The sequence below is a fragment of the Pseudomonas sp. NPDC089534 genome, from assembly GCF_044749305.1.
In the GTDB taxonomy this organism is placed as follows: Bacteria; Pseudomonadota; Gammaproteobacteria; order Pseudomonadales; family Pseudomonadaceae; genus Aquipseudomonas; species Aquipseudomonas ekonensis.
This window is the reverse complement of the sequence record NZ_JBIVHR010000020.1, coordinates 33,483-79,456: the sequence shown is the minus strand read 5'-3', so window position 1 is coordinate 79,456 and position 45,974 is coordinate 33,483. Positions and strand designations below refer to the sequence as shown.

General features: G+C 67.5%; 41 protein-coding genes. 18 read left to right on the top strand and 23 right to left on the bottom strand.

Translation table 11 applies throughout. The features are described from left to right. Positions 1-191: 191 nt before the first annotated feature. Genes ACIP0B_RS08955 through lexA form a run of 4 tightly spaced genes read right to left on the bottom strand, consistent with a single transcriptional unit; the run spans position 192 to position 5,923 of the window. Positions 192-3,269 (bottom strand): error-prone DNA polymerase, encoded by a 3,078-nt coding sequence (locus ACIP0B_RS08955; protein ID WP_400831301.1) that lies wholly within the window; start codon positions 3,267-3,269, stop codon positions 192-194. Next, positions 3,266-4,681 (bottom strand): Y-family DNA polymerase, encoded by a 1,416-nt coding sequence (locus tag ACIP0B_RS08950; RefSeq protein ID WP_400831299.1) that lies wholly within the window; start codon positions 4,679-4,681, stop codon positions 3,266-3,268. The genes ACIP0B_RS08955 and ACIP0B_RS08950 overlap by 4 nt, the downstream gene beginning before the upstream one ends. 7 nt (positions 4,682-4,688) lie before the next feature. Further along, positions 4,689-5,306, bottom strand: coding sequence for a translesion DNA synthesis-associated protein ImuA (imuA, locus tag ACIP0B_RS08945; RefSeq protein ID WP_400831297.1), 618 nt, complete (start codon positions 5,304-5,306; stop codon positions 4,689-4,691). Continuing rightward, positions 5,306-5,923: a transcriptional repressor LexA gene (lexA, locus tag ACIP0B_RS08940; protein ID WP_400831295.1), complete on the bottom strand. Its 618-nt coding sequence runs from the start codon at positions 5,921-5,923 to the stop codon at positions 5,306-5,308. Before lexA ends, imuA begins: the two co-directional genes overlap by 1 nt. Positions 5,924-6,623: 700 nt before the next feature. On the opposite strand from lexA, the gene ACIP0B_RS08935 reads away from it, so the two are divergent. Continuing rightward, complete coding sequence (locus ACIP0B_RS08935) at positions 6,624-8,282, top strand: phosphoethanolamine transferase (RefSeq protein ID WP_400831294.1); 1,659 nt, start codon at positions 6,624-6,626, stop codon at positions 8,280-8,282. A 276-nt stretch (positions 8,283-8,558) separates the two neighbouring features. Here the strand turns inward: ACIP0B_RS08935 and ACIP0B_RS08930 are convergent, their stop codons facing one another. The 8 genes from ACIP0B_RS08930 to ACIP0B_RS08895 all read right to left on the bottom strand — a co-directional run bounded on the left by ACIP0B_RS08930 (position 8,559) and on the right by ACIP0B_RS08895 (position 16,527). Further along, positions 8,559-8,834 (bottom strand): DUF971 domain-containing protein, encoded by a 276-nt coding sequence (locus tag ACIP0B_RS08930; RefSeq protein WP_400831292.1) that lies wholly within the window; start codon positions 8,832-8,834, stop codon positions 8,559-8,561. Continuing rightward, entirely contained in the window at positions 8,831-9,793 is a 963-nt protein-coding gene (locus ACIP0B_RS08925; protein ID WP_400831291.1) for a HEAT repeat domain-containing protein, read from the bottom strand. The genes ACIP0B_RS08930 and ACIP0B_RS08925 overlap by 4 nt, the downstream gene beginning before the upstream one ends. A 472-nt stretch (positions 9,794-10,265) precedes the next feature. Beyond that, positions 10,266-10,511, bottom strand: a complete 246-nt coding sequence (locus ACIP0B_RS08920; protein ID WP_400831289.1) for a ferredoxin family protein — start codon at positions 10,509-10,511, stop codon at positions 10,266-10,268. Between the two features lie 25 nt (positions 10,512-10,536). Continuing rightward, positions 10,537-12,282: a fumarate reductase/succinate dehydrogenase flavoprotein subunit gene (locus tag ACIP0B_RS08915; RefSeq protein ID WP_400831287.1), complete on the bottom strand. Its 1,746-nt coding sequence runs from the start codon at positions 12,280-12,282 to the stop codon at positions 10,537-10,539. Then, the gene (locus ACIP0B_RS08910) at positions 12,279-13,031 is read right to left on the bottom strand and encodes a GntR family transcriptional regulator (protein ID WP_400831286.1); all 753 of its coding nucleotides are present in this window, start codon (positions 13,029-13,031) and stop codon (positions 12,279-12,281) included. Before ACIP0B_RS08910 ends, ACIP0B_RS08915 begins: the two co-directional genes overlap by 4 nt. Positions 13,032-13,287: 256 nt before the next feature. Then, the gene (locus ACIP0B_RS08905; RefSeq protein ID WP_400831284.1) at positions 13,288-14,256 is read right to left on the bottom strand and encodes a Gfo/Idh/MocA family protein; all 969 of its coding nucleotides are present in this window, start codon (positions 14,254-14,256) and stop codon (positions 13,288-13,290) included. A gap of 9 nt (positions 14,257-14,265) precedes the next feature. Further along, a complete protein-coding gene (locus ACIP0B_RS08900; RefSeq protein ID WP_400831283.1) occupies positions 14,266-15,153 on the bottom strand; it encodes a Dyp-type peroxidase in 888 nt (295 codons plus the stop codon). Positions 15,154-15,495: 342 nt separating this feature from the next. Continuing rightward, complete coding sequence (locus tag ACIP0B_RS08895; RefSeq protein WP_400831281.1) at positions 15,496-16,527, bottom strand: AraC family transcriptional regulator; 1,032 nt, start codon at positions 16,525-16,527, stop codon at positions 15,496-15,498. Positions 16,528-16,737: 210 nt separating this feature from the next. Between ACIP0B_RS08895 and ACIP0B_RS08890 the strand changes: the two genes are divergently transcribed. From ACIP0B_RS08890 to ACIP0B_RS08865, 6 genes are all read left to right on the top strand, one after another. Beyond that, positions 16,738-17,685, top strand: a complete 948-nt coding sequence (locus ACIP0B_RS08890) for a transporter (RefSeq protein WP_400831279.1) — start codon at positions 16,738-16,740, stop codon at positions 17,683-17,685. A gap of 198 nt (positions 17,686-17,883) precedes the next feature. Then, on the top strand, positions 17,884-18,744 hold the full coding sequence (locus ACIP0B_RS08885) for a putative selenate ABC transporter substrate-binding protein (RefSeq protein WP_400831278.1): 861 nt from the start codon (positions 17,884-17,886) through the stop codon (positions 18,742-18,744). Beyond that, complete coding sequence (locus ACIP0B_RS08880; RefSeq protein WP_400831276.1) at positions 18,741-19,538, top strand: phosphonate ABC transporter ATP-binding protein; 798 nt, start codon at positions 18,741-18,743, stop codon at positions 19,536-19,538. Before ACIP0B_RS08885 ends, ACIP0B_RS08880 begins: the two co-directional genes overlap by 4 nt. After that, positions 19,532-20,359 carry a PhnE/PtxC family ABC transporter permease gene (locus ACIP0B_RS08875; RefSeq protein WP_400831275.1) on the top strand — a complete coding sequence of 276 codons (828 nt, stop codon included), beginning with the start codon at positions 19,532-19,534 and terminating at the stop codon, positions 20,357-20,359. The genes ACIP0B_RS08880 and ACIP0B_RS08875 overlap by 7 nt, the downstream gene beginning before the upstream one ends. Continuing rightward, a complete protein-coding gene (gene phnE / locus ACIP0B_RS08870; RefSeq protein WP_400831273.1) occupies positions 20,356-21,123 on the top strand; it encodes a phosphonate ABC transporter, permease protein PhnE in 768 nt (255 codons plus the stop codon). Before ACIP0B_RS08875 ends, phnE begins: the two co-directional genes overlap by 4 nt. A 203-nt stretch (positions 21,124-21,326) precedes the next feature. After that, complete coding sequence (locus ACIP0B_RS08865) at positions 21,327-22,994, top strand: MFS transporter (protein WP_400831272.1); 1,668 nt, start codon at positions 21,327-21,329, stop codon at positions 22,992-22,994. Positions 22,995-23,039: 45 nt separating this feature from the next. On the opposite strand, the gene ACIP0B_RS08860 is transcribed toward ACIP0B_RS08865, so the two are convergent. The 5 genes from ACIP0B_RS08860 to ACIP0B_RS08840 all read right to left on the bottom strand — a co-directional run bounded on the left by ACIP0B_RS08860 (position 23,040) and on the right by ACIP0B_RS08840 (position 28,454). Further along, complete coding sequence (locus ACIP0B_RS08860) at positions 23,040-23,267, bottom strand: hypothetical protein (protein WP_400831271.1); 228 nt, start codon at positions 23,265-23,267, stop codon at positions 23,040-23,042. Further along, the gene (locus tag ACIP0B_RS08855; protein WP_400831269.1) at positions 23,264-24,193 is read right to left on the bottom strand and encodes a catalase family peroxidase; all 930 of its coding nucleotides are present in this window, start codon (positions 24,191-24,193) and stop codon (positions 23,264-23,266) included. Before ACIP0B_RS08855 ends, ACIP0B_RS08860 begins: the two co-directional genes overlap by 4 nt. A gap of 110 nt (positions 24,194-24,303) precedes the next feature. Next, entirely contained in the window at positions 24,304-25,761 is a 1,458-nt protein-coding gene (locus ACIP0B_RS08850; RefSeq protein ID WP_400831268.1) for an aldehyde dehydrogenase family protein, read from the bottom strand. Positions 25,762-25,779: 18 nt separating this feature from the next. Further along, positions 25,780-27,408 (bottom strand): GMC family oxidoreductase, encoded by a 1,629-nt coding sequence (locus ACIP0B_RS08845; RefSeq protein WP_400831266.1) that lies wholly within the window; start codon positions 27,406-27,408, stop codon positions 25,780-25,782. A gap of 116 nt (positions 27,409-27,524) precedes the next feature. Beyond that, positions 27,525-28,454 (bottom strand): LysR substrate-binding domain-containing protein, encoded by a 930-nt coding sequence (locus ACIP0B_RS08840; RefSeq protein WP_400831264.1) that lies wholly within the window; start codon positions 28,452-28,454, stop codon positions 27,525-27,527. Between the two features lie 127 nt (positions 28,455-28,581). Between ACIP0B_RS08840 and ACIP0B_RS08835 the strand changes: the two genes are divergently transcribed. The 6 genes from ACIP0B_RS08835 (at position 28,582) to ACIP0B_RS08810 (ending at position 34,344) form a co-directional block, all read left to right on the top strand. Further along, on the top strand, positions 28,582-29,526 hold the full coding sequence (locus ACIP0B_RS08835) for a LysR substrate-binding domain-containing protein (RefSeq protein WP_400831262.1): 945 nt from the start codon (positions 28,582-28,584) through the stop codon (positions 29,524-29,526). Between the two features lie 669 nt (positions 29,527-30,195). Then, positions 30,196-30,384, top strand: coding sequence for a DUF1843 domain-containing protein (locus ACIP0B_RS08830; protein WP_217891693.1), 189 nt, complete (start codon positions 30,196-30,198; stop codon positions 30,382-30,384). Positions 30,385-30,418: 34 nt separating this feature from the next. Continuing rightward, on the top strand, positions 30,419-31,051 hold the full coding sequence (locus tag ACIP0B_RS08825; RefSeq protein WP_400831260.1) for a DUF1842 domain-containing protein: 633 nt from the start codon (positions 30,419-30,421) through the stop codon (positions 31,049-31,051). Between the two features lie 40 nt (positions 31,052-31,091). Further along, complete coding sequence (locus ACIP0B_RS08820) at positions 31,092-31,673, top strand: DUF1842 domain-containing protein (RefSeq protein ID WP_400831259.1); 582 nt, start codon at positions 31,092-31,094, stop codon at positions 31,671-31,673. Positions 31,674-31,765: 92 nt separating this feature from the next. Further along, complete coding sequence (locus ACIP0B_RS08815; RefSeq protein WP_400831258.1) at positions 31,766-33,229, top strand: GDL motif peptide-associated radical SAM/SPASM maturase; 1,464 nt, start codon at positions 31,766-31,768, stop codon at positions 33,227-33,229. Between the two features lie 185 nt (positions 33,230-33,414). After that, positions 33,415-34,344: an AraC family transcriptional regulator gene (locus ACIP0B_RS08810; protein WP_400831256.1), complete on the top strand. Its 930-nt coding sequence runs from the start codon at positions 33,415-33,417 to the stop codon at positions 34,342-34,344. An 840-nt stretch (positions 34,345-35,184) separates the two neighbouring features. Here the strand turns inward: ACIP0B_RS08810 and ACIP0B_RS08805 are convergent. From ACIP0B_RS08805 to ACIP0B_RS08790, 4 genes are all read right to left on the bottom strand, one after another. Continuing rightward, the gene (locus ACIP0B_RS08805; protein ID WP_400831255.1) at positions 35,185-37,095 is read right to left on the bottom strand and encodes a tyrosine-protein phosphatase; all 1,911 of its coding nucleotides are present in this window, start codon (positions 37,093-37,095) and stop codon (positions 35,185-35,187) included. 129 nt (positions 37,096-37,224) lie between these two features. Then, positions 37,225-37,614: a DUF1801 domain-containing protein gene (locus ACIP0B_RS08800; RefSeq protein WP_400831253.1), complete on the bottom strand. Its 390-nt coding sequence runs from the start codon at positions 37,612-37,614 to the stop codon at positions 37,225-37,227. A 143-nt stretch (positions 37,615-37,757) separates the two neighbouring features. After that, a complete protein-coding gene (locus ACIP0B_RS08795) occupies positions 37,758-38,099 on the bottom strand; it encodes a hypothetical protein (protein ID WP_400831252.1) in 342 nt (113 codons plus the stop codon). A gap of 89 nt (positions 38,100-38,188) precedes the next feature. Beyond that, entirely contained in the window at positions 38,189-38,833 is a 645-nt protein-coding gene (locus ACIP0B_RS08790) for an ATPase (RefSeq protein ID WP_400831250.1), read from the bottom strand. Between the two features lie 168 nt (positions 38,834-39,001). Here ACIP0B_RS08790 and ACIP0B_RS08785 point away from each other — a divergent pair, with 168 nt between their 5' ends. After that, complete coding sequence (locus tag ACIP0B_RS08785) at positions 39,002-39,241, top strand: hypothetical protein (protein ID WP_400831248.1); 240 nt, start codon at positions 39,002-39,004, stop codon at positions 39,239-39,241. Here ACIP0B_RS08785 and mug read toward each other — a convergent pair. Then, positions 39,229-39,741 (bottom strand): G/U mismatch-specific DNA glycosylase, encoded by a 513-nt coding sequence (mug, locus tag ACIP0B_RS08780; RefSeq protein WP_400831247.1) that lies wholly within the window; start codon positions 39,739-39,741, stop codon positions 39,229-39,231. The two genes, ACIP0B_RS08785 and mug, sit on opposite strands and share 13 nt — an antisense overlap. Before the next feature lie 8 nt (positions 39,742-39,749). Further along, complete coding sequence (locus ACIP0B_RS08775) at positions 39,750-40,373, bottom strand: TetR/AcrR family transcriptional regulator (protein WP_400831245.1); 624 nt, start codon at positions 40,371-40,373, stop codon at positions 39,750-39,752. Between the two features lie 255 nt (positions 40,374-40,628). On the opposite strand from ACIP0B_RS08775, the gene ACIP0B_RS08770 reads away from it, so the two are divergent. From ACIP0B_RS08770 to ACIP0B_RS08755, 4 genes are read left to right on the top strand one after another with little or no spacing between them, the layout of a single operon-like run. Continuing rightward, the gene (locus ACIP0B_RS08770) at positions 40,629-41,765 is read left to right on the top strand and encodes an HlyD family secretion protein (protein WP_400831244.1); all 1,137 of its coding nucleotides are present in this window, start codon (positions 40,629-40,631) and stop codon (positions 41,763-41,765) included. After that, a complete protein-coding gene (locus ACIP0B_RS08765) occupies positions 41,765-43,243 on the top strand; it encodes a DHA2 family efflux MFS transporter permease subunit (RefSeq protein WP_400831242.1) in 1,479 nt (492 codons plus the stop codon). The genes ACIP0B_RS08770 and ACIP0B_RS08765 overlap by 1 nt, the downstream gene beginning before the upstream one ends. A 19-nt stretch (positions 43,244-43,262) precedes the next feature. Further along, entirely contained in the window at positions 43,263-44,708 is a 1,446-nt protein-coding gene (locus ACIP0B_RS08760) for an efflux transporter outer membrane subunit (protein ID WP_400831241.1), read from the top strand. Positions 44,709-44,730: 22 nt separating this feature from the next. Next, positions 44,731-45,687 carry an aldo/keto reductase gene (locus ACIP0B_RS08755; protein WP_400831240.1) on the top strand — a complete coding sequence of 319 codons (957 nt, stop codon included), beginning with the start codon at positions 44,731-44,733 and terminating at the stop codon, positions 45,685-45,687. Positions 45,688-45,974: the final 287 nt, after the last annotated feature.

Here is a 45,974-nt window from a genome sequence, read left to right as displayed (position 1 = left end):
TTGTGGGAGCCAGCCTGCTGGCGATGGCGGTGGGTCAGGCAGCAGGGATGTCGGCAGTGCCGGCCTCATCGCTGGCAGGCCAGCTCCCACAGGTTTTGGGGTGCACCTGGATCTTGCAGACACCCGAGATCCATTGTGGGAGCCAGCCTGCTGGTGGATGCGGCGCGGCTGAAAAGGTGTCCGGGGCGGGGTCAGTGGAAGTCGCGGCTCTGCACGCGGATGCCGTTGAGCAGCGGGCTCAGGTCGCTCAGCCGTCCGGCGATCAGGTGGCGCACCTCGCCTTCGCGTTCCCAGCGGCCATCGACCTTGAGCAACTGCGAGCCCACCAGCACCCGGCGCTGGCGGTCGGCCAGGTCGCGCCAGACCACCACGTTGACGTTGCCGAACTCGTCCTCAAGGGTGACGAAGGTCACGCCGCTGGCGGTGCCCGGCCGTTGGCGTCCGGTCACCAGCCCGGCGATGCTGACCGGCCGGCCGTGCTCGACCTCCTGCAATTCCCGCGAACTGCGGCACCGCCGCACCCTCAGTTCCTCGCGCAGCAACGCCAGCGGATGCGGCCCCAGGGTAGTGCCGAGGGTGGCGTAATCGGCGTGCAGGTCTTCGCCGACGCTGGGTTTGGGCAGCACGACTTCAGGCTCCTCCTGCCCCGGCAACCCGGCGAACAGCCCAAGCTGCGCCTGCACCCCGGCCACTTCCCAGCGCGCCCGGTGGCGGTGACCCGCCAGCCCGCGCAACGCCCCGCAGTCCGCCAGCAACGCCAGGGCCCGGCTGTCGAGCCCTGCCCGTCCGCCCAGGTCGGTGGCATCGGCAAATGCGCCCCGCTCCCGCGCCGCCTCGATGCGCCGGGCGTCCTCCTCGCGAAAGCCCTTGACCATGCGCAGCCCCATGCGGATCGCGGGCTGCCCGCCGGCCATGGGTTCCAGGCCGCAATCCCAGTCGCTGGCGCGCACGTCCACCGGGCGGATCTGCAAGTGGTGCCGGCGGGCGTCCTGGAGGATCTGGTCCGGGCTGTAGAACCCCATCGGCCAACTGTTGATCAGCGCACAGGCGAACGCCGCCGGCTCGTGGCACTTGAGCCAGCAACTGGCATAGGTGAGCAAGGCGAAGCTAGCGGCGTGGGACTCGGGAAACCCGTAGCTGCCGAAGCCCTTGATCTGTTCGAAGATCTGCGCGGCGAACTCCGGGGTGTAGCCGTTCTTCTTCATGCCGGCGGCCAGCCGCTCCTTGTGCGGCTCCAGTCCGCCATGACGCTTCCACGCGGCCATGGAACGGCGCAGTTGGTCGGCCTCGCCGGGGCTGTAGTCGGCCGCGACGATGGCGATCTGCATCACCTGTTCCTGAAACAGCGGCACGCCGAGGGTGCGCTTGAGCACCGCCTCCAGTTCCGGTGACGGATAGGTGGTCTTTTCCTCTTTGTTCCGGCGACGCAGGTACGGATGCACCATCCCGCCCTGGATCGGCCCCGGACGGACGATGGCCACTTCGATCACCAGGTCGTAGAAGTTCTGCGGCCGCAACCGGGGCAGCATCGACATCTGCGCCCGCGACTCGATCTGGAACACGCCGATGGTGTCGGCGCGGCTGATCATGTCGTAGGTCGGCCGGTCATCGGCCGGAATCGTCGCCAGGCTCAGCGCCCTGTTGCGGTGGCGGCTCAGCAGGTCGAAGCAGCGGCGGATCGCGCTGAGCATGCCGAGGGCGAGGATGTCGACCTTGAGCAGCCCGACCGCGTCGAGGTCGTCCTTGTCCCACTGGATGACCGTGCGGTCGGCCATGGCGGCGTTCTCCACCGGCACCAGGGTGTCCAGCGGCTCCTGGGAAATGACGAAGCCGCCGGGGTGCTGCGACAGGTGCCGGGGGAAGCCGATCAGTTGCCCGGTCAGGCTCAGCACCCGGCGCAGCACCGGGCTGCCCGGGTCGAACCCGCCTTCGCGCAACCGCTCGACCGGCGGCACGTCGTCGCTCCAGTGGCCGCAGCAATCGGCCAGCGCGTTGACCTGATCCGGCGGCAGGCCCAGGGCCTTGGCCACATCGCGCACGGCGCCGGCCGCGTGGTAGGTGCTGACCACCGCCGTCAACGCGGCGCGACCGCGGCCGTAGCGGCGAAACACGTACTGCAGGACCTCTTCGCGGCGTTCGTGCTCGAAATCCACGTCGATGTCCGGCGGCTCGTTGCGCTCCTTCGACATGAAACGCTCGAACAGCAGCGTGGTGCGATCCGGGTCGATCTCGGTGATGCCCAAGGCGAAGCACACCGCCGAGTTGGCCGCCGAGCCGCGGCCCTGGCAGAGAATGCGCTGATCGCGGGCGAACTTCACGACGTCGTGGACGGTGAGGAAATAGCTTTCGTAGCCCAGTTCGGTGATCAGCTTCAGTTCCTTGTTGATCTGCCTCAGCACCTTGTAGGGCGCCCCTTTTTTCCAGCGCCAGGCGATGCCGTCCTTGGTCAGCCGCCGCAGCCAGGAACGGCCGGTGTGCCCGTCGGGCACCAGCTCTTGCGGGTAGCGGTAGTGCAACTGGCCCAGGTCGAAGGTGCAGCGCCGGGCCAGATCCACCGAGGCCTGCAGCAGGGCCGGCGGATACAGCCCGCGCAGCGCGTCGAGGCTGCGCAGGTGCCGCTCGCCGTTGGGGTGCAGGCGCAGCCCGGCCTCGGCCACCGGGACGTGGTGGCGGATCGCGGTCATGGTGTCCTGCAACGCCCGGCGGCCACGGGCGTGCATGTGCACGTCGCCGCTGGCCACCGCCGGGATGCCCAGCCCGTCGGCCAATTCCAGCAACGCCGCCAGCCGTTGGCGGTCGTCCTGCCCGCAATGCAGCTGCACCGCCAGCCACAGGCGCTCGCCGAAGGCCTGCCGCAGCCAGCGGCCTTCTTCGATGTCATCGATGGCGTCCGGCACCCACAGCGCCTGCAACCCCGGCAGCGGTTGCCCGAAGTCCTCCCGCAGTACCTGATAGCAACCTTTCTGCGTGCGCCGCCGGGCACGGGTGATCAGGCCGCACAGGGCCTGATAGCCTTCGAGGGTTTCCACCAGCAGCACCAGTTTCGGGCCCTGGTCGATGCGCACCTCGCTGCCGATGATCAGCGGCAGTTCAACGGATTTCGCCGCCTGCCAGGCCCGGACGATCCCGGCCAGGGTGCATTCGTCGGTGATCGCCAAAGCCTGGTAGCCCTGCTGCTTCGCCCGCTGGAACAGCTCCAGCGCACTGGAGGCGCCGCGCTGGAAACTGAAGTTCGACAGGCAGTGCAGTTCGGCATAGCCGTCGTTCATGCGAACCAGCCCTGCAGCCACAACGGACCGCCCTCGCCCACCGCCCGGTAGGCCCAGCCTTGCTGGCCGGCGCGGTTCTGGATCAGGTAGTAGTCGCGGCGCACGTCGCCACCGTCCCACCAGCCGGATTCGATGCGCTCCGGCCCCATGAGGATCCGCGCCGCCCCCTCGGGCAGCGCCTGCGGCTCGCCCAGCAGCCAGCCCGGACGGTGCACGCCCGACAGCGACGCGCAGGGCAGCTTGTCGGTCCCGTCCTGCCACGCGCACTCCGGACGGTGGTCGGCCTGGGAGCGCAGGCCGACCACCGCGTCGTCCCCCAGCCGGGCGCGCAGGCGTTCGCGCAGCTGCTCCCAGGGCAACGTCTGCTGGGGGCGCTCGTCGAACAGTTCCTGATGCTGCGGCACGAAGACAGGCAAGTCCTCGGCGCACAGGCGAAAACCGCGCACCGGCGCCTCGACCTGCACCTGCTCCAGACGCCCGCGGGCCAGCTCGAACAGCATCGCCGGATCGCGCTCGGCGCTGAGCAGGCCGACCTTGATCAGCGTGTCCGGCAGGCCGGCATGCTCAAGGTGCAGGTCGAAACGCTGCACGCCGCTGTCGCGGCCGCAGAGGAACGCCGCCAGGTCGGCGGTCAGGCGGCGTAACGGGAACAGCAGCGCCTGATGGGACTGGACGTCGAAATTGAGTTCGATGCGCACGTCGAAGCGGTCCGGCGGCTGATAGAACGCCAGCGCCAGCGGCCGTGCGCCGAACAGGGTGTCCAGGTGCTTGAGCACCTGTGCCTCGAAACGCCTGGCCAGCGCCTGACGCGGCAAGGCCTGCACCTGGCCGAGGTGGCGCAGGCCCATGCGCTCCAGCGCCGTGGCCACGTTCGGCGCCAGGCCGATCCGGTCGACGGGCAGCCGTCCCAGATGATGGCGCAGGGCTTCGCCGTCGGGCACCACCAGACCGTCGCCGACGTTGGCCAGCACCCGCGCCGCCGCCGGGTTGGGCGCCGCGGCGATGCGGTGACGGAAGCCCAGCGCCGCCAGCTCCGAACGCAGCAGCGCCTCGAACTGTGCCCAGGAGCCGAACAGCCCGAGGCTGGACTCGATCTCGAACACCACGGTGCGCGGGTAATGCACGCTGACCTGGGCGCTGAAGCGGTAGGCCCAGGCGGCGAGAAAGCGTTGCCAGTGCTCGACCTCGGCCATGTCGTAGTCGGCGCTGGCGAAATCCCGGCTCAGGGCCTGGGCGGCGGTCATCGACTGGCCGGGACGCAGGCCCAGGGCCCTGGCCGCATCGTTCACCGCCTGCAGCACCCGGCGCTGGGCCGGGCCGCTGAGCAGCGCCAACGGTTGATCGGGATCGGGGCGTTGACGCAGCACCGCGTCGAGCGCCAATTGCGGAAACAGGATGCAGACCCAGCGCATGGCGACCTCAATGCCCCACGGCAAAGGCGATCGGCGCCGTGCGGGCCAGCCCGCCGCGGCATTTGAGCACCCGCAGCTGCGCCGGTTGGGCGTCGATGGCGATCCGCAGCGCCGCCGGCGACGGGTTGACCGCCTCGCTCAACGGACGCCAGGCGAACGCCAGGGTCTGGCCGGTCTCCGCCGCCACCTGCAAGCGCCGCAGCGCCCGGTCATCGGCCTTGTGCGGCCAGCACAGCACCGCGCCGCAACTGCCCGAGCGCAGGCATTGCTCCGCCGCCCACAAGGCATCGCGCTCGCCGGCCCGGATCACCGACAACTGACGCAGGTCGACGCCGGCATTGGCCCAGGCCTGGGGGTACGGCACGAACGGCGGCGCCACCAGCACGATGCGCTCGCCCGCCGCCGACAGCCGCGCCAGGGTCGGCCACACCAGTTGCAGCTCGCCGACGCCGGGGCCTGAGAACAGGATTTCGCTCAACGCCGACTCCGGCCAGCCGCCGCCGGGCAGCGCCGCATCCAGCGCAGGGTGGCCGGTGGGCTGCGGGCTGGCGGCCGGGGCTGCGGGCCGGCCCTTCCACACCTGGCCGCCATTGAACAGCGTGTCCAACGCAACGACGGCGCCCATCAGCCTTGCCTCACCAGGCCGCAGAACACCCCTTCGATGGCCAGGTCCTGGTCGGCCCGCACCACAATGGGCCGGTACGCGGGGTTGCGCGGCAGCAGGCGGACCTCATCGCCGACCCGCTCGAAGCGCTTGATGGTGACCTCGCCGTCGAGGCGCGCCACCACGATCTGGCCGTTGAGCGCCTCGGGATTGCGCCGCACGCCCACCAGGTCGCCGTCGAGGATGCCGTCCTCGATCATCGAGTCGCCCTGCACCCGCAGCAGGTAGTCCGGTGCGCGGGCGAACAGCGCCGGGTCGAGCATCAGGCGGTTGTGGACCTCGGCGTCGGCGCCGATCGGCGCACCCGCCGCCACCCGGCCCAGCACCGGCACGTCCAGCAGCTCCGGACGCGCCGGCTGGTTGAGCAGGCGGATGCCCCGGGCCTGATGCGGATTGACCTCGATGAACCCGGCTTCGGTGAGCGCCAGCACATGCTTGCGCGCCACGCTGCGGGAGGCGAAACCAAAAGCCTCGCTGATTTCAGCGAGGCTCGGGGGCTGACCGTGTTCGGCGATGCGCTCGCGGATGAAGGTCAGGATGGCGGTGCGGCGGGGAGTCAGGTTTGTCATGGAGTACATTTGTACTCTACCGGGGATTTTCTGGCAACGACCGCCAGTCAGGCCAAAACGGTGGGAGCTGGATAGCCAGCGATGAGGCCGGCACTGCTGGCATCTCTGTTGCCTGACCCATCGTCATCGCCGGCAAGCCGGCTCCCACAGGTATCGCCGGTGTCCGCAGGATCCATGTACACCGCAAAAACCTGTAGGCGCTTGCCTGCAAGCGATGAGGCCGGCACTGCCAACAACCCTGTTGCCTGCCCCACCGCCATCGCCAGCAGGCTGGCTCCCACAGTGGATCTCGGGTGTCTGCAAGATCTAGGCACACCACAAAACCTGTGGGAGCTGCGGTGCGACGATTCGACTTGCCAGCGATGAGGCCGGCACTGCCGATATCTCTGGTGCCTGCCCCACCGTCATCGCCGGCAAGCCGGCTCCCACAGGGTTCAGCAGCGGCCGCAGGTCTGTGCCCACCGCAAAAACCTGTAGGAGCTTGCCTGCAAGCGATGAGGCCGGCACTGCGGCATCTGTGTTGCCTGACCCACCGCCATCGCCAGCAGGCTGGCTCCCACAGGGATCTTGATCACCCTTCATCCCTGTGCATGAACCCTGACCATCACCGAAGGTTTGTTACAGGATGTTTACGAATTTTTGACCAACGATCTTCTACAGTTGCACGCGAACCGCGTGTGCTTTCTATCCGAGTAGAGGAAAAACCCCAATGGCTGCAGGCAAAGGACTGCGTTTACCGTCCATCACCCCCACCCGTCTGGTGCTGCTGTTTTCCCTGGCGCTGGTGGCGCTGTACAACCTGGCGACATGGAAGGCGCTGGGCACGCTGATCACCTTGCAGGGCGCGCACAAGCTGGCGTTCTTCGCCTCCTTCGGCGTGTTCCTGTGGGCCGCCATCACCCTGCTGCTGACCCTGGTGTCGTTCCGCTGGACGCTGAAGCCGGCGCTGACCCTGGTCGCCCTGCTCTCGGCCTGCGCCGCCTACTTCATGAACGAATACGGCATCACCATCGACACGGTGATGATCCAGAACGTGTTCGAGACCAACCCGGCGGAAGCCTCCGCGCTGTTCAGCGGCAAGCTGTTGGCCTATGTGCTGCTGCTCGGCGTGGTGCCGGCGGCGCTGATCTGGCGCTGGCCGGTGGCGTACCGGCCGTTCTTTCGCGGGCTGCTGAACAAGGTGCTGGTGATCGCCGCCTGCGTGCTGGTGATCGGCGCGTCGGTGGGCGCGTTCTACTCGACCTACGCGCCGATCTTTCGCGAGGAAGACAAGCTCACCCACTTCATCAACCCGACCAACTACATCTACGCGATCAGCAAATACGCCAAGCAGCGGCTGGGGATCAAAAAGCATTTCGTGGTGCAGGCCGTCGGCGAAGACGCCGTGATGAGCGCCAAGGCCGCCGCCCGCGAAAAGAAATCGCTGATGGTGTTCGTGGTCGGCGAAACCGCCCGGGCCGACCACTTCTCGCTCAACGGCTATGAGCGCGAGACCAACCCCGAGCTGAGCAAGCTGGACATCCTCAACTTCACCCAGGTGCACTCCTGCGGCACGTCCACGGCGGTGTCGGTGCCGTGCATGTTCTCGATGTTCCCCCGCGAGGACTACAGCGACAAGAAAGGCAAGACCTACGAAGGCCTGCTCGACATCCTCCAGCGCGCCGGCGTGCAGGTGCTGTGGCTGGACAACAACAGCGACTGCAAGGGCACCTGCCTGCGGGTGCCGCACCGCGACATCGCCAAGAACCAGCCGGGGCCGTTCTGCGACGGCAACAACTGCCTCGACGAGGCGCTGCTGGCGGATCTGCAGGGCTACATCGACAGCCTCAAGGGCCACGCGATCATCGTCCTGCACGCCGACGGCAGCCACGGCCCGGAATACTACGAGCGCTACCCGAAGGAGCAGGAACGCTTCAAGCCGATCTGCCGCACCAACCAGCTGGGCAGCTGCAGCCGTGAGGAACTGGTGAACGTGTACGACAACACGATCCTGTACACCGACCATTTCCTGGCCAAGGTGATCGAGCTGCTCAAGCGCAACCAGGACACCCTCGACACCTCGATGCTGTACGTCTCCGACCACGGCGAGTCCCTGGGCGAGAACGGCCTGTACCTGCACGCCGCGCCTTATGCCCTGGCCCCCGAGGCGCAGACCCATGTGCCGATGGTGATGTGGTTCGGCAACAACACCCTGGCGCAACTGGGCATCGACCGTGGCTGCCTGCAAGGCAAAAGCGGCCAGCCGGACCTGAGCCACGACAACCTGTTCCACTCGGTGCTGGGGCTGTTCGAGGTCAAGACCTCGCTGTACCAGCCGGGGCTGGACATCTTCCGGGGTTGCCGGCCGGCGATGACGGCTGCGCAGTGACCCGACATCACCAAACCCTGTGGGAGCCAGCCTGCTGGCGATAGCGCGGAGTCAGGCGAATGGTTGTTGCCTGACAAGCCCGCGCCCACAGGCATTTGTGGCAGCGTAGGCGCAACTGTCTTGCCCCGGGCCTGTGGTGTCCGGACTGGCGCCATCGCCAGCAGGCTGGCTCCCACAGGGGATCTCGGGTGAAAGCTGGGTCTGAGGTCACCGCAGAACCCTGTGGGAGCGGCGGTGCGACATGCCCGCAAAGGCGTCAGTCGAAACACCGCAGGATCAAGACAGTTGCGCCAGGTACTGCCACGGATAGATCCCGCGCTGATGGCCGTCGCTGAACACCAGTTGCAGGCCATAGCCCTGGGGGTTGAGTTCGATGACGCGGATGCGCTCATCGACCTGCGGCGTCATGCCCCGCAGGCGCAACGCCCGGCACTGCGAGCACGGACAGCGACGGCGCAACTCAACGTGCCCCAGGCGCTGTTCGCGCCCGTCCGGCCATTTCAAGCGCAATGTCTGCCCGACCGAAGCATTGCCGATGGCCAACGGGCTCATTGCAACTGACTCAACGCGATGCGCACGGCCTTGCGCACCTCCGGGTCGCCGTCGTCCTGGGCGGCCTGCAACGCGGCCACCGCGCCGCGGTCATTGAGGTCGCCCAAGGCCAGCGCCGCCTCCTTGCGCAGGTTGCTGATGCGGTGGCCGAGGGTCTCGATCAACGCATCCAACGCGGCGACATGGCGCAGGCGGCCGAGGCTGCGGGCGGCGCGCAGGCGCACCTGCCAGTAGTCGTCGCTCAGGGCCTGGATCAGGGCCGGGCCTGCGTCGGGGTGGCCGACCTTGCCCAGGGTCGTGGCGGCCTCTTCGCGCACGGGCCAGGCCGCGTCCTGCAAGGCCCGTTGCAGAGCCGGCAGCACGTCGGCGCCGGACGCCAGCCCGAGGGCGCCGGTGGCGGCGCGGCGCACTTCGCTGTCCGGATCAGCGCTGGCCAGCCGTGCCAGCGCCGGCAAGGCATCGAGCTGTTTGAGCCAGCCGAGCACCCCCACCGCCTCGCGGCGCACGCCCGCATCGGCGTCGTCGAGCGCCGCCACCGCTGCCGGCGCCGCTTCGGCCAGGCGCAGTTCTCGCAGGGCCCGCCAGGCCGCCGTGCGCACTTCGGTTTCGGCATGCGCCGTCCACGGCAGGATCACCCGGCCCGCCGCTTCGCGCTTGAGCAGGCTCAGGCTTTGCGCGGCGGCGGCCCGTACCGCCGGCGCCGGATCGGTCAGGGCCTGGCACAAGGCTTCGACCACCGGCGCGTCTTCCCAGGCCTCCAGCAGGCGCGCCGCTTCGGCGCGCACGTCTTCGGCGGGGTCGTCCGCCAGCCGATCCACCAGCCAGAGCAGACCGTCCGGCTCTTCGAGGTCGGCCAGGTCGATCAGGGCAATGCGGCGCACGCCCGGATCCTCGGCGGTCAGGCGCGGTTGCAGGGCGAGGATGTCGGCGTTGTCGGTCACAGCAAAAAATGAGGTCATGGGCTCACCACGGCTTAGGTTCGGACGGTGCGTTTGCGCCGCTGTCGGTGGGCGGTGGGAAACGCGGAATGTTCTTGTCTTGGCGTCCGGGGGTGGCCGGATGGCGTCTTGCGTTGTCGGTGGCGGCCTCATCGCCAGCAGGCTGGCTCCCACATGACTGTTCAGGGGTCGCAGATTCTGCATTCATCCGGATTCCTGTGGGAGCAACTGTCTTGCTTCTGTCCTGCGGCGCCTTGAATGACGCCTTCGCTGGCAAGTCGAATCGTCGCACCGCAGCTCCCACAGGGGGCTTGGTGGATGCAAAAATTATGACCACTGCAAAACCCTGTGGGAGCGGGCTTGCCCGCGAAGAGGCCGGCCCAGTCACCGCAGGACATGATCAGGACTGTTGCTCCCGCAGAGGATGGGCACCACACCGATCCAATGTGGGAGCCAGCCCTGCTGGCGATGGCGTCAGTGAGCGCGCCACGGATCAGCGCAGCAGGTACGGGATCTCCACTCGCACCGCCCCGGTCGGGCAGTCCTTTTCGCAAGGCATGCAGTACCAGCACTCGTCGAAGGCCATGTAGGCCTTCTGCGTGGCCGGGTTGATCGCCAGCAGGTCCATCGGGCAGACGTCGACGCACACGGTGCAGCCCTTGTCGGCGATGCACTTGTCCTCGTCCACGGTGACGGGGGCGTTGGAGCGGAAGAAGATTTCCTGGGCTTGATGGGCCATGGTCCGGGCTCTCTTTGGGTGATGTTCAGGCGGCGCTGGCGCCGACCCGCAGGCGGTCGTAGGCCTGCATTTCAACGGCGTCGAGCGGGATGATGTAAGGCTCGACGGGCTTCTTGAAGCTGGTCATGCGCCCGTCCTCGCCCTTCTTCAGGTGGCAATGGCAGAACCAATCGCGGTCGTTGCGCTGCGGATGGTCGACCCGGTGGTGGTACAGGCCCCAACGGCTTTCGGCGCGGAACAGCGAGGCGCGGGCGGCCATTTCGGCGCAGTCGCGGATCACGCTGACTTCCATGGCGCGCATCAGCTCGTGGGCGTTGTGGGCCTTGAGTTGATCGAGGTCGCGCTCGATGTCGCCGAAGCGCTGCAGGCCGATCTCCATTTTCTTGGTCACTTTCGGCGGTTGCAGGTAGTCGTTGACGAAGCGCCGCAGCTTGTACTCGACCTGGGCCGGCGGCAGGCCGTGCTCGCGCGCAAGCGGCGCGAACACCCGCGCCCGCTCCCGCTCGACCTGTCCGGCATCCGGTGCGGTGAACCCGCGCCCTTCCACGAACTGCGCCGCGTTCTGCCCGGCGAACCAGCCGTAGGTGAAGGCGCCGAGCATGTAGTTGTGCGGCACCGCCGCCATGTCACCCGCCGAATACAGGCCCTTGACCGAGGTCTCGGCCCGCTCGTTGACCCATACGCCAGACGCCGAATGACCGCTGCAGAAGCCGATCTCCGAGATGTGCATCTCGACCATCTGCGTGCGGTAGTCGGTGCCGCGGTTGGCGTGGAACTGGCCCCGGCTCGGGCGTTCGTTGCTGTGCAGGATCTGTTCGATGTCCTGGATGGTTTCCTCCGCCAGGTGATCGAGCTTGAGGAACACCGGGCCGTTGCCGCTTTCCAGTTCCTGGTGGAACTCCCACATCATCTGCCCGCTCCAGTAGTCGCACTCGATGAAGCGCTCGCCCTTGTTGTTGGCGGTGTAGCCGCCCAAGGGGCCGGTGACGTAGGCGCAGGCCGGGCCGTTGTAGTCCTTGATCAGCGGGTTGATCTGGAAGCATTCCAGGTTCGCCAGTTCGGCCCCGGCGTGGTACGCCATGGCATAGCCGTCGCCGGCGTTGGTCGGGTTCTCGTAGGTGCCCATCAGGTAGCCGGAGGACGGCAGGCCCAGGCGCCCGGCGGCGCCGCAGGCCAGGATCACCGCCTTGGCCTTGATCACGTGGAAGTCGGCGGTGCGGCAGTCGAAGCCCATCACGCCGTTGACCGTGCCCTCCCCGTCGGTCAGCAGGCGGGTGCAGACCAGACGGTTGGTGATGCTCACCCGCGCCCGCTTCAATTGGCGGTAGAGGACTTTCTTGATGTCGTGCCCTTCCGGCATCGGCAGTACGTAGGCGCCCATGTGGTGGACTTTCTTCACGGCGTAGTCGCCGGTTTCGTCCTTCTCGAACTTCACGCCCCAGCGGTCGAGCTGCTCGATGGTCTGGAAACTGTGGGTGGCGTAGGCGTACACCGCCGCCTGGTTGACGATGCCGTCGTTGGCGACGGTGATTTCCTTGGTGTATTGCTCAGGCGTCGAGTGGCCGGGAATGACCGCGTTGTTCAGGCCGTCCATGCCCATGCTGATCGCGCCGCTGCGCTTGACGTTGGCCTTGTCCACCAGCAGCACGCGCAGGTCGCGGTTGTGCTCCTTGGCCTTGATCGCCGCCATCGGGCCGGCGGTGCCGCCGCCGATCACGACGATGTCGTATTCCTGTTCGATCGTGGTGCCTGCCGTCGAATCCTGCGTCATGTGCGTTCCCCTTTTTGCCGGTCGATCCGCAGGCGGTACTGGAACGCATCGCCGCGGTAGTAAAGGTGTTCGAAATCCAGCGGACGGCCGTCGGCATCGTGGGTCAGACGCTCGATGCGCATGATCGGCGAGCCGGCCTCGACGCCCAGCGCCTGGGTCAGGTCGTCGTCGGCCAGCACGGCGTCGATGGCCAGGTCCGCATGCCCCAGCGCCAGGCCGCAGTCGTTCTCCAGGATCAGGAAGATGTCGCGGGTCACCAGGTCGGCCTTCTCCAGGCGCTCGCCCAGGTGCTTGGGCAGATAAGTGATCTCCAGCGAGACCGGCTCGCGGTTGATCAGCCGCACGCGTTTGATCTGCGCCACGGTGTCGCCTTCGGCCACTTGCAGGCGTTCGGCGATGCGCGCGTCGGCGGCGATGAACCGGAAGCTGCGCAGGCGGTTGATCACCTCGTAGCCGCGGCCGGTCATGGATTCGGCCAGTCCTTGCAGGGTGCTGACGTTCTGGAAGGTCTTGGGCTTGGCGACGAACGTGCCCTTGCCGTGGATCTTGAAGATCAGCCCTTCCTTCTGCAGATCGCCCAGCGCCTGGCGCACGGTGATGCGGCTGACCTTGAACATCGCGCCCAGCTCGCTTTCGGAGGGCATCTGGCTGTCTTGCGGGTATTGGCCGTCGAGGATGCGCGTGCGCAGCACATCGCGCAGTTGGGTGTGCAACGGGACGCTGCCCAGGGAAAGGAGGTTGTCGGTCATCGGCGATCACTTGTCATAACGAGTTATGACGTGATCTTAGGGAAGCGGCATCGGGCTTGAGAAATATTGTTTGGGCATAACCTTAGATGCGGGGTTGCGGGCACAACTGTCTTGCCCTGCGGTGCGCTCACTGGCGTCATCGTAAGCAGGCTGGCTCCCACATTGTTCTGCAGTGATCGCCAACCTTGCAGCCGACCGAGATCCCTTGTGGGAGCCAGCCTGCTGGCGATGGCATCAGTCCGGACGCCGCAGGGCGTCACCCGCGCTTGAGGATCCGGTCCATCACCCAATCGGTCTTCAGGGCCTCGGCGGCCACCGCCGGGTGCTGCGCCTGGCCGCGGATGTGGGCGTTCATGCCCAGGACGTGATGCCACTGGATATGTTCGTGATGGGGGATGTGCAGGCTGACGTGTTCATCGGCATGCAGTTCAACCGGTTGCTCATCGAACACGGAAAAACCGATCCGCCCGCGGCTGCCGACGATCTCGACCCGGTCCTCGCGCCGATCCGCGGCAAAGCTCCAGCAGCCCATGCCCAAGGCGCCGCCGGCGAACCGCCAACTGGCGCCGACGGCATCTTCGGCCGCGTACAACCCGGCCTGGCGCGCGGTGAAACCGGCCACGTCGACGATGTCGCCGAGCAGGTACTGGAACAGGTCCAGGCCATGGCTGGCCAGGTCGGCGAAGTAGCCGCCGCCGGCCACCGCCGGGTCGGTGCGCCAGTTGTCGCCGCCCTCAAGATCTGTCTTCGACGGCGCCTTGGTCAGCGTCCAGCTCAGCAGCCGGACCTCGCCGATCCGCCCTTCGTCCAGCCATTGCCGCACCTGCCGGAAGCGCGGCAGCGAACGGCGGTAATAGGACACGAACAGGTGCAGGCCGGCGTCGGCGAACGCCTGGTGCATCTCACGGCTTTGCCCGGCGTTGAGCGCCATGGGCTTTTCCACGCAGCAATGCTTGCCGGCGGCGGCGACCTTGAGGCTGTAGGCGTGATGGCTGTCGGGAGGCGTGGCGATGTACACCGCGTCCACGTCGGGGTCGTTGATCAGGGCGTCGGCGTCGGTGTAGAACCGCCCGACGCCGTGGCGGGCGGCGTAGTCGCTGACGGCGTCGAGCCGTCGCCCCATCACCGCCACCAACGCCGAACCTGGCGCCTTGCGCAGCGCAGGCCCGCTCTTGCGTTCAGTGACGCTGCCGCAGCCGATCATGCCCCACCGCACCACGTCCATGCCGAGCCCTCAGCCGATGCGCAGGGCGCGCAGGTCGAGGCGGCCGTCCTGGAGCGGCGGGCACCAGTAGTAGCCGCCGGTGATCGGCCGGCTGATGCGGTACAGGCCGTCGGTGATGCCGTCCTCCAGGCCGCTCATGCGCCGCAGCTGCGCTTCGAAGGCGTCGAGGGAGAAGCCGAACGCGAGGAACATCAGGCCGGCGCGGTCGCCTTCGATCCACGGCATCGAACGGCGCACCACGAACGCTTCGGGCGCGAAGCTTTCCTGGGCGGTGCGTTTGACGTGGGCGGAGACCGGCGCGTCGTCGATCTCTTCGTTGTCGCTCAGGCGACGGCCCATGATGTTGTCCTTGTCGTCGGCGGACAGCGCGTGGAACCCCTTGAGGTCATGCTGCCACTGCTGGATCGCGGCGAAGCTGCCGCCGACCAGGCCCTGCGCGCCCTCGCTCACCAGCGCGGCGGCCACGGCGGCCTCGTCGTGGGGGTTTTCGGTGCCGTCCTCGTAACCGGTGAGGTCGTGGCCGCCCATGTGGCGGAAGGCTTCCTGCTTCTGCACCAGGCGCAGGGCCGGGGCCAGCGCCGCCTCGAATGCGTGGCTGCGGTTGAGCAGCTCGCCCCGGTCGGTGCCGTGCAGCCAGACCCACAGCGCGTGCTGGGTCGATGGGTTCTCCACGCCCACGCCGGTCAGCGCCGGGAAGCTGCGCAGGCCGTCGATGTCCACCTTGAGCGCCTTGGCCAGGGACTCGCCGAAACCGACCACCGCCGATTTGCCGTCCACCAGGTTCAGCAGGTTGTCGATCGCCTGAGGCAGCGCCTCGACCGATTCGAGGGCGAAAAACAGGTGGCGTGCCTGCGGCGGAACGGGGGTGGCGAGGATGCCCGGCTGGTAGTGACTCATGTGAACTCCTTGGGAAAGAGCGCGGAGTTTAACTGTAGAAAGCCCTGAGCGAGAACCCGTGGCGAGGGCGCTCGCTCCCGCCGGACTGCATAGCGATCCGGGATTCATTGCAGGTGAGGCCCAAAAGCGAGGGCTGCTGCGCACCCCAGGCCTGTCCGCAATGGTAGGGGCTGTTTCACAGCCCAGCGCGAGCAAGCTCGCTCGCCACAGGGTGTTCGGCGGAGGGGGGATTTGGACAAAAAGGGGATCTGTGGCGAGGGAGCTTGCTCCCGCTGGACTGCGAAGCAGGCCCTGGCTCTTTGGGGGCTGCGCCCCCGGCGGGAGCAAGCTCCCTCGCCACAATTAGCCGCCGTCATGGCGCCACGCGCTGGGGCTCATCCCCGTCCAGCGCTTGAACGCCCGGCGGAAGCTGCGCACGTCGCTGTAGCCGACTTCCTCGGTGATGCGTTCGATGGGCATCTGCGGGTTGGCCAGCAGGCTCATGGTGCGGGCCTGGCGCACTTGCTCCAGCAGCGCTTCGAAGGTCAGCGCGTGCTCGGTCAGGCGCCGGCGCAGGGTGCGGCTGCTCATGTTCAGGTCGCCGGCGATCTTTTCGATGTGGCTGCCCCGGCTCAGGTCCCGCGCGATCGCCCGCTCCACGGCCTGGATCAGATCCAGCTTCTGGTGCACCTGCGCCGCTTCCAGTTCCAGCAGCTTGACCGCCTGACGCAAGGCCAGCGAATGGTGGTTGGGCAGGTTCACGTCCAGCCAGCGCACGTCGAGCAGCATGCGGTTGTGCAGGCAGCCGAAGCGCACGTCCGGCCCCAGCAGGCGCCGGTATTCGTCGAGGTAATCCGGGGCCGCGTGGACGAATTCCACCGCGATGGCCTTGAAATCCTCCCCCACCAAGGCCCGTCCGTAGACCAGCAGGCTGGCGAAGAACTCCTCCACCGCGAACATCTGCACCTCGGCGAACGGCAAGCGGCACTCGGCGTTGACGGACACCTGCTCCCCCGCCACGTCCACGCTGGACACCACGATCCCGCCGGAGGTGTGCTGGTGGCGGATACCCAGGGCGAACGCGTCGCGCAGGGTCTTGCACAGCGACAGCACATGGCCCAGCAGGCCCAGCGTGCCCAGCACGTTCTGCGCCCCGACCCACAGCCCCAGCCCCTGGTTGGGCAAGGCCTTGAGCGCGCGCTGGATCATGGCCACGGCCTGGCGGTAGGAGATGCGCTGCGCCGGATCCTGCAGGTCTTCGAGGGTGAAGCCCAGGCCACGGCACAGGGTTTCCGGCTGGATGCCCTTGAGTTGCGCGACTTCGGCCAGGGTCTGCAGCAGGAACGGCGACACCAGCGCCAGTTCGTAGGTGGGGTCTTGGACTTTGACGTTCATGGGGCTGGACTTTCCGGATCGTGCTGAATTGTTATTTTTGTAACCGGTTATGTCACAGGAAGTTAGCACAGGGTCGGCGGTCTGTCCGCAGATGCCCCCCTGCGTGTCCGCCAATACCCTGCCCCGGCGTGCGCCAAAGGCTTGATCCTAGGCTGCCGGCGCCCCGTGCGGCCGCGCCGCGTCCCCATCACAATAATAACGAGGACAACCATGAGCCCTAACCGCGCGATCCGTCCCTTCCCGTTGGCCCTGATGCTGACGGTCGGCGCCCTCCCCTTGCCCGCCCTGGCCACCGAGTCCGGCGTCGACAACATCGGCCCCGGCACCGACGGTTTCTTCGTCCTGCCGCTGGACGTCGACAACCTTCCGGAAAACATGGTCGCGTTCAACCTCTACTACAACCACTACAAGGCGACCAAGCTCAACATCAGTTCCCTGGGCGGCAAGGTGCCGAACGTCGAGATCGAGTCCACCGCCGTGGTGCCGCGCCTGGATTACCTGAGCCCGGTGCGCGTGCTCGGCGGACGGCTGGCGGGCTACGTCGCCCAGCCGTGGCTGAAGCAGGAAGTGGCGGCGTTCGGCCTCAGCGACACCCGCGAAAGCATGGGCGACACCACGTTCGCCCCGATCATCCTGTGGGACATGGGCAAGAACCTCACCCTCGGCGCCGCCGTGGAGATCACCGCGCCCACCGGCGAATACGACGCCGAACGCCTGGCCAACACCAGCAACAACTTCTGGACCTACAAGCCGCTGTTCTCGTTCACCTGGCTGCCGACCGAGCGCACCGAGCTGTCGATGAAGACCACCTACAGCTTCAACGAAAAGAACAAGGACACCGACTACAAGTCCGGGCAGATCTTCCATTTCGATTATTCGGCCAGCTACCGCGTCACCGACAACCTGCGCCTGGGCGTCAACGGCTACTTCCTCAAGCAGACCACCGACGACAAACAGTTCGGCCACACCGTGCAGTTCGCCGGCGAGGACGTGAACGACGGCGTGCGCGGCAAGGTGTTCGCCATAGGTCCTGCGCTGTATTTCACCTTTCTCAAGTACGCCAGCGCGGAAATCCGCTGGGCCAAGGAGTTCGACGTGGAAAACCGCCCCGAGGGCGAAATGCTCTGGGCCAAGGTCAGCATTCCCTACGCGTTCTGAGCCGGGCCGCCGGGCTTACGGACAAGGTGTCGGCAGCAGGCGCAACAAATCGCCACACATGCCGGCCACCGACACCTGCGGCAGACTCGCCAACGTCGGCATGAGTGCGTATAACACCGCCCGTTTCGTCTAACCTGACGTTGCGCCCGGCGTCTTCGCGGGCGCTTCGATTGCGACGCTCATGAAACGGAGAATTCCATGCTCAAACGTACCCTGGCACTGACCGCTGGCCTGGCCCTGTCCCTTTCCACCCTGCTGGCGAACGCCGCCGAGGTGCTCCGGGTCAGCGCGATCCCCGATGAAGCCCCCACCGAACTGCTGCGCAAGTTCGAGCCGCTGGGCAAGTACCTGGAACAGCAACTGGGCATGGAAGTGAAGTTCGTCCCCGTGGCGGACTACCCGGCGGTGGTCGAGGCGCTGGCCACCGACCGCCTCGACATGGCTTGGCTCGGCGGTTTCACCTTCGTCCAGGCCCGCCTGAAGACCGACGCCACCACCCCGGTGATCCCGCTGGTGCAGCGCGAGCAGGACGCGCAGTTCACCAGCAAGTTCATCACCGCCGACCCTAACGTCAAGAGCCTGACCGACCTCAAGGGCAAGACCTTCGCCTTCGGTTCGGTGTCGTCCACCTCCGGCAGCCTGATGCCGCGCTATTTCATGCTCAAGGACGGCATCAAGCCTGAAACCTACTTCAGCCGCGTCGGCTACTCCGGCGCCCACGACGCCACCGTCGCCTGGGTGCAGGCCGGCAAGGTCGATGCCGGCGTGCTCAACGCCAGCGTCTGGCAGAAGCTGGTGGACGCCGGCAAGGTCGACACCGCCAAAGTGAAGGTCTTCGCCACCACCCCGGCCTACTTCGACTACAACTGGACCGTGCGCGGCACCCTCGACCCGGCCCTGGCGGCGAAGATCAAGAAAGCCTTCCTCGCCCTCGACCCGGCCAACCCCGAGCAGAAGAAGATCCTCGACCTGCAGGCCGCCAGCCGTTTCATCGAAACCAGCCCGGACAACTACAAAGGCATCGAGGAAGCCGCCCGCGCCGCCGAACTGCTGAAATGACCCTGCGCCTGACCCAGGGACGCCTGCACCACGACAACGGCGTCCACGCCCTGCAAGGCGTGGACCTGCACATCGGCGCCGGCGAGCAGGTGGCGATCATCGGCCCGTCCGGGGCCGGAAAGTCGAGCCTGCTCAACGTGCTGGCCACCGCCGTGCAGCCCAGCGGCGGCGAACTCGACGTGCTCGGCGAGCGCGCCTGGCAACTGTCCGCCGGGCAGCGCCAGCGCCTGCGCGCACGCATCGGCCTGGTGCATCAGGCGCCGCCCCTGCCGCCCCGGCAACGGGTGGTGACGGCGGTGCTGGCCGGCAAGCTCGGCCAGTGGAGCCTGGCCCGCAGCCTGGTCAGCCTGCTGCGCCCGCTGGACGTGGCCGGCGCCCGGGCGGCGCTGGCGAAACTGGATCTGGGCGACAAACTGTTCAGCCAGTGCCAGCAACTGTCCGGCGGCCAACTGCAGCGGGTCGGCATCGCCCGGGTGCTGTACCAGGCGCCGGAGGTGCTGCTGGCAGACGAGCCGGTGTCGGCGATGGATCCGGTGCTGGCCGGGCACACCCTGTCGGTGCTTTCGCGCCATGCCCGCGAGCACCGGGTCACGCTGGTGGCGAGCCTGCACGCGGTGGATCTGGCGCTGGCGCACTTCCCGCGGATCATCGGCCTGCGCGAAGGCCGGATCCTGTTCGACTGCCCCGCCGCCGAAGTCGACCGCGACCGGCTCGACGCGCTCTACGCCAATGAACAACTGCAATCCCCGCCGACACCCGTGCCGCCGCTGACCGTGCAGATCCCCCGATGCTGAACACCGATTCCCGCGACCCCGCCGCCTGGCCGCGCCTGCTGCTGACGCTGCTGGCCATCGCCCTGCTGTGGCCGGGCGTGCAGCTCAGCGAACTGGATCCCGGCGTGCTGCTGCGCGCCGACAGCCAAAGCGAGATGGGCCGGTTCGTGGCCGGTTTCTGGCCGCCGGCCCACGACGAGGCCTTCGTGCTACTGCTGCTCAAGGCCACCCTGCAGACCCTGGCCATCGCCACCGCCGGCATGACGCTCGCGCTGCTGTTGGCCGCCCCCGCCAGCCTGCTGGCCAGCCGTGCGCTGTCGCTGTCCGCCGCTTCGCGCGGCGGGCGTCCGGGCCGTTGGGGGCGCCTGTTGCGCTGGCCGGTGCGCGGCCTGCTGATCTTCCTGCGCAGCGTGCCGGAGATCGTCTGGGCCCTGCTGTTCGTGCGGGCCGTCGGGCTCGGGCCGGCGGCGGGCGTGCTGGCCATCGCGATCACCTACGCCGGGATGCTCGGCAAGGTCTACGCGGAAATCTTCGAGTCCACCGACCAGCGCCCGGCCCACGCCCTCATGCAGGCCGGCAGCGGGCGCCTGGGCGCATTCGCCTACGGCATCCTGCCCAACGTGGCGTCGGAGCTGCTGTCGTACACGGTCTACCGCTGGGAATGCGCGATCCGCGCCTCGGTGGTGATGGGGTTCGTCGGCGCCGGCGGGCTCGGCCAGCAGATCGACCTGTCGATCCGCATGTTCGCCGGCGGCGAAGTCGCCAGCATGTTGCTGACCTTCCTGCTGCTGGTGCTGGGCGCCGACCAACTGAGCCGCCTGCTGCGCGGGAGGCTGGCATGAGGCGCTTGGTCAACGCGTTGCTGATCGTGGCCATCGGGTGGGCGGTGGTCGCCTCGTTCGCCTATCTGGAACTGGACCTGGCGGAACTGGGCAGCGCCGCCAGCCTGAAACAGATGGGCGCTTACGTGCAGCGTTTCCTCAGCCCCGACCTGAGCGCCGGTTACCTGTCCGCGATCTTCCACGGTGCGCTGGAGACCCTGGCCATGTCGGCCCTGGGCACCCTGCTCGCCGCCGGCCTGGGGCTGGTGCTGGCGCTGCCCGCCGCCGGGCGTTTCGGTTGGCCGGCGCAAAGCGTCGCGCGCCTGCTGCTCAATGCCCTGCGGGCGATTCCCGAACTGGTCTGGGCGGCGCTGATGGTGCTGGCCGCCGGCCTCGGCCCGAACGCCGGCACCCTCGCCCTCGCCCTGCACACCACCGGCGTGCTCGGCCGGCTGTTCGCCGAAGCGCTGGAGAACACCCCGCCGGAACCGGCCGAAGCCCTGCGCCGGCAAGGCGCCAACCCGGTGCTCGCGTTCTGCTACGGCACCTTGCCGAACCTGGCGCCGCAACTGATCGCCTACTGCCTGTACCGCTGGGAAAACAACATCCGCATGGCCAGCGTGCTGGGCTTCGTCGGCGCCGGCGGCCTGGGGCAGATGCTGTACGTGAGCCTCAGCCTGTTCCAGGAAGCCCAGGCCAGCACGGTGATCCTGGCGATGCTGGCGCTGGTGTTCGCCGTGGATTCGCTGAGCGCGTGGAGCCGCCAGCGCTGGGTCAAGGCCTGACGCCCGGGGCTCGCCTTCCCGTGATGGCGAGTGGATATCTGCGCGAAGCTGATTATGCTCAAGGAAACCTCGCCGCGAGGCGAGGCTTTCCATCTGTCCACGCAGCATGCAAGCGCTTATCCGATTCAAGCCCCAGGGCCCGGGTACGAAAACGTTGAAGAGGTGCTCCGGCCTGACAACAAAAAGCACGACGGAGAAGACCCATGGCGGCAATCGACGACAGCAGCACAACGCGTCAGGGCATCACCAAGGAGGAGCGCAAGGTCATCTTCGCCTCGTCCCTGGGCACGGTGTTCGAGTGGTACGACTTTTACCTCTACGGCTCATTGGCCGCGATCATCGCCAAGCACTTCTTCGCCGGCGTCAACGAGACCACCGCGTTCATCTTCGCCCTCCTCGCGTTCGCCGCCGGCTTCGCCGTGCGCCCCTTCGGCGCCATCGTGTTCGGCCGGCTCGGCGACATGATCGGCCGCAAGCACACGTTCCTGATCACCATCGTGATCATGGGCGTCTCCACGGCCGTGGTGGGCCTGCTGCCCGGCTACGCGTCCATCGGCGTGGCGGCGCCGATCATCCTGATCAGCCTGCGCCTGCTGCAAGGCCTGGCGCTGGGCGGCGAATACGGCGGCGCGGCCACCTACGTGGCCGAACATGCGCCGAAAGGCAAGCGCGGCTTCTTCACCTCGTGGATCCAGACCACCGCGACCCTGGGCCTGTTCCTCTCGCTGCTGGTGATCCTCGCCTGCCGCACCGCCCTGGGCACCGAAGCCTTCGAGGCGTGGGGCTGGCGGATCCCGTTCCTGCTGTCGATCCTGCTGCTGATCATCTCGGTGTACATCCGCCTGCAACTGAGCGAGTCGCCGGTGTTCCAGAAGATGAAGGCCGAAGGCAAGGCGTCGAAGGCGCCGCTGACCGAATCCTTCGCCCGTTGGGAAAACCTCAAGGTGGTGATCATGTCGCTGCTCGGCGGCACCGCCGGGCAAGCGGTGGTCTGGTACACCGGGCAGTTCTACGCGCTGTTCTTCCTGTTGCAGACGCTCAAGATCGACCCGCAGACCGCCAACCTGCTGATCGCCGGCTCGCTGCTGATCGGCACGCCGTTCTTCGTGATCTTCGGCAGCCTGTCCGACCGCATCGGCCGCAAGGGCATCATCATGGCCGGCTGCATCCTGGCGGCACTGACCTATTTCCCGATCTTCCACGCGCTGACCCAGTACGGTAACCCGGACGTCTTCGCCGCCCAGGCGAAGAACCCGGTGACGGTGATCGCCGACCCCGGCCAGTGCTCGTTCCAGTTCGACCCGGTGGGCAAGGCGCGCTTCACCAGCTCCTGCGACCTGGCCAAGACCGTGCTGGCCAAACGGGCGATTCCGTACAACAACGAGAAGGCCGAACCGGGCACCGTGGCCCAGGTGAAGATCGGCGACAAGGTCATCCAGAGCTTCGAAGGCGGCAACCTGCCCGCCGCCGACTTCAAGACCCAAAACGACGCCTTCACCGCCAGCCTGGGCGCCGCGCTCAAGGACGCCGGCTACCCGGAGAAAGCCGACCCGGCCAAGACCAACTACCCGATGGTGCTGCTCCTGCTGACGGTTCTGGTGATCTACGTGACCATGGTCTACGGCCCCATCGCCGCGTGGCTGGTGGAGCTGTTCCCGGCGCGGATCCGCTACACCTCGATGTCGCTGCCCTACCACATCGGCAACGGCTGGTTCGGCGGTTTCCTGCCGACGGTGGCGTTCGCCATGGTCGCGGCCACGGGCGACATCTACTACGGCCTGTGGTATCCGATCGTGATCGCGGTGATGACCGCCGTCCTCGGCATCTTCTTCATGCCGGAAACCAAGGACCGCGAGATCCATCACAGCTGAACCCGACGCCTGCCCGCTCCCGCCGGGAACGGGCAGGCGCCGTGCCTAACGCAGCAGCCAGCGGGCCATCAACCGGTGGCTGCGGGGCACCAGCCAATAGACCATGTTGAAGGAGATCAGCCCGGCGACGATGGCCTTGAACAGCCAGCCCGGCACCTGCAGGTTCCCCATCTCCAAGACCGCCGCCAGCGCCCAGGGCATGGACACCGACAGCGGCCACACGATCAGCCACGACAGCAGCCATTGCTTCCAGCGCGCCGCCTCCACGCTCATGGCTGCTGCCGGCGCAGCACGGCGCGCCGGTAGATCCGGTCGCGTGCCACGATCATCGGATCGGCGCTGGCCGCAATGCCGTCCGTCAAGCGTCCGGGGCTGAAGTCCAGACGCTGTTGGGCGGTTTGCTGCTCGCCGGCGGGCAGCAGCGCATCGAGGGTGAAACGGCCCAGCTCGACCTCACGGCGGCTCCTGGGCCAGGGCAGCGAACCGTCGGCCACTGCGTCCCCCGGCGCCGCCAGCTGGGCGATCAGTCGCAGGGGCACCGGCCCCTTGGCCAGCCGCGCCGCCAGTTCGTCCTGCAAGTAGTCCGCCGGCCTCGCGGCGGCTTCGGCGTCGCTCAGGGTCGGCTCCGGCGCCAGCGGTTCGATGCGGTAACGAACGGCCTGCTCCTTGCCCTGACGGTTGCTGAACACCAGCGCGTTGACGCCGAAGTAGTCGATGCCCACGAAACTCGACGGTGCAGGCTTGGGCGCCTCCAGAAACTGCCGGGCCCTGGGGTGGTCCGCCAGAAAGGCTTGCAGCGGTGCTGGATCCGCCGGGGCGGCGACGTTGGCGGCGATGCCCTGCAAGAACCCCAGGAAGTCTTCGGGCGTGGCCACCGGGAAGCCGTCGAACGAATGGCTCACGATGTCCGTGAACGTCCCGTCCGAAAGGCTGAAGCGCACCGCCAGCCCCCGTGGGCTGGCCAGCGGGTCGCCGTCCGCCGTCGCCGGCACGCCGCTGAAGTTGGAGAACCGCAGCACCACCGGCACCGCCTGGCCCTGCCAATGTTCGGCGCGGCTCAGGCCCGCCGCAGCCGCCGAGGCGACGAAAGTGCCGCTCACCAGCACGCCTTTGGCGTGGGTCGCGCGAAAGCCGGGGTGATGGCCGAAGGTCGCGTGCAGCGCATCGAGCAAGGCGTCATAGAGTGTGTCCTCAAGCACTGAGGCGCTCCTTGTGGCGGACGGAGACAGGTCGGCGGCAAAGGCCGGGGATGCGGCCAGCGCCCCCGCCAGCAGCGCGACAAGAACGGGTCGGGTCGCTCGCATCGGGTTCACGCCTCACGCCGGCCAGGGTTGAGGGCGATGTGCTTGTACTCGACGAAATCGTCCAGCGCCGCCACACCGTTCAGGCGCCCCTGCCCCGACTGCTTGAAGCCGCCCTCCTCGAACTCGTCGTAGACCACCGCCCAGTCGTTGACCCACACGGTGCCGGCCTCCAGTTCACGGGCCACCCGCAGCGAACGGTCGCCGTCCCGGGTCCAGACGCTGGCCGCCAGGCCGAACTCGCTGCGGTTGGCCAGTTCGATAGCCTCGGCCTCGCTGTCGAACACCTGCAAGGTCAGCACCGGGCCGAAGGTCTCCTGCCGGACGATGGCCAGGTCCGGGTCGCTGACCCGCAGCAGCGTCGGGCGGTAGAACGCGCCCCGGGCCAGCGGCCCCTCGGTGACCGGGCCGCCGCGCACGATCACCTGCGCCCCGGCGGCAATCGCGTCCTCCACCGCCCGGTCGACCCGCTGCACGTTGGCCTTGTCGATCAACGGCCCCATGTCGCTGGCCGGATCCGCCGACGGCCCGACCCGCACCGCGCTCAAGCGTTCGGCCAGACGTTCGGTCAGCGCCGTGGCGATGTCCCGCTGCACCAGCAGGCGCGAGCCGGTCATGCAGAACTGCCCGGCGAACACGGTCAGGGCCTTGACCAGCACCGGCACGACGGTCTCAAGGTCGGCATCGTCGAACACCAGCATCGGCGTCTTGCCGCCCAGTTCCAGCCCGAAGCGCTTGAGGTGCCGGGCCCCGGCGGCCGAGATCGCCCGGCCGGTGCCGGTGCTGCCGGTGAAGCTGATCACCGGCACGTCGGGCGACTCCACCAGGTGGATCGAGCCGGCCGCGCCCTGCTCGCTGAACAGGTTCACCGCGCCACGGGGCAACGACGGCGCTTCGCTGAGGATCCTCGCCACCAACGCGTTGGTCTGGGCCGTTTGCCCCGGCATCTTGACCACGGCGGTGCAGCCGGCGGCCAGCGCCGGGGCGAGCGAGCGGATCATCAGCACCACCGGCGAATTCCACGGCACGATGATCCCCGCCACGCCCACCGCCTGACGCAGCACCAGCGAGATCCGCCCCGGCTTCGGCTCGGCGGCGCGGCCGTATTCGGTGCGGGCCAGGCCTGCGTAGTAGCGCAGCTTGGACGGCACCATGGCGACCTCGAAGCCGGCCTCGGGACGGATCTTGCCGTTCTCCAGCGCCAGCGTGTCGATCAGCGCTTCGGCGTTGCGCTCGAAGGCGTCCGCCAGTTCCAGCAAGGCGCGGGCACGCCAGGCGCGGTCGTCCTTCCACGGGGTGTCACGGAACGTCCGGCGGGCCGCCGCGATGCCCAGTTGCGCTTCGGCCAGGCCGCCTTCGGCATAGCGGCCGATGCGCTCGCCGGTGGCCGGGTCGAGGGAGTCGTGGTGAACGCCGGAGTCCAGCCAGAGGCCGTCGATCCAGTTCAAGACCGGGGTGTTGTTCATGGGTAAGGCTCCTTGGGATCAGGCGTAGAGGCCGGCGATGTGTTCGGCGGTGGCGATCACGGTCACGTTGGTGGCGACCGAAGGCACGTCAGGGAAGATCGACGCATCGACCACCCGCAGCCCTTGCGTGCCGATCACCCGCGCTTGCAGGTCGACCACGGCATGGGCGTCCCCCGGCCGGCCCATGGGGGCGGTGGAGGTCGGGTGGTGATAGGTGTCGAGGGTGGCGCGGGCGCTGGCCAGCAAGGCCTCGTCGGAATCGTTGCCCGGCCCCGGGTTGAGCTCGGCATGGATCAGCCCGGCCAGCGGCGCGGTGGCGCCGATCCGCCGCGCCAGGCGGATGCCGTCCAGCAGGCGCCGGCGGTCGGCAGGCTCGGCGAGGAAGTTCAGGTCGATGTCCGGCGCGGCGAACGGATCGCGGCTGGCCAGTTTCAGCCGGCCCCGCGACTGCGGCCGGGTCAAGGCCACCGCGAGCACGAAGCCGACCTGGGTCGGGCTCTGCTCATGAGGGAACAGGTGGGTGGCGGTGATGTGCAGATCCAGCTCGCCGGGTGCGGCGCTGCGGCTGTGGGTCCACAGCTTGGCGCCGATGGCCGGCGACTGACGGCCGATCAGGTCCGGTTTGGCGGCGTAGGCGTTGTAGTAGAACGGATGATCCACGAGCCGCTGCCCCACCGGCAGCTCGGCCACCTGGGGAATCTGCAGGGCGCGCAGGTCGTCGCCGGGGCCGATGCCGGAGCGCAGCAGGATCGCCGCGCTGCCGTAGGTGCCCGCCGACAGGATCACCTCCCCGGCCAGCAGGCGCTCGCCGTCGGCCAGTTGCACGCCGGTCGCCCGCGTCCCCTCGAACAGCACTTTGTCCACCAGGCTGTCGGCGCGGATCTGCAGGTTCCTGCGGGCCCGCACCTCGTCGGTGAGGTAGGCCATGCCGGTGTTGACCCGCACGCCATCGACGATGTTCATCGGGTACGGGCCGACGCCGTTGGCCTGGGCGCCGTCAAAGTCATCGACCATGCGGTAGCCGTTGGCGACCGTGGCGTAGATGAACGCCTTCTGCATCGGCGTGACGTCGGCGGTGGAGAGCTGACGCACCGGCAAGGGCCCGTCATGGCCGTGGAGCGCGCTGGCGCCGCCGCTGTGGCGTTCCAGTTTCTTGAACGCCGGCAGCAGCTCTTCAAAGCTCCAGCCCGGCAGGTTCCAGCGTCGGAAATCCTCGCGGCGGGCACGGATCGCCACCGCGCCGTTGATCGCCGAGCTGCCGCCCAGCACTTTGCCGCGCAGGGCGCCGATGGGATGCCCGACATACCCCGGCCGGGACGTATAGCCCCACTCGAACTCGCGATTGCCGTTGGCGCCGACGATGTCGCTGCTGGCCACGGTCGCGGGATAACGGTCCGGCGCATAGCTGTGCCCCGCCTCCAGCAACAGCACCCGCCGCTGGCCGTTTTCGCTCAGGCGCCGGGCCAGCACCGCGCCGGCCGAACCGGCGCCGACGATGATCACATCGACCGCTGCGCGCGCATCGGCCTTGGGGTTGTCGGCGGACTCCAGCGCCTGGGCCAGACCGCCCGCCGCCAGCGTGGCCGCCGCCACGACGCCACCGGCCAGCACGGTGCGGCGGGCAGGATTATCAAGGGTATCGTTCATTGCGTTTCTTCCCTGTCAGGCGTCGAAGCGCGCCTGTCGCCCGCCAGCTTAGGGAAGGCCCGGCAGGCCCATAAGCCGCAGAAAAACGAATCGCGGTTTCGTTTTTCCCGAACGTTTCAGCGGCGGGCGGCCGCGTGATCCGCCAGCATCCGCTCCCACGGCGGCGGGTTGCCGAGCCGCTCGCCGAGGAAGTCGGCCAGGGCTTGCAGCTTGGGCGACGCCCGTTGGGATCTTCGGTACACCATGGAAATGTTGCCACCGCGCGGCGCATGGGGCGCCAGCACTTCCACCAGTTCGCCGGAGACGATGTCGGGGGCGACGAGAAAGGTCGGCAGGATGGTCAGGCCCAACCCCGCCCTGGCCGCTTCCATCAGTTGATGGCCGCTGTTGGTGCGCATCCGGCCGCGCACCCGGAACGACTCCAGCCCACCGTTCACCGGCAGCGTCCACATGCCGTGGGGCTCGCGGTTCACGTAGTGGATCGCGAAATGCCCGACCAGCGCCTGCGGGGTCTGCGGCGTGCCGTGGGCAGCAAGGTACGCGGGGCTCGCGCAGATGATGTGGCGGTTGGCGGTGATGGTCTTGGCCACCAGCGAGGAGTCCGGCAACTCGCCGATGCGGATCGCCGCGTCGTAGCGTTCCTCGTGCAGGTTGACCCGGCGGTCGTCGACCTCGACGTCCAGCCGCAGCTGCGGATAGCGCGCCGCGAAGTCCGCCAGCACCGGCGCCAGGTAGCGCACGCTGAAGGCCATCGGCGCCGCCAGGCGCAGGCTGCCGCTGACGCTGGCGCCGAACGCCTGCACCGCCTCTTCGGCCTCATCGACTTCGGCCAGGATCCGTTGGCAATAGCGGTAGAACACTTCGCCGGACTCGGTCAGCCGGGCCTGCCGCCCACGTTCCAGCAAGGTGCTGCCCAGGCGCTTCTCCAACTGCGCCATGCGTTGGCTGACCATGGACTTGGCGGCGCCCAGCTGCCGGGCGGCTTCGGACATGCTGCCGGTGTCCACCACCGTGACGAACGCTTGCATCTCGTTGAGTTTGTTCAAGGCCGGCCTCCAAAAGCCGCCCATCCTGCGGCTCGGCCGGCACGCCCGCCAGAGGCGAAAAACGGTCCGCTGCGTCCCACACGGCGAACCTTTGCGCTTGTATAGTGGGCGTCCCTGAACCGAGCGAATGTCCCCCGTGCTGGACCTCAATGACCTTCAGTATTTCGTAATGGTGGTGGACCACGGCGGCTTCGCCCCGACGGCGCGGGCCCTGGGCATTCCCAAGTCCAACCTGAGCCGGCGCATCGCGCTGCTGGAAGAGCGCCTGGGCGTGCGCCTGATCACCCGCAACAGCCGTCACTTCACCGTGACGGAACTGGGCCAGACCTACTACGCCCGTTGCCGCGCCATGCTCAAGGAAGCGGAAGCCGCCGAGGCCGCCGTGGCCCTGACCCACGCCGAAGCCGGCGGCGTGCTGCGCGTCACCTGCCCGACCACGCTGCTGGAAGAATGCGTCGGCGCCCTCATCACCCGTTTCATGGCCGAGCACCCGCGGGTGGAGGTGCACCTGGACGCCTGCGACCGTCAGGTGGACGTGGTCGCCGAGGGCGTCGACCTGGCCCTGCGGGTGCGCCCGCCGCCCCTTCAGGATTCGGACCTGGTCAGCCGGGTGCTGTCGCAACGGCCGCAATGCCTGGTGGCCAGCCCGGCGCTGCTCAAGCGCCTGGGCGAGCCACAGGAGCCGCAGGATCTGGCGCGTTTCCCCAGCGTCCACCATGGCAGCCCGCAGCGCGACTACAGCTGGACGCTGTTCCACCAGGACGGCGAGGAGTTCACCCTCGCGCACCGCCCGCAACTGATCACCAAAGGCCTGCCGATGCTGCGCTGCGCGGCCATCGACAGCATCGGCGTGGCGCAGATGCCGATGTCGCTGGTGCATGACTTCATCGAACGCGGGCAACTGGCCGTGGTGCTGCCGGACTGGGCGCCGCGCACGGAAATGATCTACGCGGTGTTCGCGACCCGTCAGGGCATGCTGCCGTCGCTGCGCAAGCTGATCGACTTTCTGGTGGAGCAATTCAGCCTGTTGGACGACCCGATGCGGGGCATGCGCGCCCTGCCGCCGGTGTGAGCGCAACGGAAAACGTCTGAATCGGGACGGCGTTATTTCGAATGGTTCCACGGGGTCGGGACACCCGCCCTCGCTACCCTTTTCTTGTTCAGAATCAAGCCGTTGAGACCCCGCCTCCGGCTGCGCTGGCTCCGTCGGCCAGACAACGTGACCCACCGGTCACTACCGTTCAGCGCTTTTTCTGGCAGGCGCCCGCAATCGGATCTAGGGTTGCGTGGCCAGCGATATGCCAGCACGTCGGCCACCGTCCACCGGACGCACGCCAGGAGCAGCACTGGAAAGGAAAACAGGGATGTCTCTTGTGCCTGCGCAAGTACGCGCAGGCTCGCGGACCGTTCGAGCGATCCCTGTGGTTCGTGGCTTTCTATCAAGGACAGAAAGATGACCGACGCACAGGCGCGCTCCACCCCCTTATCGCTGCGACACCCCCTCGCGACCGCCCAGCAGGCCAGCCCCGACGGCTTCGGCTGACGCCGCCTGCCCCAGAGGCGGTGGCCGTGCGCTGACCCTGTCGCCCCCTCCCCTTTGACCGGATCCGGACGGATCAGGCCACCCCGACCAGGAATGCCCATCGCGGTCTTTCTTGCGGCGGCGTGCGGCCTGATGCCCAGGAAAAGCCCCCTTCCCAGAGAAGGGAACGTTGTGCAAACCCACAAGGAAACCTTCGGCATGAGCGACTCGAAGTCTCACATCATTCCCCCTTACGGGGTCGCCATCCAGAGCGCGATCACGGACGGCAACCTGCAGAAAATGAAGAGTTTGTTGAAGCAGCGCGATTCAACGAAGCCTGAAGCGAAAGAGCTGAAAACCGCGTACGAAAACCTGGCCCGGGAAGTGTCCCGTCTGGAAAGACCCTAAGGCCATCACCCGCATTGCAATGGAGGCAATCACCATGTCTGGTTCTGTTTCGCAACAAAACGTCGGCCTGTTCCCGGTGTGCTACCGGATCGGCACGGGCCAGCCCGGCGCGCAAAGCCTGGCGCTCAACCTGCTGGTCTCCACGCCGCAGCAGGAAGTCACCGGCACCGCCGCCGTCACCCAGGCGACCAACCCACCGCTCGACGTGCACTCCGATGTCTGGGGCGAGTACACCTACCTGACCGTCATGAAGCCTGGGATCAGCAAAATCCTCATCACCGCCCAGGGCAACCACGGCGGACCGGGCTCCAACTCCATCGTCAATTTCAGGGTGCACCTGGTGGTCGGCACCGACTGGAAAGAAGGCGTCGCCAACTACCAATACCTCAACGGCACCCAATGGGTTGAGGTCAACAACGTGCCGGCGCACCTGCAACCGGTGCAGTCCCATGTGCTGCCGCCGTTCGAGCCGGGCCCTGTGATCGAGCCGTACCGCCCGATCATGCCGCTGTACGCCGCGCCGATCCAAAGCGCCATCGCCGCCGGCGACCTGGCCCAGATGAAAAACCTCGCCAAGCTCGGCAAGCAGCAACTGGAGCAACTGCCGCAGCTGCGCATCGCGCTGGAATCCGCCAAGAAAGAACTCAGCCAACTGCTGAGCCGCTGATCGGCCACCGGAACCGTCATTCACTTTAGGGAGCAGCATCATGTCGATCGGACTTTTCCATACCCGCCTCATCGTCAGAAACGATTTGCTGGGCGCACCGGTCCTGACCGTGGACCTTGTCGTCAACACCGTCTCCAAGAAAGTCGGCGGCGTGGCCAGCGTCTTTCAGAGCACCTGGCCGCCGGTCAATTTCCACGCCCGGGTCTGGGGCACCTACAGCCAGCTCAAGCTGGCGCCTTCGGCCGAGCACCACATCGTCCTCAACCTCGACGGCAGCCCCAGCGGCCCGCTCAGCCAGATCGCCCAGACCTTCCACCTCAAGGGCCTGTTGGGCGACGACTGGGCCAGCGGCTTTGCCGACTACCGCTACGAGTACGAGGGCCAGTGGAATGCGGTGAAGCATGTCGCGGTGCACCAGGCCGCCCCTGTCGAGGCCAAGCCGGTGCCGCATCCGCACATCCCCCTGTACGCCGTGGCCGTGCAACAGGCCCAGGCCGGCGGCGACGTGGCGCAACTCAAGACCGTGGTGCAGCAGGGTGAACAGCAAGTGGCCCACGAGGCCTCGCTGCGCAGTGCCCTGGAGCAACTGAACGCGGAGATCGCCCGACTGGAAGCGCGCTGACCCGTCGGTTCCCGGCGGGGCCCCGACGGCCTCGCCGGGTTTCTGTCGCCCTCCCTCCGTGTCGCGCACGCGACCGTGCGCAAGGACCTGCCATGACAGACACCCGCCCTGCCCGCTACCTGAGCGAGTCCGACCTCAAACGCTACGTGCCGGTCCATGTGGTCTGGGAAATCACCCTGGCCTGCGACCTCAAGTGCCTGCATTGCGGCTCCCGCGCCGGCCACCGGCGCACCGGCGAGCTGAGCACCCGCGAATGCCTGGACGTGATCGACGCCCTGGCCGCCCTCGGCACCCGCGAGATCACCCTGATCGGCGGCGAAGCCTACCTGCGCAAGGACTGGACGCAACTGATCCAGGCCATCCGCGACCACGGCATGTACTGCGCCATCCAGACCGGCGGCCGCAACCTGACGCCGGCCAAGATGCAGGCGGCGGTGGACGCCGGCCTCAACGGCGTCGGCGTGTCCCTCGACGGCCTCGCCCCGCTGCACGACGCGGTGCGCAACGTGCCCGGCTCGTTCGACAAGGCCGTGGACACCCTGCGCCGGGCGAAAGCGTCGGGGCTGGCGGTGAGCGTCAACACCCAGATCGGCGCCGCCACCCTGCCCGACCTGCCGGAACTGATGGACACCATCATCGGCCTGGGCGCCACCCACTGGCAGATCCAGCTGACCGTGGCCATGGGCAACGCGGTCGATCATCCGGAGCTGCTGCTCCAACCCTATCAACTGCTGGAGGTGATGCCGCTGCTCGCCCGCCTCTACCGCGAAGGCCTGGACCGGGGCCTGTTGATGAACGTCGGCAACAACATCGGCTATTACGGCCCTTACGAACATCTGTGGCGCGGCTTCGGCGACGAACGCGTGCACTGGAGCGGCTGCGCCGCCGGCCAGACCGTGCTGGCGCTGGAGGCCGACGGCACGGTCAAGGGCTGCCCGTCCCTGGCGACGGTGGGCTTTTCCGGGGGCAACGTGCGCAACATGAGCCTGCACGACATCTGGCACTACAGCGAGGGCATCCACTTCGGCCGCCTGCGCTCGGTCGACGACCTGTGGGGCCACTGCCGCACCTGCTACTACAACGACGTCTGCCGGGGCGGCTGCACCTGGACGTCGCACTCGCTGCTGGGCAAGCCCGGCAACAACCCCTACTGCCACTACCGCACCCTGGAGCTGCAGAAGCGCGGGCTGCGCGAACGCATCGTCAAACTGCAGGACGCCGCGCCGCAGTCCTTCGCCGTCGGGCGCTTCGACCTGATCACCGAACGCATCGACACCGGCGAGCGGGTCAGCAGCGTCAGCGACAGCGGCCAGGTGGTCAAACTGGCCTGGCTCAACCAGGGGCAGAAATCCCCGGAAGAAGGCCGCATCCCCGAGCAACTGGCGCTGTGCCGGCACTGCCTGCAATACATCCACGCCCACGAGACGCAATGCCCGCACTGCGACGCCGACGTGGCCGCCGCCGAAGCGCAGCACCAGGCCGACCGGGCCCGCCAGCAGGCCATCGTCAACACCTTGTCCGGGTTGCTGGGGATTGCGCCGGGGACGTTGAGCTGACGATCGCCCGGCGCCGTCGCGGCAGGCATCGGGCCCGTCGCGACGGCGCCGCCGTTCACGGGGCTGTCATGCTGGGCTGCTAGCGTGTGTGCGCTTTTGCGATCCACGCATCCTTCCCCGGCCAAGGCGACCCCCAGGTGTTCTCAAGCACGACGCGACAGCACATCATCCTGCGATCCAGCGACATGACCTGCGACGAGTTCGGCGCGGTCTTCTCCCGAATGTTCGGCAACCGCTATGCCGACACCCCGCCGCCGCCCAAGGACATCATCATCGGCGGCGTCTATGGCCGCCACGACGGCGTGAGCTTCCGGCGCATGCATTACCGGGGCGATTTTTCGGTGGCGTTTCCCGAGCCGTTCGATGAGATCACCTTCGTCCTGCCCACGGCGGGCAAGATCCTGTTCAGCCACCGCACCGAGTCGGTCGGCGTCACCCACACCGGGCTGGCCATCGACAAGGCGGAGCTGCGCTCGATGCGCTTCATCGACAACCATGCCCAGCACGGCCTGTCGGTCAGCCGGGCGGCGCTGACCGAACGGCTGTCGACGCTGCTGGGGCGGCCGATCCTGCACAAGCTGCACTTCGAGCCGGTGGTGGCGCTGGACAGTCCGGCCTTTCAGGGCATCCGGGCGCTGATCGAACTGGCCACGGGCGCCGAGTTCGACCTGCTGCTCAACGCCGGCTCGCTGATGCCCTCGCGCCTGCGGGACATGCTGGTGGACGCGGTGCTGGAGGCCTGGCCCCACAACTTCTCCCAGGCCTTGCGCCGGCCTGAGCCGTCGATTGCGCCTCGGCCGGTGAAGCTGGCCATCGACTACCTTCGGGCGCATCCCGGCGAAACGGTCAGCGGCGCGGAACTGGCGCGGTTGAGCAACGTCAGCCTGCGTGCCTTGCAGGACGGGTTTCGACGGTTCACGGGGATGTCCATCGTCGCCTATCAGCGCCGGGTACGGCTTGAGCATGCGCACGACATCCTGGCCCGGAACGGCGCACCGTCGGTGACCGACGTCGCGCTGCGGTTGGGATTCAGCAATGTGGGCCGGTTCAGCCAGTACTTTCAGCAGGCCTATGGCGTGAGCCCGGCACAGCTGCGCAAAGGCTTGCGCCTGTAGGAGACGGGTTGCTGGCGATGGCGGCGGAGCAGGCAACAGAGATGTCGGCAGTGCCGGCCTCATCGCTTGCAGGCAAGCTCCCACAGGTTTTTTGTGGTGTGCCTAGATCCTGCAAACACCTGAGATACCTGTGGGACCTATGGTGCACATGAATGTTGCAAACACCCTGGATCCTTTGTGGGAGCCAGCCTGCTGGCGATGGCGGTGAGTCAGGCACCGGAGATGTCGGCTGTGATGGCCTCATCGCTGGCAAGCCAGCTCCCACAGGGCTCTATGGTGCACATGAATTTTGCAAACACCTTGGATCCTTTGTGGGAGCCAGCCTGCTGGCGATAGCGGTGAGTCAGGCACCGGAGATGTCGGCTGTGATGGCCTCATCGCTGGCAAGCCAGCTCCCACAGGGCTCTATGGTGCACATGGATTTTGCAAACACCCTGGATCCTTTGTGGGAGCCAGCCTGCTGGCGATAGCGGTGAGTCAGGCACCGGAGATGTCGGCTGTGATGGCCTCATCGCTGGCAAGCCAGCTCCCACAGGGCTCTATGGTGCACATGGATTTTGCAAACACCCTGGACCCATTGTGGGAGCCAGCCTGCTGGCGATAGCGGTGAGTCAGGCAACAGAGATGTCGGCTGGTCCGGCTTCATCGCTGGCAAGCCAGCTCCCACAGGTTTTTGTGGTGTGCCTAGATCCTGCAAACACCTGAGATACCTGTGGGAGCCAGCCTGCTGGCGATGGCGGTGGGTCAGCAGTGCTGGCCTCATCGCTTGCAGGCAAGCTCCTACAGGTTTTGTTGTGCACCTGGATCCTGCAAACACCCGGGATACCTATGGCACAGGCTTCAGAAGAGGTAACTGGCCTTGAGGCCGCCGCCGAAGCCGTGGCTGTCACCGCCGCCGCTGGCGCCGAGTTCGGCGCCCAGGCTCAGTGCGCCGAGGCTGGCGGTGAGGTTCACGCCGCCGGTGAACGGGTCGCGGTTGTCGTAGGCGGCGCGCTGTTCGATGTCCAGGCCCAGCAGGTGCCCTTGGCTGTCGACCGAACGGTCGCCCAGCACATGCTCGTACCCCACCTGCACGCCCGGCACCAGTCGCCACTCGCCCATCCGCACCGGCGCGAACGCCATGTCGAGATTGGCCACGGCGCTGCGGCGGGTCTCCTGGATGCCGTCCACGTCGAGGGCCAGTTCGCTGCCCTTCTCCTTGAAGCCCGACAGATCCAGATGGCTGACCCGCACGCCAAGGCTCGGCTCAAGGCTCATGCCGCCCAACGGCAGGCGATGCCCGAGCGCCAGCGTCGCGCCCGACAGGTTGCCATGGCTGTCGCCCTTGGCCGTGCCCAAACCGCCGCCCAGGTCGCGCTTGCTGTCGTAATCGAGCCAGCCGGCATTGGCGCTTGCATCGACGAACAGCCCCCGCTCCAACCCGTCCGGCGCAAAGCGTGCGCCCACCGAGAAAAACGTCAGGTCGGTGTCCGCCTCGCCTCCGGCCCCGCCGACGCTGCCCTTGCTGTAGCCGAAACCGGCATGGCCGCTGAGCTGTTCGGTGAAGCGCCGGGTCACCCCGACCATCGTGCCTTGGCTATGTTCGTTGCTGCTGGCGGCATGGGAGGAACCGTCGGTGCCCAGATACCCCGCCAGCGCCGTCGTCCAAAGCCGATACTGGCCAACCTTCAGATCCGTCCCGCTGGCATAGGGCGCGGCCGTCCGGTCGATCATCGCCCCCTGGCGCAACAGGTAACTGGCCGCATCGGCATGCACCTGCCCGCCGACGGTGGACTCGACCCCGCCCAGGCTGCCCGCGTCGATGGCCGATTGCAGGTAGTAGTTGTAGGCGCTGTAGGTGCCCGACAGCGCCGTGCCCTGCAACTGCCGCAGGAACTGCGCCCCGGCGGCGGCGTTGCCGGCCAACCCCGCCTCGCCCGGCAGGCTGTTGTACTCGACCATTTTGCCGCGCAGCACGTAGATCGTTTCCTGCGACAGCCCGAGCCCTTGCTTGAGGTAGTTGTCCATGCTGCCGTACTGGGCCGTCACCTGGTCCAGCCCCGCTTGCAGGTAACTGGCCTCGACGCCGAGCAGCGGCGCATAGATCGCCGCCATGCCCGCCGGCATCATCGCCAGGGTCTTCGCCACGCGGGCGGCGGTGTAGCCGTTGGTCGCCAGGTAATTGCTCATGATCGTGGCGCTGTCGACCCCGGCGATGCTCTGCAGCACGGCCGCGGTCCAACCGGTGCGGTCCTTGCCGGCGGTGCAATGGAACAGCGCGGCGCCGTCGGCGCTGGCCAACTCGTTGAACAAGCGGCTGAACTGGCTGCGCATGCCGGCGTCGCTGACGAACGCACGGTTGGTCTGCTGCATCATCGCGACGGCCTCGGCGGCGCTGTGGAACGACACCGTGGTGATGTTCGCGCCCGAGGTGGCGCTGCCGATGATGTCGATGTTGCTGTAACGGGCGCCGCTGATGAGGGTGTCCGGCGTGGCGGCGATTTCGCTGGGGGTGCGCAGGTCGTAGATGGCCGTGATGCCCAGGCCGTTGAGGGTCGCCAGATCCGCCCCCACCGGAGTCAGCGCGTTGGAGCGGTAGAACACCCCGGCCCGCATCGTGCCGTCGTGGGCCGTGGAGTAGGCGTCGGTGGTGCCGGCGATGTCGCGGAAGTTGTCGATGCCTTGCAGGCGAGGCGTATCGAGGGCAGCGGCCTGGGCCGCGGCGATGGACACGCTCAAAACGGACAGCGAACACAGAAGACGTCGGAACACAGTGCAGCCTCATGAAAATCCGGTTGGGCTGGCCACTATCGGAAATCCATGGGTGCTCTATGTGACAAACCACCGCCCGCCGAAAATCCCTGCGCGATCTGTCCGGATCCTGCGCGATCCGTCCGTTCTTCAGGCCTTTTTCTTCGAACCGTTCAGGGCCGCGGCGGACAGGATCAACGCCTTGAACGCCGCCTCGTCCAGGCGCTCGCCCTCATGCACATCGATGGCCCGCCGGGTGTTGCCCTCCAGGCTGGCGTTGAACAGCCCGGCGGGATCGTCCAGCGCGGCGCCCTTGGCGAAGGTCAGTTTCACGGCGGTCTTGTAGGTTTCCCCGGTGCAGAGGATGCCGCCGCAGGACCACACCGGCACGCCCCGCCACTTCCACTCCTCCACCACCTCGGGCACGGCCTGATGGATGAGCGCGCGGACATGCGCCAGCGTTTCGCCGCGCCAGTCGGCCAGTTCGGCGATCCGTCGGTCGATGAGCGCGGAGGCTGATTCGGTGGGTTCCGTGTTCATGGCTGACCTCTCCGGTTGACGTCCGGGAACTGTAGACGCCGGCCCGGCCGCGCGCGCAAAAAAAAGCCCCGCAGAGCGGGGCAAGGGAATTTGGTTGGTTGCGGCCAACCAAAGGAGCGTTCAGAGCAAGCGGGTATTGCGGGTCAGAGGCAGTCCTGGGCGGCGCGCTCGAAACTCGACGGCATGAAGTTGGAGGCCAGCAGGTGGCGCTCGTAGACGAACACCTTGCCGCCGCTGCCGGACTTGTAGGCCTCCAGCACGTTGTCGGCGGCGACCTTGCTCGGCACCACGATGCGGTAGCTGCGCTGGGTCTGCGACACGCTCGGGTTCAGCGCACGGCCCTGCAGTTTCGGCACGACGCAATCGGCGTACTCGGCGGGCGTCTTGCGGGTCTGCAAGGTCAGGCTCGGGTCGTTCGGTGCGCTGGCGCAGCCGGCGAGCGTCGCGGCGGCCAAGGCGAAAGCGGGAAAGAAGAAAGCACGCATGAATCACATCCTGAAAATAACGGTTCGGTTCATCGGCAACGTCTGGCGTCACGGGCGCCGTCGTTGCCGTTATGTTTTTCGGGGCCGGTTCAGCCGGCGGCCACCAGGGCCTTGAGCGAGTCGTCGAACTGCTTCAAGGCGTTCAGTTGCAGGTCGCGCTGCCGGGCGATCTGCGCGGCGATTTCCGGCGCGGCCTTGTTGTGCACCCACACCGACGGCATCTGTTTCTCCACGGCGCCTTCGGCCTTGCCGATGTATTGCAGGTCGGCGTCGTAGAACCGTGCGGCGAAACGCGCCTCGACCTGGCTGTTGCGTTGGGTCAGCAGACGGTTGTGGGTGTCGAGCATCACCACCACGTCGGGGTGGGCCTGCACCAGCGCATCGAGGCTGTCGTAGACCGTCACCGAGAGAAACTGCTGTTGCAGCGAGCTCATCAGCCAGTCGATGGCCAGCTCCGGGTCGGAGCTGCTGACGAAGGCGTCGCGGATCCGCGCATCCAGCGCACCTTTGGCGCCGTTCACCGCCACATCGTGGTAGCGCTCAAGGTATTGCAGGTTCTCCAGGGTGTTTTCGCTGTACAGCACGCCGACGGTCTGGGAGTGCTGCAAACCTGCCGAACTGGCGGCGACGGGCAGAAAATGGCACGACCGGGCGTCGTCTGCGTTGGCCGGTGCGGTCGCGGCCACCCCGCCCATCATCAGGGCGACCATAGCCAGTCGGGTCAGAGTCTTCATCGCGCAAATTCCTTGAGCTGCGTTTCGATGGAGGCGATTTTCCGCCCATCGGCCGCAAAGCAGAACTTGCGTTTCTTGATGGTCACTATTACTTGAAGCAATAGTTGCCCGCCGTGCAGACTGGCAGCCGTGCGACCACAATCAGAACAACCCGTGAGGAACCCCCGAGTGCGAACCTTTGACCTGATCCGCGACACCGTCCTGCCCGAATTCCGCGACCGCGTGGCCGACTACCTGGTGGAGTACGAGACCGCCCTGGGCGAGGCGACCGAGCCCGAGCGCGTCAAGGCGGTGGCCAATCAGCTGCGCGGCTACCTGCGCGGGCTGAACACCACGCGGGTGCTGGGCATGGCGGACTGGGAAGAGCTGGATCGGCGGGTGGTGAACACCTGGCTTCAGGACCGCTGAGCCACCGCCTCGCGCAGCGAGCGATAAGCCGCCACCAGCTGATCCTGTGAAAACGCCCGGTTGCGTCCGCTGGGATTGGGCAGGATCCACACCGCCGCGTCGCCGAACGCCTGCGCCTGAAGCCCCCACGCCACCGACTTCTGGCCAGTCAGCCCGGCATAGGCCGCCTTGCCCAAGAACGCCACGACGCGCGGCGCATACCGCAGGATCTTGCCTTCGAACGCCGCAGCCGCCGCGCTGAACTCATGGGCGGCCAGCTGATCCGCCCTCGCCGTCGGCCGCTCCACCACCGCCGTCAACCCGCAGCCGTGCAACAGGATCGAGCGGTCCTGCTCCGGGCGCAGCTCGTCGGGCGTAAACCCGGCCAGGTGCAGGGTGCGCCAGAAGCGGTTGCCCCGCCCCGCAAAATGGTGCCCTTGGGCCGCAGCCAGCAATCCGGGATTGATCCCGCAGAACACCACGGACAGCCCCGGCGCCAGAATGTCCTCAAGCCCGTCCATGGCCACCCTCACCCACAGATCACCCGCACGGCGCCTTGGGCCTGTTCGGTCAATTCCTGACGGGATTTGCCGGCCCGCGCCCGGATCGAAATGCTGTGCAGCAGCGACGACGCGAGCAGGGCCAACGCCGCCGCATCCACACCGGCCTCCAGCTCGCCGGACTCGACGGCCCGGCGCAGGCGCTGCTCCAGGTCCGCATCCAACTGGCTGAGGCGCCGCGACAGCACCTCGCGGATCTCCGGATCCTCCACCGCCTCGGTGGTCGCCGTGCCGATGGCGAAGCAGCCTCGCGGCGCGCCGTCGCCGGAAAAGTAGATCGACAACTGCCCTTCGTAGAACCGCGTCAGCGCCTGCTCCAGGGTCAGGCTGGCGTCGTTCAGCGCCTCCTGCATGGCGGCGTGCGCCGTGTCCCAATACTGATCGAGCGCCTTGATGTACAGCGCGTGCTTGTCGCCGAACGCAGCGTACAGGCTCGGGCGGTTCATGCCGGCGGCGCTGGCGATGCTGTCCAGCGAAGCGGCGGAATAGCCGGTGTTCCAGAACACGCCCAGGGCCTGTTGCAGCGCCGTTTGCGGATCGTAGGCACGCGGGCGGCCGCGGCCCTTTCCTGCTGTCGGTTTATTTTGTGCCATCTCGTATAAATTCCTTGCGGGAAAAATTTCTCGCTCATATTCTTACACCATCGCACAAAAACAAGGAACCAGAAATTCCTTGGTTGGCAGGGTTTGTTGTAACAGCGCTCGGACCGGGTGCAGCGACGACGAAACAGCGGTGGAGCGATCCTCCCGCCGCCCATGGACTTGATGACTCACAGCAACCAATCACGTCAGGGCCGCGGGCGAATGCGCACCGGTCGGCCCGATGTCCCGGACAAGGGTGTATCGATCATGACAACGCAACTCGACCTCAAAACCGCACCGGCCCACGAACATCCGGGCCCGCACCTGAACGACGCGCCGCCGAGAAAGCCCATCAAGCAAAAGCTGCGACCGTGGCTGATGGCCGGCCTGCCCGCCCTCTTCGCGGTGGTCGGCTACAGCCACTACCGGGCTGGCGAACCGTTCGTTTCCACCGACAACGCCTACGCCCGCGTGGCCAAGGCCTCGATCAATGCGCGGGTGTCCGGGCAGGTCATCGAGATCGCCGTCAACGACAACCAGTCCGTGCGCAAGGGCCAGGTGCTGTTTCGCATCGACCCCAAACCCTTGCAGATCGCCGTCGACCGGGCCGAAGCCCAGCTGAGCAACGCCCGCCTGCGCATCGACGGCCTCAAGGCCAGCTACCGCGAGCAGCAGGCGCAACTGCAATCGGCCAAGGAGTCGGCGGACTTCGACCAAAAGGAATTCGCCCGCAAGAAGGCGCTGATCGCTACCGAGTTCGTCTCGCGGGCCTTGTACGAACGCGCCGAGACCGACCTTAAGGTGTCGCGCCAGCGCATCGCGTCCATCGAGCAACAGATCGCCAGCACGGTCATCACCCTCAACGGCAACCCGGACATCGCCCCCGACAGCCACCCGACCGTGCGCGAAGCCCGTGCCCAGCTCGACGAAGCGCAGCTGTACCTGTCCTACGCGACGGTCACCGCGCCCGAGGACGGCATCGTCGCCAAGGTCGACGACTTGCAGGTCGGCAACTACGTCAACAACGGCGCGGCGGCGTTCGCGCTGATCTCCGACCGCGAAGTCTGGGTCGAGGCCAACTTCCGCGAGACGCAACTGACCCACATGCGGCCCGGCCAACGCGCCACCATCACCCTCGATACCTACCCGGACCGCGCGTTCCAGGCCCACGTCATCAGCATGAGCCCCGGCGCCGGCGCCGATTTCGCCCTGCTGCCGCCGGAGAATGCCACCGGCAACTGGGTGAAGGTGGTGCAGCGGATTCCGGTGCGCCTGGAACTGGACGCCGCCGACCCGGCCCTGCCGCTGTTCTCCGGCACCAGCGCCACGGTCACCGTCGACACCGGGCACCGCACGCCGTGGTGGTATCCGTTCAAATCGCTGCTCGGCGCAGGTGACGCGTGATGAACGCCGCCACCGCGTCCACGACGGCCGATGCGCGGGCGCTGCGGTTCGTCGCCCTGCTCACGACCTACCTGCAATCGGCCAACCTGCCGTTGCCCAACGCCGCGCTGCGTTTGATTCAGGGCAGCGTATCGATGACCGACGATCAGGCCGGCTGGATCTTCACCGCTTACCTGGCCGCCAGCGCCATCACCACGCCGGTGGCGCAGTGGCTGGCCGGGCGCTTCGGGCTCAAGCGCGTCTACCAAACGGCGCTGGTCGCGTTCGCCCTCGGCCTGTGGCTCGCCACCCTGGCCGAAACGCCGCTGGCGTTCATCACCGCGCGCATCCTGCAAGGCCTCGCCGCCGGGGTGCTGGCGCCGTTGTCGATGGGCATCGCCCTGGAGACGCTGCCCGCCGAACGCCGCCCCGCCTTCGGGCCGAAATGGACGGCGCTGGTGCTGCTCGGCATCGTCAGCGGGCCGAGCCTCGGCGGCCTGATCTGCGAGCATTTCGACTGGCGGCCGATGTTCTACCTCAGCCTGCCGCTGGTGGCGTACAGCTTCCTGGCCGTTACCCTGTTGCTGGCGGAGAAGAAAGCCGAACAGCGCCCCTCGTTCGACTTCTTCGGCTACGGCGCCTTCACCCTCGGCATGATCGGCCTGCAGATGTTCCTGGACCGCGGCGAACGGCTGGACTGGTTCGACTCGCCGGAAATCTGGACCGAAGCGCTGGCCTGCGCCCTCGGGTTCTACCTGTTCGCCGTGCACGTGCTGACCGCCAAGGCGCATTTCTTCAACAAGGCCCTGTTCGCCGACCGCAACTTCCTGCTGTCGACGGCGATCTTCTTCGCCTTCGGCTTCGTGCTGCTGTCGACCATGGCCCTGACCTCGCCGATGCTCGACGAGATCCTCGGCTACCCGCCGGACACCACGGGCCTGTTGACCGTGCCGCGCGGCATCGGCCTGGTCGGCGCGTTCCTGCTGGCGATCCGTGCGCCGGCGTGGATCGACGCCCGCTGGCTGATCGCCGCAGGCATTGCCCTGGTGGCCTACGCCAATTGGCTGATGCTCGGCTATTCGCCGCTGATGGACTGGACGCCCGTGGCGGTGAACGGGTTCATCCAGGGCGTCGGCCTGGGGATCCTGATGCCGGCCCTGAGCAAGGTCGCCTTCAGCACCCTCGAACCGAAGCTGCGCCCCGAGGCCACCGGCCTGTTCAACCTGATTCGCGTCTACGGCAGCACCCTGGGCGTGGCGGTGGTGCAGATCTTTTTCTTCAAAAACACCCAGGCGGTGCATTCGGCGCTGGTCAGCCAACTGACGCCTTACCGCACGGCGCTGCCGACCTCGCTGCCGGCGCTCGAAGGCCTCAATCACCTGGCCACCCACCAGGCGGCGTTCATCGCCGTGATGGGCCAATTCAAGATCCTGCTGGTGGCGATGCTGGTGGTGAGCCCGCTGGTGCTGTTCCTGCGCAAAACCGTTTCGGCCAACTGATTTTCGTGGAGTCTGGACAATGAACACTTCTGCACGCTTCACCCCGTCTGCGATCCCGACCGCCTTCAGCGCATTGGCCCTGCTGGTGTCGCTGTCGGCCTGCACCGTCGGGCCCGACTTCCAGCGGCCCGCCGCCACCGCCTCGCAGCATTACGACCCCCAGGCCGAGCAGCGCTTCGACATGGGCAAGCGCCTCGACGGCGACTGGTGGACGGCGCTGCGCTCGCCCAAGCTCGATCAAGTGATGCGCCGCGCCATCGACGGCAACCTCGAACTGGCGGCCGCCGACGCCACCCTGCGCCAGGCCGCCTCGTCGGTGGCCGCCGCCGAGGGCGCGCTGTACCCGCAGGTGGACTTCGCCGCCACCGCCGGACGCCAGCGCACCCACAACGGCCCGCAGCCCAGCGTGTCGAACTTCTATGCCATCGGTCCGCGGGTCGCGTTCGACCTGGACGTGTTCGGCGGCAACAAGCGTCGGGTCGAGGAGCAGCAAGCCGCGACCGACCTGCAAAGGCACCGCTACGAAGCCGCGTACCTCACCCTGACCGGCGACGTCGCCAGCCAGGCCTTGCTGCTGGCCTCGGCCAACGCGCAGATCGGCGCGGTGCAAACCCTGCTGGCCAACGACACGAAGAACCTCGACCTGGTGCGCAAGGCGCAGCAGAGCGGCGTCAGCACCCAGATCGACGTGTCGCTGGCCGAGACCCGCCTGGCCCAGGACCGCACCCTGCTGCCGCCCCTGGCCCAGCAACGGGACGCGGCGCGGCATGCGCTGTCGGTGCTGGCCGGCAAAGGCCCGGCGGACTGGATCGCGCCGGACTTCACCCTCGACGAGTTCGCCCTGCCGTCGAACATCCCGGTCAGCCTGCCGTCGGAAACGGCCCGCACCCGCCCCGACATCCTGCAAGCCGAATCCGAGCTGCACATCGCCAGCGCGGCGGTGGGCGTGGCGACGGCCAACTTGTACCCGCACGTCGAACTGTCGGCCTCGCTGGCCCAGGCCGCGTCGGGCAACGGCGGCGCCGCGCTGTGGGGCTTCGCCGCCGGGCTGACCGCGCCGATCTTCAACGGCGGCACCCTGGAAGCGGAGCGTCAAGCCGCCGTCGAGGGCTACAACGCCGCGCTCGCCCGCTACCAGCAGACGGTGATCCAGTCCTTCGGCCAAGTGGCGGACACCCTGCAATCGATCAACCACAGCGCCGAGCAGGATCAGGCCCAAAGCGACGCCCTGCGCGCCGCCGACACCAGCCTGCGCCTCAACCGGCAGGCCTACGCCCAGGGCGAAAACAGCCTGCTGCAAGTGCTGGAGGCCGAGCGTGCCTATCAGCAGGCGCTGCTGGGGCAGATCCAGGTGAAGACCTCGCGCTACCTCGACGCCGTGCGCCTGTACGTGGCCCTCGGCGGCAACGCCGTCGGCGCCCACGACCAACGCCTCGCCAGCCGCCCGGCCCCGACCACCCTTTAACGCCCGCACCCGGAGAACCGCCATGACCTACGAAGCCTTCCACGACACCCTGCGCGACACCCGCCTGCCGCTCAACAACGGCGCAGGCTCGATGCCCGCCGTGGGGTTCGGCACGCTGTTCCGCGACCTGAGCACCACCACCGACGCGGTCAAATGCGCGCTGGAAACCGGCTTTCGCCACTTCGACTGCGCCGAGCGCTACCGCAACGAAACACAGATCGGCGAAGCCTTCCGGCGGACCTTCGCCGCCGGCACCGTGCGCCGCGAAGACGTGTTCATCACCACCAAGCTGTGGAACACCAACCACCGCCCCGAGCGGGTCAAACCGGCCTTCGAGGCCAGTTGCCAGCGGCTGGGGATCGATTACGTCGACTGCTACCTGATCCACACGCCGTTCGCCTTCAAGGCCGGCGACGACCAGGACCCGCGCGATGTGTTCGGCCACGTTATCTACGATGGCGAGGTGCGCCTGATCGACACCTGGCGGGCGCTGGAAAGCCTGGTGGATGAAGGCCGCTGCAAGTCCATCGGGCTGTCGGACATCACCCTGGAGGCGCTCAAGGAGATCGTCGCCGCCGCCCGGATCAAACCCGCCGTGGTGCAGATCGAATCCCACCCGTACCTGCCGGAGTGGGAGATGCTGGAATTCTGCAAGGCCCACGGCATCATCCTGCTGGCCTTCGCCCCGCTGGGCCACGGCATGACGCCCAACGTGCTGGACGACGCGGTCCTCACCGGCATCGCCCGCCGCGTCGGCAAAACCCCGGCCCAAGTGGCGCTGGCCTGGGCGGTGCAGCGCGGCACCGCGTTCCTCACCACATCGGCGACGCCGGGGCACATCCAGGAAAACATCGACATCGACACCTTGCCGATGCGGGCGATGCAAGAGATCAAGGACGACATCACCACCCGGATCCGCTTCAACTCGGTGGTCGAGACCGGCGTGCCGGGCTTCATCCCGCAAACCCACAAGCGCTGACCGGCAGCTGTGGCTTACCCTGTGGGGCTTGCCTCTGTGAATTACCCTGTGGCGAGGGAGCTTGCTCCCGCTGGGGCGCGCAGCGGCCCCCAAAAAGAAGGCCTGCTGCGCAGTCCAGCGGGAGCAAGCTCCCTCACCACAAAAAGCTTCCGCGTCGCCCCTATAATACCCGCACCCCAGACAACCCCGATGGACGTCCCTATGGTTTGCCCTGGCTTACCTATGGGGCTTGCCTCTGTGAATTACCCTGTGGCGAGGGAGCTTGCTCCCGCTGGGGCGCGCAGCGC

Excerpts from the sequence above, each read along its gene's own strand:
- ACIP0B_RS08955 (WP_400831301.1), bottom strand. The coding sequence starts at position 3,269 with ATGAACGACGGCTATGCCGAACTGCACTGCCTGTCGAACTTCAGTTTC.
- ACIP0B_RS08950 (WP_400831299.1), bottom strand. The coding sequence starts at position 4,681 with ATGCGCTGGGTCTGCATCCTGTTTCCGCAATTGGCGCTCGACGCGGTG.
- imuA (WP_400831297.1), bottom strand. The coding sequence starts at position 5,306 with ATGGGCGCCGTCGTTGCGTTGGACACGCTGTTCAATGGCGGCCAGGTG.
- lexA (WP_400831295.1), bottom strand. The coding sequence starts at position 5,923 with ATGTACTCCATGACAAACCTGACTCCCCGCCGCACCGCCATCCTGACC.
- ACIP0B_RS08935 (WP_400831294.1), top strand. The coding sequence starts at position 6,624 with ATGGCTGCAGGCAAAGGACTGCGTTTACCGTCCATCACCCCCACCCGT.
- ACIP0B_RS08930 (WP_400831292.1), bottom strand. The coding sequence starts at position 8,834 with ATGAGCCCGTTGGCCATCGGCAATGCTTCGGTCGGGCAGACATTGCGC.
- ACIP0B_RS08925 (WP_400831291.1), bottom strand. The coding sequence starts at position 9,793 with ATGACCTCATTTTTTGCTGTGACCGACAACGCCGACATCCTCGCCCTG.
- ACIP0B_RS08920 (WP_400831289.1), bottom strand. The coding sequence starts at position 10,511 with ATGGCCCATCAAGCCCAGGAAATCTTCTTCCGCTCCAACGCCCCCGTC.
- ACIP0B_RS08915 (WP_400831287.1), bottom strand. The coding sequence starts at position 12,282 with ATGACGCAGGATTCGACGGCAGGCACCACGATCGAACAGGAATACGAC.
- ACIP0B_RS08910 (WP_400831286.1), bottom strand. The coding sequence starts at position 13,031 with ATGACCGACAACCTCCTTTCCCTGGGCAGCGTCCCGTTGCACACCCAA.
- ACIP0B_RS08905 (WP_400831284.1), bottom strand. The coding sequence starts at position 14,256 with ATGGACGTGGTGCGGTGGGGCATGATCGGCTGCGGCAGCGTCACTGAA.
- ACIP0B_RS08900 (WP_400831283.1), bottom strand. The coding sequence starts at position 15,153 with ATGAGTCACTACCAGCCGGGCATCCTCGCCACCCCCGTTCCGCCGCAG.
- ACIP0B_RS08895 (WP_400831281.1), bottom strand. The coding sequence starts at position 16,527 with ATGAACGTCAAAGTCCAAGACCCCACCTACGAACTGGCGCTGGTGTCG.
- ACIP0B_RS08890 (WP_400831279.1), top strand. The coding sequence starts at position 16,738 with ATGAGCCCTAACCGCGCGATCCGTCCCTTCCCGTTGGCCCTGATGCTG.
- ACIP0B_RS08885 (WP_400831278.1), top strand. The coding sequence starts at position 17,884 with ATGCTCAAACGTACCCTGGCACTGACCGCTGGCCTGGCCCTGTCCCTT.
- ACIP0B_RS08880 (WP_400831276.1), top strand. The coding sequence starts at position 18,741 with ATGACCCTGCGCCTGACCCAGGGACGCCTGCACCACGACAACGGCGTC.
- ACIP0B_RS08875 (WP_400831275.1), top strand. The coding sequence starts at position 19,532 with ATGCTGAACACCGATTCCCGCGACCCCGCCGCCTGGCCGCGCCTGCTG.
- phnE (WP_400831273.1), top strand. The coding sequence starts at position 20,356 with ATGAGGCGCTTGGTCAACGCGTTGCTGATCGTGGCCATCGGGTGGGCG.
- ACIP0B_RS08865 (WP_400831272.1), top strand. The coding sequence starts at position 21,327 with ATGGCGGCAATCGACGACAGCAGCACAACGCGTCAGGGCATCACCAAG.
- ACIP0B_RS08860 (WP_400831271.1), bottom strand. The coding sequence starts at position 23,267 with ATGAGCGTGGAGGCGGCGCGCTGGAAGCAATGGCTGCTGTCGTGGCTG.
- ACIP0B_RS08850 (WP_400831268.1), bottom strand. The coding sequence starts at position 25,761 with ATGAACAACACCCCGGTCTTGAACTGGATCGACGGCCTCTGGCTGGAC.
- ACIP0B_RS08845 (WP_400831266.1), bottom strand. The coding sequence starts at position 27,408 with ATGAACGATACCCTTGATAATCCTGCCCGCCGCACCGTGCTGGCCGGT.
- ACIP0B_RS08835 (WP_400831262.1), top strand. The coding sequence starts at position 28,582 with ATGTCCCCCGTGCTGGACCTCAATGACCTTCAGTATTTCGTAATGGTG.
- ACIP0B_RS08830 (WP_217891693.1), top strand. The coding sequence starts at position 30,196 with ATGAGCGACTCGAAGTCTCACATCATTCCCCCTTACGGGGTCGCCATC.
- ACIP0B_RS08825 (WP_400831260.1), top strand. The coding sequence starts at position 30,419 with ATGTCTGGTTCTGTTTCGCAACAAAACGTCGGCCTGTTCCCGGTGTGC.
- ACIP0B_RS08820 (WP_400831259.1), top strand. The coding sequence starts at position 31,092 with ATGTCGATCGGACTTTTCCATACCCGCCTCATCGTCAGAAACGATTTG.
- ACIP0B_RS08815 (WP_400831258.1), top strand. The coding sequence starts at position 31,766 with ATGACAGACACCCGCCCTGCCCGCTACCTGAGCGAGTCCGACCTCAAA.
- ACIP0B_RS08810 (WP_400831256.1), top strand. The coding sequence starts at position 33,415 with ATGACCTGCGACGAGTTCGGCGCGGTCTTCTCCCGAATGTTCGGCAAC.
- ACIP0B_RS08800 (WP_400831253.1), bottom strand. The coding sequence starts at position 37,614 with ATGAACACGGAACCCACCGAATCAGCCTCCGCGCTCATCGACCGACGG.
- ACIP0B_RS08795 (WP_400831252.1), bottom strand. The coding sequence starts at position 38,099 with ATGCGTGCTTTCTTCTTTCCCGCTTTCGCCTTGGCCGCCGCGACGCTC.
- ACIP0B_RS08790 (WP_400831250.1), bottom strand. The coding sequence starts at position 38,833 with ATGAAGACTCTGACCCGACTGGCTATGGTCGCCCTGATGATGGGCGGG.
- mug (WP_400831247.1), bottom strand. The coding sequence starts at position 39,741 with ATGGACGGGCTTGAGGACATTCTGGCGCCGGGGCTGTCCGTGGTGTTC.
- ACIP0B_RS08775 (WP_400831245.1), bottom strand. The coding sequence starts at position 40,373 with ATGGCACAAAATAAACCGACAGCAGGAAAGGGCCGCGGCCGCCCGCGT.
- ACIP0B_RS08770 (WP_400831244.1), top strand. The coding sequence starts at position 40,629 with ATGACAACGCAACTCGACCTCAAAACCGCACCGGCCCACGAACATCCG.
- ACIP0B_RS08765 (WP_400831242.1), top strand. The coding sequence starts at position 41,765 with ATGAACGCCGCCACCGCGTCCACGACGGCCGATGCGCGGGCGCTGCGG.
- ACIP0B_RS08760 (WP_400831241.1), top strand. The coding sequence starts at position 43,263 with ATGAACACTTCTGCACGCTTCACCCCGTCTGCGATCCCGACCGCCTTC.
- ACIP0B_RS08755 (WP_400831240.1), top strand. The coding sequence starts at position 44,731 with ATGACCTACGAAGCCTTCCACGACACCCTGCGCGACACCCGCCTGCCG.